Origin of the sequence: Pseudomonas putida, from assembly GCF_016406145.1 — a bacterium.
Lineage (GTDB): Bacteria > Pseudomonadota > Gammaproteobacteria > Pseudomonadales > Pseudomonadaceae > Aquipseudomonas > Aquipseudomonas putida_E.
Genome location: NZ_CP066306.1, coordinates 2861825 through 2917176, shown reverse-complemented (window position 1 = coordinate 2917176; position 55352 = coordinate 2861825). Strand labels below are relative to the sequence as shown.

The window sequence follows — 55352 nt, the reverse complement described above, 5'->3', positions numbered from 1 at the left end:
GATGGCGGCTAGGTGCCTGTCTTGGGTTTGGAGGTGGGGCGGAAATCGAGCGCCGCCCGCGCGGCGCAAGGCCGCTCCTACATTTGTTTCGGGCCAGTCAGGTCTATGGCATTTGCGCGCGACCGCCTTGTTTGTCCGGCGCGATATCGGGACAGGCACCAAGGGGCCGCGCGCCAATCCCTCAGGAATAACTGGCCCGAAACAAATGTAGGAGCGGCCTTGCGTCGCGATGCGCCGCGCGGGCGGCGCTCGATCTGATAGGCGCTGAAAATGCCAAGCCAAGCACCTGGTGGCCCCGGAAAAAGGACTCAGCGCTGAGCGATCAGCCAGCCAAGCGCTTGTCGTAAACGTGGCATGCCTTGCCTTCGGAGCGCTTGAGTGTGCCGCAAGGCTGCAGCCGCACGTGGGTGCTGATGCCGATGTAGGTCTTGATTTGCCTGCTCAACTCAGCCACCACCAATTTGCGCTGCGCCTCGTCGAGTGCCTGGCACTCGCCACGCAACTCCACATGCACCTCGACACTGTCCAGGTTGCCATTGCGATACAGGTGTATCTCATACAGCTCTGAAAGCTGTTTTATTTTAAGCACCTGCTCTTCAATCTGCGTGGGGAATACGTTGACCCCGCGGATGATCAGCATGTCGTCACTGCGCCCGGTGATCTTGCCGATCCGCCGCATCGGCCGCGCCGTACCCGGCAACAGGCGTGTCAGGTCGCGGGTGCGGTAGCGGATCATTGGCAGCGCTTCCTTGCTCAACGAGGTGAACACCAGTTCGCCCAGCTGCCCGTCCGGCAGCACCTCACCGCTGACCGGGTCGATGATCTCGGGGTAGAAGTGGTCTTCCCAGATGGTCGGCCCGTCCTTGGATTCCAGGCATTCCATCGCCACCCCTGGCCCCATGATCTCTGACAGCCCATAAATATCCAGGGCATTGATGCCCAGGCGCTGCTCGATCGAGCGGCGCAACTCATCTGTCCATGGCTCGGCGCCGAAGATCCCCAGGCGCAGCTTGAGGTCGTGCGGGTCAATGCCCTGGCGTTCGATCTCGTCAGCCAGGTTGAGCATGTACGAGGGCGTGACCATGATGATGTCAGGCTGGAAGTCGCGAATCAGCTGCACCTGCTTCTCGGTCTGGCCGCCGGACATGGGGATCACCGTGCAACCGAGCCGTTCGGCGCCATAGTGCGCGCCCAGGCCGCCAGTGAACAGGCCGTAGCCGTACGACACGTGCACCTTATCCCCCTTGCGCCCACCGGCCGCGCGGATCGAACGGGCGACCACGTTGGCCCAGGTATTGATGTCGTTCTGGGTGTAACCGACTACGGTCGGCTTGCCTGTGGTGCCGCTGGAGGCGTGCAGGCGCACCACTTCTTCCTGGGGCACGGCGAACATGCCATAGGGGTAGTTGTCGCGCAGGTCGTTCTTGCCGGTAAAGGGGAACCTGGCGAGGTCTTCCAGCGCGGTAAGGTCGTCAGGGTGGGCACCGCACTCGTCGAAACGCTGGCGGTACAGCGGTACATTGTCGTAGGCGTGCTTCAGGCTCCAGCGCAGGCGGTCCAGCTGGTGCTGGCGCAGCTCGTCGACACTGGCGGTCTCGATCGGGTCAAGCAGGGCGCGGTCGGCATCGTGGTACATGTTCATGGCTTCACTCGAATTGTTCTTGTACGTAGGCGCTAAGGCCTTGAGTGTCATGCGGGCAGCATACTGCCCGTGTCGTGTTCAGTCTCAGGCCATTGGTCTGATGTGCTCAGAGGCGCTCGATGACCAGGGCAATGCCTTGGCCAACGCCGATGCACATGGTGCACAAGGCGTAGCGGCCGCCGCGTTCTTCCAGCTCGTGCAGGGCGGTGGTCACCAGCCGTGCGCCGCTCATGCCCAGCGGATGCCCCAGGGCGATAGCACCGCCATTGGGGTTGACGCGCTTGTCGTCGTCAGCCAGGCCCAGCTCGCGCAGCACCGCCAGGCCTTGGGCCGCAAATGCCTCGTTCAACTCGATGACGTCCATGTCGGCCAGGCTCAGGCCGGCCTGCGCAAGTACCTTGCGGGTCGCCGGGACCGGGCCGATGCCCATGATGCGCGGTTCGACCCCAGCGGCGGCCATACCCAGGACCCGGCCGCGCGGCTTCAGGCCATGGCGGCGGGCCGCATTAGTGCTGGCCAGCAGCAGGGCGCAAGCGCCGTCGTTGACGCCCGAAGCGTTGCCTGCTGTCACGCTGCCGCCTTCACGGAACGGCGTGCCGAGCCTGGTCAACTGGTCCAGGGTGGTGTCAGCGCGGGGGTGCTCATCATGCTCGACAAGCTTGGCCGGGCCTTTGCGCTGTGGGATCTCGACCGGCACGATCTCCCGTGCCAGCCGGCCCCTTGCCTGGGCGGCAGCCGCCTTTTGCTGGCTGCGCAAGGCGAAGGCGTCCTGGGCTTCACGCGAAATACCGAACTGCGCGGCGACATTCTCGGCGGTCTCGGGCATCGAGTCGATGCCGTACTGCGCCTGCATCAGTTTATTGACGAAACGCCAGCCGATGGTGGTGTCGAACAGCTCGGCGCTGCGACCAAAGGCCTGCTCTGACTTGCCCATGACGAAAGGTGCTCGCGACATCGACTCGACGCCGCCGGCCAACATCAGCCCAGCCTCGCCGCAGCGCAGGGCGCGGGCGGCACTGCCGACGGCATCCAGCCCGGAACCGCACAGGCGATTGAGGGTGGTGCCCGGCACCACATCGGGCAGGCCGGCCAGCAGGGAAGCCATGCGAGCCACGTTACGGTTGTCTTCGCCCGCCTGGTTGGCGCAGCCGAGGATCACGTCATCGATGGCGGCCCAGTCGAGTTCGGGATGGCGGGCCATCAGCGCCCTGATCGGCACTGCCGCGAGGTCGTCGGCGCGCACGCTGCTTAAAGCGCCGCCATAACGGCCGATCGGCGTGCGCACGGCGTCGATGATCAACGCCTGTTCGAAAGTCTGGTCAGTCATCCTGGGTCTCCTGCGGCAACACCGTGCCGCGCACTTTGTAGGATTTTCCGTGGAACAGGGCAATCAGTTCGCCGCGCTGGTTTTCAAGGCGTACGTCATACAGCCCCGTGCGGCCCTTGCGGGTGATTTCGCTGGCGGTAGCGGTGAGCACGTCCTGCTCGAAAGCCGGTGCCACGTAGTCGATGCTGCAGTTCAAGGCCACGGTCGCTTCGTCGTAGCTGTTGCAGGCGAAGGCAAACGCCGAGTCCGCCAAGCTGAACAAGAAACCACCATGGCAACTGCCGTGGCCCTGAATCATGTCGGCGCGCACAGGCATGCTCAGGCGGGCCTGGCCGGGGCCGACGTCGAGCAGCCGAGCGCCCAGGGCCTGGGTGGCGCGGTCGCGGGAGAACATTGCATCGGCGCAGGCGCGTGCCAGTTGCTCTGGGGTACGTTGGGCTTCAGTCATGCAGTCGGCCTCCTTGGGCATGTACGCGGCGCAGCAGCAGCGAAGGGCGGTAGCGGGTCTCGCCGTAGCAGCGCTGCAGGTTGTCCAGCACGCGCAGGGTGTAGCCGATGCCGATCTGCTCGGCCCAGGCCAACGGGCCGCGCGGGTAATTGACCCCAGCGCGCATGGCCAGGTCGATGTCGGCTGCCGAGCCGACGCCTTGCAGCACGGCATCGGCAGCTTCGTTGGCGAGTGTGGTGACGGTGCGCAACACCACCAGGGCCGGCAGGTCGGCTATCAGGCAAACCTTCAGGCCCGCCTGGCGCAACAACGCCACGGCGTGTTCGCACGCCTCTGGGGTGGTGTCGGGGCAAGTGCTGATGGCAATCCGTTCGGCCTTGCTGTAATCCAGCGCGAGGTCCACCAGCACCAGGTTGCGCAGCCCATCTTCACGCGCGCGTTGGCTGGCGAGGCGGCCGTCAGACAACGCCAGGGTGGCATCACCTACCCGCAGCAGACCACTGCCCGGGCGCTCAGTGACCTGGACGCCGCTGGCCTGGATGCGCTGTAGCAAGGGCTGCATAACGCCCAGGCTGCCTTCGACCACGCAGCACTCGACACGCGCCGTGCTTTGCACCTCGGCGGGCTGCGGCCGCAGCGCACCTTCGCTGTAATCGTAGAAACCCTGGCCGCTCTTGCGCCCAAGACGCCCGGCATCCACCAGCTCTTTCTGTACAAGCGAGGGCTGGAAACGGAAGTCACCATAAAAGGCGTCGAATACCGAGCAGGTCACGGCGTAATTGACATCGTGGCCGATCAGGTCGGTCAGCTCGAAAGCGCCCATGCGGAAACCACCGGCGTCACGCATCAGCGCATCGAGGCTTGCGCAGGCGGCGGCGCCTTCCTGATACAGGCGCAGGCTCTCGGCATAAAACGGCCGCGCCACCCGGTTGACGATGAAGCCCGGCGTTGAACGCGCATGCACCGGCTGCTTGCCCCAGGCAGTGGCCGTGTCGTACAGCGTGGCGGCCAAAGCGGGGGCAGTGGCCAGGCCTGAAACGACCTCGACCAACGCCATCAGCGGCGCAGGGTTGAAAAAGTGCATGCCGACCACCCGTTCTGGCCGCCGCAGGCCGGCGGCCAGGCTGGTGATCGACAGCGATGAGGTGTTGCTGGCCAATATGCAGCTGTCGCTGCAAAGGGCTTCAAGCTGCTGCAAGAGTGCCTGTTTGATCTGCAGGTTTTCGACGATCGCTTCGATTACCAGCTGCGCATCGGCCAGTGCGTCGAGCGTTTCCACGGGCTGCAAGCGCGCACTGATCGCCTGGCGTGCGGCAGCGTCGAGCTTGCCTTTTTCGACCAGGCGGCCGAGTTGACGGTCGATGCCTTGCACGGCCAAGGCCGCAGCGCCTGGGCGATTGTCATACAGGCAAACTGGGTGCCCCGCCTGGGCGGCCACCTGGGCGATGCCGGCCCCCATCGCACCGGCGCCGATCACCGCGACCTGGGCGTTACTTTCAAGTGCACTCATGTCAGCACCCCTTGAAGGCCGGTGCGCGCTTGGCCATGAACGCTGCGACGCCTTCGCGGTAGTCTTCGCTGCGCCCGGCCAGGCGCTGTAGGTCACGCTCAAGTTCTAGCTGCTGGTCAAAGTGATTGTCGAAGCTGGCGTTCAGCGCACGCTTGATCAGGGCCAACCCGTAAGTCGGCTGGGTCGCCAACTGGCGGGCGAGGGCCAGCGCCTCGTCACGCAGTGCGGCGTCCTCGACCACCTGATAGATCAGACCCCATTGCTCGGCCTTCTCCGCACTCAGGCGATCGCCGAGCAGGGCCAGCGCTTTGGCCCGGGCCATGCCGACCAAGCGCGGCAGTTGCCAGGTACCACCCGAGTCCGGCACCAGGCCGATCTTGCAGAACGCCTGGATAAAGCTGGCAGAGCGGGCCGCAAGCACCAGGTCGCAGGCCAGCGGAATGTTCGCGCCCGCACCGGCCGCCACGCCGTTGACCGCGCAGATGACCGGCATCGGCAGCTCGCGCAGGGCGCGCACCAGCGGGTTGTAGAACGCCTCGATCGATTCGCCCAGATCGGGCACTTGCGCGCCAGGCGCGACGTTGCGGTCAGACAAGTCTTGCCCGGCGCAAAAGCCACGCCCTTCGCCGGTCAGCAGCAACACGCGCACCTGCGGGTCTTGGCGCACCTGCTTGAGCGCCTCGCGCACTTCCTTGTGCATCTGCGTGTTGAAGCTGTTCAGCTGGTCAGGCCGGTTCAGCGAGAGGAGGGCGACACCGTCCTCGATGGAAAACAGGATGTGCTCGAAAGCCATGACAGGCTCGCTCCGTCAGTCGGTGGGGAAGAGGGGGTTACTGGCCCAAGAAGTGCGCCGGGCGTTTTTCCTGGAAGGCGCGGATGCCTTCGTCGCGGTCGACGGTACCGGCCAGCAAGGTGAACGCGTGGCGTTCGAAGCGCAGGCCGGTGGCCAGGTCGGTGTCCCCGGCCTTGAGCAGGGCTTCTTTGGCAAGGCGCACGGCCAGCGGGGCCTTGCGGGCGATGCTGGCCGCCACTTGCAGGGCGCGCTCGACGGCAAGCTCAGGTTGCGTCAGCTCGCTGACCAGGCCGGCCTGCTGTGCCTGCCGGGCTGTGATCGGCTCGCCGGTCAGTACCATCTGCATGGCCAGCGGCTTGCCGACCGCGCGCACCAGGCGTTGTGTGCCGCCCGCGCCGGGGATGATGCCGAGGTTGATTTCGGGCTGGCCGAAGCGTGCGTCTTCGCCGGCGATGACGATATCGGCGCACATCACCAGCTCGCAGCCACCGCCCAGGGCGAAGCCGTTGACCGCTGCAATCAGCGGTTTGGCAAAGCCTGCGATGCGCTGCCAATAGGCGACGCGTGGGTCGTTGAGGATGCCGACCAGGTCGCGCTCGGCCATTTCACGGATGTCGGCGCCGGCAGCGAAGGCCTTGCGGCTGCCGGTGAGCACTATGGCGCGGGTTGCCGGGTCGCGCTCGGCACTTTCCAGCTCGGCCGCAAGCTCGGCGAGCAGTTCGGTACACAGCGCGTTGAGGGCTTCGGGCCGCTGCAGGGTGATCAGCCGGACGCCGTCCTCAGGCGCCTGCACAACGAGATAGCGAGGCATGTCGGTTTCCTCAGGCTGCACGCACGGCACATGGGCCGGCATTTATTGGAATTGTCTGCAGGGGCAGGGGAAAACGCTGAGGCCTGCCCGTATGAGGTCCAGTATATGCCTTATGCGATACACAACTGCAACACATAAAAACGTGTCGCGTGTCTCTTTGTGTGAAGATTACCTGCCAATTGAGTCCGGCTGATGCTGTGGAGGCCCAATAATTACGAGGAAAACGACAGGTTTTATAGGCTGAATGGTGTGCATCGCAAAGCGATACAAGGAATCAGTAATTGACGGTTACATTTATCGTGATACATGATCATCCCACTTGCTGAATCATTTTGAGAGGTGTGACATGCCTTGCTATCGGCTGGACGGCCTGACCCCGGTGATCCACCCAACGGCGTACGTACACCCGACGGCCGTGCTGATCGGCGATGTAATCATCGGCCCGCAGTGTTACGTCGGCCCCCTGGCGTCGTTGCGTGGCGACTTTGGCCGGATCGTCCTGGAGGAGGGTGCCAACCTGCAGGACACCTGCGTGATGCACGGCTTCCCTGGCGGCGATACGGTGATAGAGCGCCATGGTCATGTGGGCCACGGCGCGGTTTTGCACGGCTGCCGGATTGGCGCCGATGCCTTGGTGGGCATGAATGCGGTAATCATGGACGGCGCACACATCGCGCCACGCTGCATCGTCGGCGCCACGGCCTTCGTCAAGGCTGGCTTCGAATGCCCCGAGCAGAGCCTGGTAATGGGCGCGCCGGCACAGGCCAAGCGTACCCTCAGCGATCAAGAGGTCGCCTGGAAGCAACGCGGCACAGACGAATACCAGCGCCTGGCCCAGCGCTGCAGTGCCGCCCTGGTCGAATGCCCGCCCCTGAGCGAAGTCGAGGAGCAGCGCCCACGCATGGGTGATTGCGGCTTTCGCCCCAAAGGCGAGGCGCAGGCATGAGCCTGGTGGTGACTGGCAATGGCCAGGCGGCACGGCGGGCAGGTATAGTCGGGGCTCCATCGGCTTACAGTTCCCCCATGAGCAGCCTTGCCCCCCTCAATACCTTGATCACCCGCTTCCAGGAGCAGACGCCGATCCGCGCGAGCTCGCTGATCATCACCCTGTATGGCGACGCCATCGAGCCGCATGGTGGCACGGTCTGGCTGGGCAGCCTGATCAACCTGCTGGAGCCGATCGGCATCAACGAACGGCTGATCCGCACCTCGATCTTCCGCCTGACCAAGGAAGGCTGGCTGACCGCCGAGAAAGTCGGCCGGCGCAGCTATTACAGCCTCACCGGCACCGGCCGGCGCCGTTTCGAAAAAGCTTTCAAGCGTGTTTACAGCGCGAGCCTGCCAGCCTGGGACGGCGCCTGGACGCTGGTGTTGCTGTCGCAGCTGGAGGCCAGCAAGCGCAAGGCCGTGCGCGAGGAGCTGGAGTGGCAGGGCTACGGTGCCATCGCCCCGAACGTACTGGGGTGCCCGCGCGCTGATCGTGCCGACCTGGCGACCACCTTGCGCGAGCTGGACGCCACTGACGACAGCATCGTCTTCGAAACCCACACCCAGGAAGTACTGGCCTCAAAGGCCATGCGCGCCCAGGTTAGGGAAAGCTGGCGGATCGAGGAACTGGGCGAGCACTACAGCGAGTTCATCCGCTTGTTCCGACCGCTGTGGCAGGCACTCAAGGAGCAGAAGGAACTCGATGCCCAGGACTGCTTCCTGGCGCGCACCTTGTTGATTCATGAGTACCGTCGGCTGCTGCTGCGCGACCCGCAGTTGCCGGATGAGCTGCTGCCTGGGGACTGGGAAGGCAGGGCTGCTCGCCAGTTGTGCCGTAACCTCTATCGTCTGGTGTGGGGCAGGGCGGAAGCGTGGCTGGGGAGCGCACTGGAGACGGCAGATGGGCCGTTGCCGGATGTTAACGAGAGCTTCTACAGGCGGTTTGGTGGTTTGGGCTGAAGCCGGGGCTTCCCCTCAATTTCCCCGTCGCCTGCGCCGATACAACCATGCAGTGATCTGGGTGGCCGGCGGGCGGCGTTTGTCGCCGATGTACGACGTACTGCCCATGCTCGAAGAAGGGCCGGCACAAACCTTGGCCATGGCTGTTGGCCGTGAGGGCAGCCAGATCAGCCGTGCAAACCTGCTCAGCCACCACGCCCACTTTGCCCTGACGCGGGATCAGGCCGAGCAAGTTCGGTGCGGATGCTCAGCTGAGCGAGTACGGACTGTTTAATCAATAAAGTCCCAGCACAAGTTAAGCTGGAATATAACTAAACTAAATGAATATTTAGTTTAGCTATTCCTTGGAGTCATATTGTAGGGGCAGGGTAGCTAATCAGTTGAGCTAGGGGTAGCTCAACTGATGGAGAATTTTGATGCAGCAGCACCTTACGCCATGGATGATCGAAAGCGCTTACCGCTATTGGGAAGCTGCCAAACACCTGCTTACTGGACACGACATGATGGCTGCTGCCCAGGTAAACGCTGCGATTGGCATGGAAATTTTGCTGAAAAGCTTCGTTGCTGTGCCCAATGGCAACCATGACCAGGTCAATGAAACTTACGACCTTGACGCCGAATTGCTCAAGGACGCGCATCGCGAACTGCAGCGCGTCGGCAAGATTGCGGCTGACAAGCGCGTCGACAAACACGATTTGCTCACGCTTTTTCACGCAGTCCCTGCGGATATCCGGGCGCACCTTCGATTCGACCAGGAGGAAGAATGGATTGAGCGTTACCGCAACGTCTTCACAAACGCTCGGTACCCGTATGAAGCCAGCTCGCGCAAAGGCTACAGCGACACGTTGATTCGTGTCCTGGGCACTATGATTGACAGCGTTGTGAAGTGGTACCGAGAGCAAGGCTGCCGTGATGTCTTCATTGTTTGCTATGGCATGACGCCTGCTGATTTTCAGGCCAAGACTGGAAAGGAGCCTGATCCGTCGTGAGCCTCTGTTGAAATCTGCCCACCCACGGCCCCGGTAGCTCCATACGAAGGTGCGCATAATGCATATTATGTTAAATGGTGTATGTTCGCTCTTCGGTTGCTGACCTTCACTTCTCCAGTTTCACCATTCACAGGCGCCGTTTTCAGCATTCACCGGTTCCCTTGTAGCCGTCGCGAATCACGGACACTTCTTCCCCCGCAGCCCCCAGCCCCCAGCCCACAAGCCCACAAGCCCACAAGCCCACAAGCCCTCCAGCGTCTCGGGGTTGCTTCCAAGCGCCAGCAAACCGCAGAAATGCGGACACTTATGCCTCTGAGCGCTTCCCGCAAACCCTTGATTCCATTGGGTCTTGTCAATAAACGCTCGTTTGAACCGTTGCTCCGGTTTTCCGCGCTATCTGGACACTCTAGCAATCTGCGGGATTTCCAAAACGCCCCCTGTGAGCCAGTAAATCCAACGCCTCCAGGGTTTTTTGCACCTAATGCGGACACCTTCCTGCTTGCACGGCGAACCCCATAATCAGGACACTTTCCGTATTTTCAGCCCTCAACGAGCCACAGTTTCCATTTGAAATACACGCCCCCCCCGAAGACCCGCAACACCAAGCAGACAAACGCTCCAAGCCACGCGCTCCGGGCCTTACGGCAGTCCCCACAATTTCGATCGTGTAATTCAGCTCCCTGGATCCCCTTAGCGACACAGCTTTCGCACAAACGACGCTCCGAGCGATTTTCCTGCAAACGCGACGATAATGCGGACACTTTCCAAATCTGACATTTTCAGCCAGCGGAGAGGAATATTTCTCTCACGTGCGGACGCTGCTGGGAGAGTTGCTGAACCCCTCGGGAAACTTGCAGGAAACGTGTTGCAAAATAGACGAGAGGCAGGTCATTCGGAGGGAAGTTGACCGACTGGTGCTCCCTGCTACCGCTAGCACGAAACTGGGTACTCAGACCTCTACGTTGCCCGCCGTAGTTAAAGAGGTCACTCACTGTATGAAAATCGCTAAGGAGCACATCTGTACTCCTTGCTTGTGCTTAGCCGCCGCATCACAACCAAAACACCATGCACGCGAATAGCTTGAGTGACCTAGATCTTGTCTAACTCAGCAGACCAAGTTTTCGCGCTTCTGAAGCAGCTGTAGTGAATGTCGCGTCCATAGGTGCACTTCGCGGCGCTGCATTTGCACTGTCCTATGCGGCGAGCCGTGCCGCAGTGGTCTCCATGACAAAGTCCGCTGCACTGGACTGGGCATCGCGAAAATACAGCATACGGGTTAATGCGGTCTTGCCGGGGTCGGTGAGAACCGAGCTTTCCCAGCAGACCAACGCATTGACTATTGGATTTACTCTCCCTCCTCCGTGTCGCACACTGAGGTAATGGCCAAGGCTCTGGCTGTGAAGTCAGAGCTCGGCTCCGCTGGCTGTAGATCATCCCGCTTATTCTGGCAATGCTTGCCTGTCTGTGCAGAGTGCGTTGCTTTATCCGCGTGACACGAGAGCTTCTAATGCTGACGGTGCAAAATCTAATTGCTATTGATCCACTGAAACTGCAGGTTGCCGCCGGCATGGCGGGTATTGGACGGACCATCACCTGGGCACATACGGTTGACCTGCCCGACCCTTGGCGCTGGGTGTCACCGGGTGATCTGGTAATGACCACCGGCGTGGGCCTACCAAAGACTTCGCAGGAGCAGGTTGAATGGCTGGAGCAGCTCGTACAGAGCACCCCTAGCGCCTTGGTCATCGCTCCCAGGCAAGATGCCCCAGACTTGACGCAAGCACTGCTGGAAGCAGCCGACAGGCTGCATTTTCCAGTGCTGCGCGCGAGCTTCCAACTGGAGTTCGTCAAGCTTTCACACCAAGTGATTGAAAGTGTTCTGCAGGCACAGCGGGAGCGGTTCAATGCCAGCGAACGGCTGTTTCAGACTTACGCAGAGGCACTGCGCAAGCAACCAGAAATGGCTGGAAGGCTCTCGATCCTCGCCACTGCATTGGGTATGAGTCTGGCCATCGAAGATGCTGTCAGCGGGCTCAAGATTGTCGAAGCCCAGGGCGTATCTTCAGAAGATGTCGATCACATCGAACGGATACCGATTGGTGGTCGCGCCCGTGCCAATCTCATTATCTCGGGTAGCGCCAGGCGCACTGCCGATGATTCCATATTGGTTCGGTCATTGGCTGGCTTGCTGGGTGTCGAACTGGAGCGTCTGATGATCCAACGCGACCAGCAACGCGAAGAAGGTGAGTCGCTGCTGCGCAGCTTGCTCGACGGTACAACCGAGTTCTCTTTGGCGTTGCCGGTGCTGGAACGTCATGGGCTCACAGGCACATTGGTCAGCTTGGCGATAATGCCAGGGCCAGCCGGCCCATGGTCAATCGACAATATTCATCACTGCCCTTCCCTGTGCGCGCTAACACCATTGCTGTTTGTCGAAAGCGGACTATTGATGGCGCTCAGTCGAAATCAGCCATCAATATTTGAGGAATTGCGCACCAACCTCGGTGTCGGCACTGTGATCGGCGTTAGCGGGCCAATCTCAGCAGCAACGGGCCTACAGGAAAGCTTCCGACAATCCCGGCTCGCGCTTATCCAAGCCCAGGAAATAGTCAAGGAAATCCTGGCTTATGGAGAGGCGGAAACCGGGTTGGTCATGGCACCCAAGTCGATGCCTGAAGCACGTGCACTTGTAGGTCGGTATCTGGGTCCATTGATTGAGCACGATCGTACCCAGGGTGCGGCACTGCTGACCACATTGATTACCTTTCTGCAAAACGACGGCAATTGGAAAGCAACCGCCTTCGACCTAGATGTTCACCGCCAAACGCTTGTCTATCGATTAAAGCTGGTTGAACAACTCACAGGGCTGAAGCCAACAACTACCAGTGGCATCGCACGTTTCTGGGGTCGGCATCGCGAACTCTGCGCCTTTGGCGATGGCTTGCGGCCAACGCTGCATGATGCTCTTCTGCTTGGTGTAGAAGCGCACCCCTTCCTCGCCGTAAGCATGCATGTCACCGAACAGGCTCTTCTTCCAGCCGCCAAAGCCATGCCAGGCCATTGGCACCGGAATCGGTACGTTGATGCCGACCATGCCCACCTGGATACGGCGGCCGAACTCGCGGGCGATGTGGCCGTCGCGGGTGTACAGGCTCACGCCGTTGCCGAATTCGTGGGCGTTGATCAGGTCGACGGCCTCGGCGAAGTCTTTCACTCGCATGCACGCCAGCACCGGGCCGAAAATCTCTTCCTTGTAGATCCGCATGTCTGGAGTGACATTGTCGAACAGCGTGCCGCCCAGCCAGAAACCATCGCCACAGCCGTCGCCTGCGGTCTGGCCATTGAAGCCACGACCATCGACCAGCATGGTCGCGCCCTCTTTTACACCTTGCTCGATGTAACCGGTGATGCGGTCCAGCGCAGCACGGGTAACGATCGGGCCCATTTCGGCTTCGAGGTTGGTACCATTGAGCACTTTGAGCTTGCGGGTGCGCTCGATCAGCTTGGGCATGACTTTTTCAGAGGTATCGTCACCGACAAACACCGCCACGCTGATGGCCATGCAACGCTCACCGGCCGAACCATACGCCGCACCGATCAGGGCATCGACTACCTGGTCGATATCGGCATCGGGCATCACTACCAGATGGTTTTTCGCGCCGCCCAGTGCTTGGACGCGCTTGCCATGGCGAGCGCCGGTTTCATAGATGTGGTTGGCGATCGGGGTCGAACCTACGAACGACACGGCCTGTACATCCGGGTGTTCGATCAGTGCATTCACCGCATCCTTGTCACCCTGCACCACGTTGAACACGCCGTCTGGCAGGCCGGCTTGCTTGAGCAACTCGGCGATGAACAGGCTCGGGCTCGGATCCAGCGGGCTTGGCTTGAGCACGAAGGTATTGCCGGTGGCCAGAGCGACCGGGAACATCCACATTGGCACCATGACCGGGAAGTTGAACGGAGTGATGCCAGTGACTACACCCAATGGCTGGCGCAGGGTCCAGTTGTCGATGTTGGTGCTGACTTGATCGGTGAAATCGGTTTTCAGCAGCTGCGGCGCGCCGCAGGCGAATTCGACGATCTCGATGCCACGCATCACCTCGCCCTGTGCGTCGGTGAAGACCTTGCCGTGTTCGGCGGTGATCATGCGCGCTAGGTCGTCTTTGTGCTCATTCAGCAGCGCCAGGAAATTGTTCAGTACCCGCGAGCGGCGCAGCGGCGACAGATTGCTCCAGGCCGGGAAGGCAGCTTTGGCCGATGCCACGGCAGCATTCACGTCTTTCTGCGCCGACAGTTGCACCTGACCAGTGACCACGCCGGTGGCTGGGTTGTAGACCGGCAGTTGCTGGCCGCTGGTGGCCTCGGCTTGAGCGCCGGAGATCCAGTTCATGATGGTTTGGGTCATTGTCTTTCTCACATCAAAGGGTAACTACGGTGGCGAGCATTTTTTGCTCGCCGTACTCATGTTTCAGTAGATTGCGTAGACCTTGCGTACGGTCTCGAGCACATCCCAACGGCCGGTCCACCCCGGCGGCAGGATGATCAGGTCGCCGCCGTTCACTTCTACGACTTCTTCAGTGCTGCTGTCGGTGAGCAGGGCTTTACCGGAAATGATGTAGGTGAACTCGGTGTCAGGTCGCTCGATTACTGGCCAGCCACCGGGTTGGCATTCCCACACACCGAGATTACCGACTGCTTCTGGAGCAAGGGTCTGGATGGCGATCTGTGGGTCACCCTTGTCAGCCCCTGCACGCTGGCCGGCGGGGTTAAGAGGCAGGGCCTTGATGTCGGCGTGCTTGATGATGGTGAACGAAGGCATAGGGTTTTCTCCTTATCAATGGGCGCCGGTGAGCTTTTCCAGCAGCATCGCGGTACGCGAAGGTTTGTGGGTGAAGCGTTCTTCGATATCACTCAGCGAGGCTGCTGCGAGGCCGCTGTTGATACCGAACCAACGCAAGGGTTCGCGCTCCCAGGATGGCGAGCGGTGGTTGACCAGAGGCAACGTGTTGATTTCCTCGTCGCGCTCCAGAATGAAGTTGCGCAGCAGACGCCCGGCCAGGTTGCTGGTGGCTACGCCGTCACCCACATAGTTACCGGCCCAGGCCATGCGCTTATTGCGATCGATGCTCACAGTCGGGCACCAGTCGCGCGAGACGCCTAGCGCGCCGCCCCAACGGTGAGTGATGCGTGCATCTCGCAGCGCCGGGAAGAACTCGAGCAGGGTGTCGTAGATCTTGCCGTGGATGTTGTCCACCAAATCGTCCTCGGCAGACATGCGCGAGCCCCAGTTGTAGGGAGCCCCGCGACCACCGAAGACCAACCGGCCTTCCGCCGTCACCTGACCGTAAACGCGCAGGTGGCGCATGTCGTTGAAGGCCATGCGGTGATCGAGTTTGAGCTTGGCCAGCAGATCGCCAGGCAGTGGCTCGGTGGCCAGGACCAACGAGTACAGCGGAATGACAAAACGCGAGTGTCCGGGCTGTTGGGAAGTGAATGCCTCAGTGGCACGCACAGTCATTTCAGCGCGCACCGAGCCATGGGCGGTGTGCACCACCCCCGGCGCCATCTGAGTGACTGCCGACTGCTCATAAATTTTCGCACCCAGGCCTTCAACCAGCTTCGCCAAACCACGGACCAGCTTGCCCGGGTGGATCAGCGCGCAGTGCTCCGTATAAAGGCCGCCGAGCGTTTCTTGAGCACCAATGCGTGTCTGGGCTTCAGCAGCCTCAAGCACGCGCCACTGATCGGGGAGCCCAAAGCGTGCCGAAGACTCGACAGCTGCTCTGGCTCGCTCCATCTGTGGTTTGCTACGTGCCAGCGACAAGAAGCCTTGCTTGGCGTAGTCAGCGTCCACCCCTTCCAGCGCGAGTACCCGGCCAATCTCATCGACTGTTTCGTTCATTGCAGCCTGCAGATGCAGAGCCGCATTGTGCGAATACAGCTCCTCTACGCGGTGCAGCGATATCGGGAAAATTGCCGATGCCCAACCGCCGTTGCGCCCAGAGGCACCAAAACCGACTTCGTTTTTCTCCAGCAGAACTACGCGCAGAGAAGGATCACTCTTGAGCAGGTAGTAGGCCGTCCACAGCCCTGTGTAACCGGCTCCGACGATAACGACGTCGGCTTGGGCCGCACCATCCAGTCGCTCACGCGACGGGCTTGGCGCGAACCACAGCGGTTTGTTCGGCAACTGGGACAATTCGTATTTCGCTGACATGCTGTTGGCTTCCCATTGAGGGCCCGGGATCCGGGGTGTACTGATACGGCGTTGTTGACTAAGCAGTGGTGACGGGCTGGCCTTTGACGGCTCGCTGACGCTTGCGAGATAGGCTCAGTGCCAGGTACGAAGCAGCAATGGCGAAGATGGCTATCACGCACTGCAGCAGGCTCATCTGCATGGAGGGATCGAATGCCATGCTGACCAGGACGGCGATGATCGAAGCGGTGACCAGCAGCGGCAGCCATGGGTGGGCCCACATGGCGAACTTCAGGCTGCCCTCTTCTACCCACTTGCGGCGCAGCTTGAGCTGTGACAAGCAGATCATCAGGTAGACAAACAAGAACACCGTGCCCGAGGAGTTGATCAGGAACTGGAACACCGTATCCGGCCACAGTGCTGCAATGACCACGCAGCCATAGCCAACCAAGGTGGAGGCAAGCACGCCACGAACCGGCACACCTTTTTTGTTCACGCCAGCAATCCAGCGAGGCGCCTCGTCATTGGACGCCAGGACGAACAGCAAGCGCGAAGAGGTATAGAGGCCGGCGTTGAGCACTGACAGCACGGCAACCAGAATGACCGCAGTGAGCATCTCGCCAGCACCAGGAATGCCAATGTGTTCCAGCGTGGTCACGAAGGGCGATTTACCTGGGGTCAGGCTGGTCCATGGCTGGGCGACAACGATGAAGAACGTGGCCAGCACAAAGAACACCAGGATGCGCAGCATGACGGTGTTCACTGCCTTGCGGATGTTGCGAGTAGGGTCTTCCGATTCTGCCGCGGCGAGTGTCGCGACCTCGACACCTGTCATGGAGAAAATGACCACGACGACACCCGTGAACAGTGCACCTACGCCGTGGGGCAGGAAGCCACCATGCTGGGTCAAGTTGTCAAAAGAGGCAGTCGAGTTCGGCCACAGATGGAACACGTAGGCGCCCGCCACGAGCAGGAATACGACGATGGCGGCCACTTTAACCCCGGCGAACCAGTATTCGGCCTCACCGAAGGAGTGCACCGACATCATGTTCAGCAAGGTCATGCTGATCATGAGCCCCAGGGCAATGACCCAGACCGGAATATCCGGGAACCAGCCATTGATGATCTGGCCGCCAACCACGGCTTCAAAGCCGACGACAATGACCCAGAAATACCAGTACAGCCAACCGGTCATGTACCCAGCCGGTCGGCCAAACGCCATTCGGGCGTAGTCAACAAAAGAACCTTTGGTGGGATGTGCCGCTGCCATCTCACCGAGCATTCGCATCACTAGAGCGACGATGATGCCGGTGATGGCATAGGTGAGGAACGCACCCGGGCCGGTTGAGGTGATGACGGCGCTGGAACCGACGAACAGACCTGCACCAATGACGCCGCCAAGGGCAAGCATGCTGATATGGCGTGTTTTCAGTGATCGTTTTAGGCGCGGATCATGCTCTGACTGAATGGGCATGGGGTGTCTCCTTTTATTATTGTTCAACGCTTGAACAGGAGACTAAAACGCCTTTGCGGTACTGGAAATCGTTAAATGTTCAGGTTTGCGAGCATTGATTTGTACAAATGTATGATGTCGAATGCGGCTACTTAGAGGTACGGCAGGCTCAGGGGTTACTTATCCTCAAAGCTGCGCCACGTCCTTGAGCGGCTGTCGCATGCTTATTCGGTAGCAGACTATGAGGCGCTGCTGCCGTGGAACCGCTCGCCTGAATGCGCCTCATGGGGCATGACCATCCTTCAAAGCGCCCCTTATCCGAGCCCTGCAAATAGTCTCTCAGCACGCTTTCCCGGGTCATGGACTTCGCCTGCCCCTCCTCTTCACTGCACAGCCAACTCCTTGAACAGCCATTGCTTGAACTGAGTCACTGCATGCGGTTGTCGATGCCGCCGAGGATGCACGAGATAATGGCCAACGTAGCGAACGCTGTTGCTGACATGCCGAAGCGGGCTGACCAGCTGACCGCTGGCCAGCTCCTGCTCAGCTAACAAGTCAGATTCGAGCACCACCCCCAGGCCGCCAGCCGCCGCTGAAATACTCATGGAGCTTCGATCGAACGCCAAGCCGTAGCTTTTCGGTGGCTGCATGCCGTTGGCCGCGAACCAGCCTTTCCACTGCACTGACTGCCCGTCGCTCTGGATCAGGAACAGCGAATACAAGTCCTGCGGTGAACGAAGATGCCTGGCAACCTCAGGGCTGCACAGCGGCGTCAGCTCTTCGATCCGCAGCGGGGTCTTTTCGTGTGACGAAGGCCTGGGCTCGCCGTAAACGATGTCCAGGTCGAAATCATCGTTGTCGAACCGCGCGTAGTCAGTACTGGCGGATATGCGCAGGTCGATGCCGGGATGACCGTGCAGGAAGCCCGCCAGGCGAGGCACCAACCACTGACTGGCGAACGTCGGCGCAACGTGAAGGCGCAGCGGCACTGCGGGCTCATTGGTCGCAATCGCCAACCCACGGCTCATCTCCTCGAAGCCCCGTTGAACATGATCCAGCAGCATGGAGCCCTCAGACGTCAGCGCCGTGTGACGCGTACTGCGGGTGAACAGCGATACCCCTGCTGCGACTTCCAGTTTGCGTATTGCATGGCTGACTGCGCTTGAGGAGAGATCCAGTTCTTTCGCTGCCTCCACGAAAGAGCATGTACGCCCCGCCGCTTCGAAAACCCTCAGGGCTGAGAGAGGTACCTTTTTAAAGATCTTCATTGATGAATCCAATTCATTGACTGGCGAATTTAAACCTTTTGTCGAGCTTGTATTTTTACATGATCATCTCGGGGTAACTCAATTCGGCTGGTTACTGATGAATTCGCTGCGTCAGTAACCCCGGATCGCTGGTCACCAATGGAGAATAATATGACCGAGAGTCGCAATGAGCACTTTGCCCGGATGTCGACCCATGCCTGGCGAATCCGACGTTTCGCCCTGCGCATGGGTGAAGTACAGGGCCAAGGCTATGTCGGCCAGGCGCTGGGCTGGGCCGACGTACTGGCTGTTGCCTACTGCCACGCCATGAACATCCGCGCAGATCAACCTGAATGGGAAGGTCGTGACCGTTTCCTGCTTTCCCATGGGCACTACGCGATCGCGCTTTATGCCGCCCTGCTGGAGGCCGGGGTTCTGCCGGAAGATGAGCTGGAAACCTATGGCTCCGACGACAGCCGCTTGCCAATGTCCGGCATGGCCACCTACACACCCGGCATGGAAATTTCTGGCGGCTCCCTCGGCCAGGGGTTGGCCATTGCCGTCGGCCAGGCGCTGGGCCTGCGCATGAAGGGCAACGCTGCGTTCGTCTACAACTCGATGTCCGATGGCGAACTGGACGAGGGCGCGGTATGGGAGGCGGCCATGTCGGCCTCGCATCACAAGCTGGGCAACCTCATCAACCTGGTGGACATCAACCGCCAGCAAGCGGATGGCCCGTCCCACGACATCCTCCAGTTCGAGCCGCTTATCGACAAATGGGCGGCGTTCGGTTGGCACGTGCAACGTGTCGACGGTAATGACTTGCGGGCCGTGATCTCTGCCTTCGATATCGCACGGGCGGTACCCGGTGATAAACCTCGGGTGATTCTCTTCGACACCCTGATGGGTAAGGGCGTGCCCTTCCTGGAGCAGCGTGACAAGAACCACTTCATCCGGGTCGAGCCCGAAGAGTGGCAGCAAGCACTTGCCAACCTCGACGAGATCTACGCGACCCGGAGCCCACAATGACCAACGCTTGCGCTGCAAAACCGAAACTCACCACCTCGTCCATGATCGCCTCCATCGCCACTGAAGGGCAGCGTACTACCTCTGCCCCGTTCGGCCATGCTTTGGTGAAGGCAGGCCAGAAGAATCCGCGCGTCGTGGGCATGACAGCAGACCTTGCCAAATACACTGACATGCATATCTTTGCGCAGCGCTACCCGGAGCGCTTCCTGCAGATGGGTATGGCTGAACAGCTGCTCATGGCTGCTGCGGGGGGTATGGCCAAGGAGGGCTTTGTACCCTTCGCCACCACTTATGCGGTGTTTGCCACCCGTCGCGCCTATGACTTCATCCACCAGGTGATCGCAGAAGAAAATCTGAACGTGAAGATCTGCGCGGCCCTGCCTGGCCTCACGACCGGTTATGGCCCGAGCCACCAGGCCACAGAAGACCTGGCGATGATGCGCGCAATTCCTCAGATGATGGTTATTGACCCATGTGATGCGCTGGAAACTGAACAGTGCGTTGCCGCAATAGCCGAGCACGATGGTCCTGTTTACATGCGCCTCCCCCGCGGGCGCGTACCGCTGATCCTCGACGAATACGACTACAAATTTGAGCTCGGCAAAGCCCGCTTGCTACGAGACGGTAATGATGTGCTGATCATTTCCTCGGGCCTTATGACCATGCGTGCTCTAGAAGTCGCTGATGAACTGATCAAGAGCAAGATCGGCACAGCTGTCCTGCACGTGCCGACAATCAAGCCACTCGATGTCCAGGCCATCATTGAACAATGTCGTCGCGAAGGCCGGTTGGTGGTGATTGCGGAAAACCACACGCAGATTGGCGGCCTGGGTGAAGCCATTGCCATGGCCTTGCTGCAAGCCCGTGTGCAACCGGAAGTTCGCCATGTGGCGCTGCCAGATCAGTTCCTCGATGCCGGTGCGTTGCCGACGCTGCACGACCGCTACGGCATCTCCAAAGACGTCATGGTTGCAAACATTCAGCGTTGGCTGGCCTGACGGAACACTCAAGTAGTGCGATCCCCGCTCACTTCGCGATAGACGCTGCCCGAGTGAAGTGAGTGGGCCTTCGTGCTGGAAGCTCCTCTTTTCTTCCCTGGATCGTCCCAATAACTACAAGGTGATGGCGATGCAAAAAGACAACCATTTTCTTAAGAAAAAACGCGTCTGGATCTACGCGTTTCTCTTCACCCTGACATTGATCAACTATGTCGACCGCGTCTCGCTCTCGGTGGCGTCCAAAGTTCTTAAGGAAGAATTCGATATCTCGCCGGTCGCGATGGGCTATCTGTTCTCGTCCTTCGTCTGGCTGTACTTTCTTGCGCTCATTCCCATGGGCTATCTCGTAGGCAGGTTCGGCCCGAAAAAGGTCAATGGCTACGGGATCGGCGTCTGGTCAGTGGCCACAGCCTGCACGGCATTGTCGACGGGTTTCATCTCGTTACTCAGTTGCCGGCTCATCATGGGTATGGGCGAAGCGACTACCTACCCCGCTGGCGCCCGGGTCATTCGTGAATGGATGCCCCTCAAAGAACGTGGTTTGGCCACCGCTGTATTCCATAGCGGCAGCCTGGTCGGCCCTGCCATCGGTGCCATCGGTTTTGGCTGGTTGATCAGTGCCTTCGGATGGCGCATCGCCTTCGTCGTTGCCGGTGCTTTGGGCTTCATCTGGTTGGCGGCTTGGTTGAAATGGTACAGCCACCCGTCAAAGGCGCCTTGGTTGGACGATGTCGAGCGCGCTGAAATCGCCGAGGGTGGCACGTCATCCGCTGATGGCCCGGAAAAATCGGTATCGCTGGGCCTCAAGGGCTTAGCCCGTTCGAGCAGCATGTGGGCAATCGCGCTATCCCACGGCTGTGCCGTCTACGCGACCTACTTCTTTCTCACCTGGCTGCCGAGCTACCTGCAGGCCGAGAAAGGCCTGACGGTTATGTCGAGTGGCCTTTATACCGCCATCCCATACCTGGGCGCGGCCATCCTTGCCATTGTGATTGGCCGCCTGAGTGACAAGGCCATGCGCCCCGGCGCTGCCGAGACGGGCCAACGTCGCCTGGTAGTGGCCAGCGTGCTGCTCGCATCCTCTGTGATCTTCCTGGTACCAGCGATCGACAGCACATGGGCAATTCTTTTTGTGATCACGCTGTCATTGGCGACGTGCGCATCGGCGATCTCGTTGAACCTCTCACTGGTTAATGACCTGGTGCGCTCGGAAGACGATGTTGGCACCGCCGCAGGCTTTATCACTGCCGTCGGCAACCTCTTTGGCCTGCTGGCTCCGATCGTGACCGGCTACGTGGTGGCGGGTTCGGGGAGCTTTGCCCTGGCTTTCGTAGTGGTAGGCGCGCTGTTGGTTGTTGGCGCCGTCCTGTCGATGTTCTGTACCCGTCGCCCGATCGGGATAGCCACGCCTGGTCGACAGGCCATGGCTTGAATTACTTGTAAATGAAGGAAGCAGTAGCGTCATGAATCAACGTAGTAGCGTGTCCCCCAGCAAGCTCCAGGCGCAGCCTGACTTACGTACCGGCAGTAAATGGCGCCTGGCAATTGCTCTGCTGGCGTTGACCCTTGGAGTATTTGGCCTGGCTCTGTTCGGGGGTGGGGTCTGGCTGATCGCGCTAGGTGGCAGCTGGTATTACGGCCTGGCAGGTGCAGGTTGTGTACTGAGCGCCATCCTTATATGGCGTCAACGCCGCAGCGCCCTTTACCTGTTTGCTCTCATATGGGTATTGACGGTGATCTGGGCGCTTTGGGAAGTCGGTCTCAACTGGTGGGGCCTGGTGCCACGCCTGGTGGCCATGACCGCCATCCTGTTTTTGATCCTGATCGTATCTCCGGCGCTACGCCGCACTACCCGCACTGCTGCGTAACGAGGTTAGTAATGTTCACATCCGTCAAATACGGGGGCGCCCTCGCCCTCGCGATTTCTTGCGCGCTCCAGATGCAGTTCGCGAAGGCTCAGGAAATCCCCCAGGTCGGAAGCGACTGGCCATTCTACGGGGGCGATCATAACGCCCAGCGCTTCAGCCCCCTCAAGCAGATCACTCCAGAGAACGTCGGTCGCCTGGAGCGTGCGTTCGTGTACCACACCCGGGATCTACCGAACCCTGGGAGCCGTTATTCTCCGGAGACTACGCCAGTTAAGGTCGGCAACGATCTGCTGATGTGCTCTGCCAAAAACATCCTGATTTCGATCAATGCGGCAACTGGCAAAGAGAATTGGCGTCATGACCCGGGCGTACCGGATCAGGCCATTCCTCACGCGGCAGCCTGCCGGGGGGTGGCGGTGTATACCGCACCGCAGCTACCCGAAACGGCTCAGTGCCGCAGCCGAGTGGTTGAGGCCACCCTGGATGCCAGGCTGGTAGCAGTCGACCTCGGCACCGGTGAGCCCTGCAAGGACTTTGGCCAGAACGGCACTGTCGATCTCTGGGAAGGTTTGGGCAAAAAGGTCCCTGGCTGGTACGCGGTGACCGCGCCGCCGACCATCGTGAACGGTGTTGTCGTCACCGGCGCGCAGATCCGTGATGGTCAGGATGAGGATGCTCCATCGGGCGTAATTCGTGGCTACGATGCGATCACCGGCAAAATGGCTTGGGCGTGGGACCTGGGTAACCCGGACAATGTCCATGGCCCTGCCGAAGGCAGCACTTACACCCGGGGCACGCCGAACATGTGGACGGCGGCGGTGGGCGATGAGCAGCTCGGTTATGTCTATCTGCCGATCAGCAACTCCTCGATCGACTATTACGGCTCCAACCGCAGTGAGGCCGAAAACAAATATTCGACCTCGCTCGTGGCCGTGGACGTGAAGACCGGCAAGGACGTCTGGCACTTCCAGACCATCCGGCACGATGTGTGGGATTACGATCTGGGCAGCCAGCCGACGATGCTTGATTACCCGGGCAAAGACGGTAAGCCGGTACCCGCGGTGTTGCTGCCGACCAAGCAAGGTGACATCTACATCCTGGATCGTGCCACAGGCGAGCCGCTGATTCCGATCGGTGAGGTCAAGGCGCCTAAAGGGGGATCGGTGGAGCCGGCGTTTTTGGCTGATACCCAGCCTACCTCCGAATGGCACACCCTGCGCAAGGCACCGAAAACAGAAGCGGACATGTGGGGCTTCTCGCCGCTGGACCAACTGATGTGCCGTATTCAGTTCCGTCAGGCCAACTACGAGGGCTACCTGACCCCACCGTCAGTGGATCGTCCCTGGATTCAGTACCCCGGCTACAACGGGGGGTCGGATTGGGGGTCAGTAGCTATTGACCCGGTACGCAGACTGCTGATTGCCAACTACAACGACATTCCTAACCTGAACCAGCTGATACCGCGCGAGCAGGCCGACAAGATGGGGCTCAAACCCATCTACGCGCCGAAGCCCGATGAAACCGCCTTGAACAAAGCAGGCAGCAAGTCAGGCAAAGGCGAAGGCGGTGCTTCGACCTACCCGCAAGTCAACGCCCCATACGCGATCAGCGTTAATGCGGGTTGGCGCAACTGGGGAACCGGCGTCCCATGCTCGGCACCGCCCTATGGTGGAATCCGCGCTATCAGCCTTGACACAGGCAAGACCGTTTGGGACGAGCCGCTGGGTACCGCGCGCCGTAACGGGCCATTCGGCATCCCATCGCATTTGCCGCTGAACATCGGCTTGCCGAACAACGGCGGAACTGTGGTGACTGCGGGTGGATTGACGTTCGTCGGGGCGGCAACCGATAACCTGTTCCGTGCCATTGATACTGCGACGGGTGAGGTGCTGTGGGAGGACGTGCTGACGGTGGGCGCCCAGGCAAACCCGATTTCCTATGAAGTCGACGGTGAGCAGTATGTCCTTGTCTCTGCTTCCGGGCATGCCTTCATGGAAACCGGAACCAGCGACGAAATCATCGCATACAAGCTGCGCAAGTAATCGCCAAGGCGGGGCCTGTTCAGGCCCCGCTTCGCCAAAATCGTTAAAGGAGATTGAACATGGATTTAGGCTTGCAGGGTAAGCGGGTGCTGGTCAGCGGCGCCTCCCGAGGCATTGGCCGAGCTATCGTGAAGTTGTTTCTCGAGGAAGGCGCCCAAGTGGCGTTCTGTGCTCGGGGGCAAACAGGCGTTCAGAGCGCGCAACTCGAGTTTGGCGAGCGCGCTTGGGGCACTGCGGTGGATGTTACCCAGCCCGAGCATGTCCGGGCCTGGGTCAATGAAGCAGCGCAGCATATGGGCGGGCTGGATATCGTCGTGCCCAACGTCAGTGCTTTGGCTGGGGGTGATGACCTGGAGACCTGGCGGCGAGCGTTCGACACCGACCTGTTGGGCAGTGCAACGATGGTCAAAGCCGCCCTGCCCGCCCTTCGTCAATCACAAGCGGCAGCGGTCGTGCTCATATCGAGCGTCTCGGGGCGCGAGGTCGATATGTTCGCAGAACCCTATGGCGTTCTGAAGGCAGCCTTGCTTCACTACGGCAAGACCCTCTCGGTGCGCCATGCCCATGAGGGTATCCGCGTTAACTCCGTTTCTCCAGGCAATGTGTATTTCCCTGAAGGCGTGTGGGGAGATATAGAACGAGAACAACCCGATACCTTCGCCAAATCCCTGGCCGAAAACCCGATGGGGCGTATGGCTACTCCGGAAGAGGTCGCTAAAGCGGTGGTGTTCCTGGCCAGTCCCGCGGCAAGTTTCACAACCGGTACCAACCTTCTGGTCGATGGTGGCCTGACGCGCTCAGTGCAATTCTGAGTGCCCGCCTCGGTATTGGCTCTAGGAGCGAGAATCGACGTGATGAAACTTTATATCTACGAACACTGCCCCTTCTGTACGCGCGCCCGCATGATCGTTGGGTTCAAGCGTCTCCCGGTAAGGCTTGAAGTCATCATGGAGGGTGATGCTGATACACCTACCCGCCTGATCGGCAAGAAAGCCGTGCCGATCCTGCAGAAGGAGGATGGCAGTCACATCGGCGAGAGCCTGGACATTGTTCGGTATCTCGACGGCATAGGCCCACCCGCTCTGGTCGCACCGCAAAATCGCGCACTCGACGCATGGGTCAAGGAAGCTTGGCCGACCGCGCTCAAACTTTTTATCCCGCGGTTCGTACACGGGCAGTTTGCGGAGATCGCCACGCCAACCGCGAGGGAGGCTTACCGCCGGCGGGAAGAGCAAGCCTTCGGTGACTTGGAGGTGCTACGGGAGCAAACGCCGAAACTGGCCGCTGAAATGCAACCCCTGCTTGATGCCCTGGCCCCATTGGTAGCAGATAGAGCGACACTCGGAATCAACGACATTACCCTCTGGCCCGTGTTGCGATCGCTGTCCATCGTCCAACAGATAGCGTTTCCGCCACAGGTGCTCGGTTACATGCAGCGGCTGAGTGCGTCATGTAATGTTCCCCTGCTGTTCGGGCAAGCAGCGTGATTTTCCGATGGCCTGCGAGTCTTTAAGGCGCCAGCTAAGATGCTGACGGTGGACGTCAGCCGCCGTGTGGTGAGCTTCAATCAGCTTCACTTCCCCGTCAAAGCTACGCCCAGCCGGATTTTGACATTGCTTTTGCGCAACCAAGGGCATGTCGTGAGCAGACCGACGATTTACAGAGAAATCTGGGGGTACCAGTTCGATCCTGGTACCAAGATCATCGACGTGCAGATTTGCTATCTGAGAAAGCTACTGAAGGCCTTGCAGGCGCCGGTCGAGATCAAAACCTTTCGGGGCAAAGGCCTTTGCCTGCAGGTAACTGTGGGAAGACCGGCGTGACAGGGGTGTTTGGCGTGCCGGATGAGGTTTTCAGTGATTTGATCGCCTCATCTTCAGCTGCCCTGTGAACCGAGCCGTTGTTTATCGGGCATCACATTGCGGGGACTTTTCTTTCACTTAAATTTCACAGGGCTCGAGCGAACCTAAAGCTACCCCTATGTGTGATAGACCTTGCCCGCCTAGCAGCGGGCTTTCTTTTGCCGGCAAATTACGGAAGCACCATAGCGCAGCCGTTCGAAAGCCCCGGGTGATCTACTGAGCTTTTTCGGGCTCTCTGGTTTTCCAAAGCGAAAGCAAGACCCCGCCAACCAGAAGGCCAATTGTAACGCTCAAAGATATTTCAGCTGGCACTTTACCAACGATGTCATGAAGAAAGATTTTAGCGCCGATAAAGACAAGCACTAAAGCCAAGGCGTACTTAAGGTAAGCGAAGCGATTTATCATGGCAGCCAATGCAAAGTAAAGTGCTCGCAAGCCGAGAATAGCAAAGATATTTGACGTGTAGACGATGAACGGATCCTGTGTGATAGCAAAAATCGCAGGTACGCTATCAACAGCAAAAACCAAATCCGCACACTCGATGAGAATGAGGGCGAGGCATAACGGTGTCACCCATAGCACTTTTTTACCTGAGGGGTCAGGCAAACGCACTACAAAACGTTGACCATGCAATTCTTTGGTTATGCGTAGATGCCTGCGCAGATACTTGACGAAACGATTGTTTTCCAAATCAGGCGCATGATCGACGCGCGCGAACAGCATCTTCATTCCAGTAAAAACCAGGAACGCGCCGAAGAGGTAGAGTATCCAACTGAACTGCGCGATGAGCGCAGCTCCGAGACCTATCATGATGGCCCTCAAGACGATGACACCCATAATGCCCCAGAACAGGACTCGGTGTTGAAACTCTCTAGGGATGGCCAAGAAGCTGAATATGAGCGCAATAACGAAAACGTTATCCATGGACAGGGACTTCTCGATCAGGAAACCTGTCACGTAGTCCATGCTGGCGTCGCTTCCTTTCTGGAAGTAAACCCAGACTGCGAACAGAAGCCCCATGCTGATGTAGCCCGCAGACAGCAATAAGCTTTCTTTGACTTCTATCTCCCGGCTCCCTCGATGTAGGACTCCCAAGTCAAGAATCAAAAGGGTCAATACAACAGCAAAAAAAGAAAGCCAAAGCCACAAGTCCGTGCCAAGGACGTCTTGAAAGAGAAACGCATTAAGGGCAGACATGAGCCCCTCCTTTATAGTCGTAGTCAAAACAACTATGACTCCGACATGGCGGCTGCTAACCGTCAGAGGGGCCCGGCGTCACAAGACAAGGTTTTACCGGGCACGAAAAAACTGCAAGAAGGAAAATTTTTCTAATCATTTCTTGTGTGAAACGATAGCCGTCTTGAGTAGCTATCAGCTGGGCAGTTTTACCCACGTGTATTGAAATGCGAGTGCAATTCATTACGTGAACAATTCAAGTGCCCGGATAAGTTTGCAATGGTTGGCACTATCCCTTGCTGTGTTCAGGGGGATGGGCCCGTACCGCGCTTGATGCCCTGCGTGATATCGCTGCTGGTTCCAAGAAACCCTTTACAGAGGCCATGATCAAAACTTTCCCGTGCCGCAATGCGCTAAATACCCTGCTGCCCGAGGTGGTCATGGTACTGACAGAGCAAGCTGCCCGTAGCGTGGCTGGCGGCCAAGCTGTTCAGCCAGTACTTCAGATGCGCGGTATCGCAATCGAGCAGCTCGATAATCAGAGCATCGGGCTGTCTGGTCTCCAGCGCTGCACACGCTGCGCAACCGTTAGCTGATACCGCCTGCCCTCTCCTCTGAACTTTGCTGCCTCTGCAGCATTCAGCTGCCTTAGCCACACAACACATTGCAGGCATTCATGAGAAGGGGTTTCTACCATGATCGATCAAGCGACAGGCATGAAACCAGGCGAACGCTACTGCGTGGAGAACGTCGAGCGCGCTCATCAGTTCCCTGGCTTCTTTCAAGACGGCAAGTATTACCTTGGCCCCGAGCTGCTCACGGCAGTCGGATGGCTTGAAGGGACGAAGTTCATCTATGACAGTCTGGATGCGCAAGGTGAACCGGCCTTCCCGGAGCGGGTGGCGGGCACCATTGAGGGCATGAAGCTGGTGCTGGTCGACGGCACTGCACTGCAGCTCTCGAAGATAGCACCCAGTGATACCCTCCTACCTACGGCTGGCAACATCGAGCAAGCCTCACAGCCTGACGAACCTGAAGCTCCAGCACCGGTAAAGGGCCCGTTGCGCGGCAAAGTCGTGGTCATCACTGGCGCATCGAGTGGTATAGGCAGGGCTGCCGCGCATGCCTTCGCTTGCAAAGGCGCACGGCTGGTGCTCGCCGCACGCGATGAGCAAGCGTTGTTCGATGTGCTGGACGAATGCACCGACTGTGGAACAGACGCGGTGGCAATCATCACCGACGTCACCCGTAGCGATCAGGTGCAAGCGCTGGCCACGCAGGCGGCCGAATTTGGCCATGGCCGGATCGATATCTGGGTCAACAACGCAGGCGTTGGCGCGGTGGGCAACTTCGAGCAAACGCCCCTGGAAGCACATGAACAGGTCATTCAGACCGACCTGATCGGTTACCTGCGCGGGGCCCACGTGGCCCTTCCCTATTTCAAGGCCCAACGCAGCGGCATCCTCATCAACACACTGTCCCTGGGAAGCTGGGTTGCCCAGCCCTACGCGGCGGCCTATTCGGCAAGCAAATTCGGCCTGCGCGGCCTGACCGAAGCGCTGCGCGGAGAATTGACGGAGTTCCCCGACATCCACGTCTGCGACATTTATCCAGCGGTCATGGACACCCCAGGCTTCAGGGATGGCGGCAATTACACCGGCCATGCGCTCACGCCACCCGGGCCGATCTACGACCCGGAGCGGGTAGCCAAGGCCATGGTAGCTACCGCTATATCCCCACGCGCCAACACCACGGTGGGCGCTGCCGCTCGCCTTGCCCACCTGGCGAGCTACGTCGTTCCGCGGCTGGCGCTGGTTTCAGGGTGGCTAACTCGCAGGGCCTTGAGCCGCAGCCCCAATGCAGAGGTTTCTTCCGGCAACCTGTTCGAGCCACCGAGTGGCCGGCGCAGCGTGGACGGTGGCTGGAAATCCAGCAACGACATGCCGTTGTGGGTCGTGGCGGCAGCCCTCGGGGTCATCGCAGGGCTGGCCGTCACCCGCTCGCAACGCAGGCGCCGTTAAGCACACCGTTGAGCATCGAGCAGGAACTTTGCCCGCCATCGCGGGCCCCTATTGAAGGTCTATCGGTAAAGGAGATGAATGATGAATGCGCAACTGAACGGTAAGCGTGTGGCCTTTCTGGTCACCGACGGCTTCGAGCAGGTGGAACTGACCGGCCCTCGTGACGCTTTGGAAAACAGCGGCGCGGTGGTCGACATCCTGGGGGAAAAGGAAGGTACGGTACGCGGCTGGAACCATGACAAGCCCGCCGACGAATTCGCCGTGGATGCCACTTTCGAGAGTGCCCAGCTCGATCTTTACGATGCCCTGGTGCTGCCCGGCGGCGTTCAGAACTCCGACACGATTCGCTTGATTCCCGGCGCGCAAAAGCTGGTGAAAAGCCACGACGCAGCAGGCAGACCGCTGGCTGTCATCTGCCACGGTGCCTGGCTGCTGGTATCGAGCGGGTTGGCCAAAGGCAAGCGGATGACCAGCTACAAGACCTTGCAGGATGATATTCGCAACGCCGGCGGCTCGTGGGTGGATGAACAGGTAGTGGTGGATGGCAACCTGATCAGCAGCCGCCAGCCGGACGATATTCCCGCCTTCAATGAGCAGTTGATCAAAGCGTTGGCAGGCTGAATTTTGCGGACCTGCGCAGAGCGTGAACAGCAGCGAAACGATTGGGATCGGGCCTGATGGAAGACTGGATCGGTTTGTTGGAATGGCCCGCCATGGCTGTCACGGTGTTGGCAGCGTGGTGTATAGGCTCGCGCCGTCCCGGCCGGCGTAAAGTGGGGTTCTGCTGCTTCATCGCCAGCAACCTGCTGTGGTCGGTCTGGGGCTTGCACGCTCAAGCGTGGGCTTTGATCGTGCTGCAGGTCGTGCTGTGCCTCATGAACCTGAGGGGATGGAGGAAGAACAAAATTGCGTCAAAGGGGACGCAAGGGGCCCATTCTCGACCTGCATGATCGGATTCGCTACGGATACCGCCGATTAAGTCAAGCCGGGCACATCGGCTTACTGGCTTGCTCCATGCGGTGTAGGACTTGTACTTGGCAACTTGCGATCAGTGACAGCACTTAGCGCGGTTGCCACCAGCAAAAATACACCGCTGGCCAGGAATGTGGCTTGATAGCCGAATCCGTCGTACAGCACTCCGCCCACAGTTGCACCCGCAGTGATGGCCAACTGAATCACTGCGACCATCAAGCCACCGCCGGCCTCCGCCTGGTGCGGCAATGCCTTGGCCAACCAGGTGAACCATCCCACGGGAGCACAGGTAGAGACCAGCCCCCAGATACCGAGCAAAACAGCGACAGGAACGACCCAACTACCGACCATGATCACGGCGAAAGCGATGGCAGTCATGATCAACGGTACTCCCAGAAGAACGCGGTTCAGGTATCGACCAACGAGCGTGCCAACTACCATCGTACCGACCAGCCCTGCGGCGCCGATTACCAGCAGCAGAAGCGAGAGCGTGGGCACATCCACATGCGTGACCGTTTCCAGGAAGGGCCGCAGATAGGTGAACAGTGTGAACTGCCCCATGAACAGGAATGCAACTGCCGCCATGCCGAGGGCGACCCTGGAGTCTGCCAGCAAACGCAGGGATCCGGTTGCTGAGGCGGCCTTGCGCTCGCTCGGCATCGCTGGCAGCGTGAAGGCTTGCCACATCAAAGCCAATGCGGCCAACGGCAGGACGCAAAAGAACGCCCCTCTCCAGCCAATCATGCCGCCCAGGTAGCTTCCGACCGGCGCCGCGATTGCCGTAGCCAACGCGGTACCGCCCTGCATTACGGCAATGGCCTTGGGAACGAGCCGTTCGGGTGCGATGCGCATCATCACCGCTGTGGACATCGACCAGTACCCACCGATCGCGATTCCTAGCACGGCACGCCCCACCATCAATGTCAGGTAATTCGGAGCGAATGCCACCATCCCCCCGGAAATCAGCATCAGCGCGGTTGTGGCCAACAGGACAGGCTTACGGTCGATCCCCTGGGTCATGGACGCCAGCATCAGGCTAGTTACGACGGCAAAGAAACCCGAGATGGAAATGGCCTGCCCAGCCTGGCCTTCAGTGAGTGACAAATCGGACGCTATCGGAGTGAGCAAGCTCACTGGCAGGAACTCCGAAGCCACCAGCGCGAAGGCACAGAGCGACATCGCCAGGACAGCGCTCCAGACCTGACGGCTTGTATGTTGAAGGTGTATTGCAGGGCTGCTCATAACGGATCTCGGTTTAACAATTTCAAAGACGCAGGTGCCCAGGCCCAGGGCAGAGGCTGGGCCTGGCGATGGCGTCAGTTACTTGAGGTGTTCGCCAAAGAAAGACGTCAGCTTGCCGAAGGGAATCAATGCGACGCGGTCATAGAGATCGACGTGGCCAGCGTCCGGTACGATCACCAGTTCCTTGGGTTCGCCGGCAAGGCGATACGCCTCTTCACTGAACTCACGGGAGTGTGCGCCCTCTCCCGCGATGAACAGCATTGGGCGTGGCGAGATCGTCTCGATGTCATTGAACGGGTAGAAGTTCATGAACCGGACATTACTGGTCAGCGTGGGATGCGTCGTCAGAAGCGGCGACAACCCTTTGGGGGTGAACTCCCCCCGTGGCGTGCGGTAGAAGTCGTAAAACTCGCGTTCGATGGCATTGGAGTGCTCGGTCAGCTTGTCGACCGTGCCACTGGTGTACAGGGTGTCACCGCCGGCAAACTCGACATCACGCTGAGCTGCTGCTTCAGCAATGGCTTTCTTGCGTTGCTCGACTGTTACCGCGTGCTTGAGGCCGTTGCGATTGGCGGCGCCCATGTCGTACATGCTGACCGTGGCAATGGCTTTCATTCGAGGATCAATCTTCGCCGCACTGATGGCAAAGCTGCCACTGCCGCAGATGCCCAACACGCCGATGCGGTTGCGATCAACGAAACCCTGAGCACCGAGATAGTCGACCGCCGCACTGAAGTCTTCGGCATAGATGTCCGGCGATACCAGGTTACGCGGACGCCCGTCACTTTCCCCCCAGAACGATAGATCGATTGCCAGGGTGACGAAGCCCTGCTCTGCCAGCTTCTGGGCGTAGAGATTCGCGCTTTGTTCCTTAACCGCGCCCATCGGATGGCCGACGATGATGGCGGGATGACGGGTATTGGGTTTCAGATTTTCAGGAACGAACAGGTTGCCGACCGTATTCATCTGAAACTGGTTTTTGAAGGACACCCGTTCGAGTGATACCAGGTCACTCTTATAGAAATTGTCGGCTCCATGGGACATATCGGCGGCTCCTGCAGTGAGTGAACTGGCCATCAAGGCAAACGCTACGAACAAAGACTTCATGCACTCATTCCTGTCTGCTCGAAATGGAAATGGTGCGAGGGGCATGCTCTGCTGAGCACACTGGCCACCTCGCCTATAGCCATCTTCGTCGCACAAACCGCTTCATCAGTAGAGCAAACGGGTAGTTTTATTGCCTAAATCTCCAGTTCGTACCGGCTGGGCATGGACAGATGACGCAACGCGCCCGTAATGTTTTTCACAAGATCATCGGAAGCTTCCCATGCCTGCCACCACACAACCGCGCCCCCCTGCGAACCCGCTGGCCACGCTGTGCGAGGTAATCGGCGCACACGCGCCCACAGCTGGCGACTTCACGACACACATCGCAGACCTCAGCGTCTACCGGCGTAACGCGCCGGCCCCACCGATTACCTGTATCGTCGAGCCGAGTATCGTGCTGGTGGTGCAGGGCGCAAAGGAAATGGTCATCGGTAGCGAGGTCTTCCCCTACGACACGAGCCGCTTTCTGGTCACCTCGCTGAACATCCCCGCTAACTCGGCGGTGACGATGGCCAGTGAGCAAGCCCCTTGCCTCGGCCTGGTGTTCAAGCTCGACCTGCGCACACTGGCGGAACTGATCGCACAAGATGGTCGTCTTGCGGTGAGTGGTCAGACCTTTCACACCAGCGCTGGGGTGGGTGAATTGAGCCCGAAGTTACTGGAGAGCTTCAGCCGCCTGATCGAGCTGCTCGAGGAGCCCGATGCGATACCTGTGCTCTGGCCACTCATTCAGCGGGAAATCCACTACCGTTTGCTGCTGAGTGACCAGGCCCCCCTCCTGCGCTACATCGCCTCCGTGGGCAGCAAGGGCCACCGAATCGCCAAGGCCATCGACTGGATGAAGCTGAACTACGCCGCGCCGCTGCGAGTGGACGAGCTGGCCTCCCAAGTGCAGATGGGACTCTCGACCTTCCACCAGCATTTCCGCCAGCTGACCGCTATGAGCCCGCTGCAATACCAGAAATGGCTGAGGTTGAACGAGGCGAAACGGTTGATGCTCAACGAGCATCTGGATGCCGCCACCGCTGCCTTCAAGGTCGGCTATGAAAGCCCCTCGCAGTTCAGCCGCGAGTACGGGCGCCAGTTCGGCACACCGCCAAAGCGCGATATCGCAGAACTGCGCCTGAGCGCGGAAAGATCAGCTGCCTCCACACCCAGCGTGCCCTGAGCCCAGCGCTCAGGAAACCGTCCAATTCGCGATGCAAGGATATGCAATGACAAGGAACATCCCCAGAAGGTCTTTACTGCTCACAGTCGAAAAACCCGCGCCCTCTCGATGGGCTAACCTGCGGTACCTTGTTTTAGCGTACGGATTGTCAGTGTTGGGTTTGGCGCACGCAAACACGGCCAGCGCAGCTGATCCTCTAACGGTAGGGATTGGCGAAGAGAATTTACAGCAGCGGATCCCCCGTATGCAGCTGGCAGTAGGCGAGCATCTTTATACGATCACGCTGGATGACACCGAAACGGCTCGTGCCTTCGCCTCGTTGGCACCACTGACGCTCACAATGGCCGACCTCAACAGCAACGAAAAGCATGCGGATCTCATGGTGTCACTTCCCGGGAACCCCAAAGCCCCTGGAATGATCACCGCTGGGGACCTCATGCTCTATGGATCGAAGACCCTGGTGGTCTTCTACAAGACGTTCCAGACACCCTACTCCTACACGCGAATCGGGAAGATTGAAAACCCCGATGGCTTGGTTCAGGTACTCGGGCACGGCAACGTAAAGATCGAGTTCTCCCGGCACTGAAGAGCCGGAGAACGTAATGCCCTCATGTAGGCACCGCCTCGCTCCGGAGCGCTTCCAGAACCACCTTGAAGGCAGCCGTTTGCTGCCGGCGTGTAGGGTAATAGAGGTGATAGCCGACGTCTTTCTGAACGGCCCGTTCAAAAAAGATTGAGGCCAGGCGCGACATTACATCAATGGCAGCGAGGCCCTGGCCCGCCGCCATTGATCAAATGCTCAATGAAATGGACCACAGCGTAAAAGACCCGCTCGTAGATCGCACAATAGTTCGATAATCGCACACCATCCGCTTCCCCCCTCTCTACTTGTGCCCGATCTTGCGGCACGCTTAGCACAGTCAGCAAACATTTCCCAAGCGCTGACTGGCCCCCATGTCAAAGGGCGCGCCAGGCAGGCCCACAACCCATACTCCAGGAACAACCAGGAGCTCGCTTTGATCAATAAAACGTATGAGTCCATCGCCAGCGCGGTGGAAGGCATCACCGACGGGTCGACCATCATGGTCGGTGGTTTTGGCACTGCCGGCATGCCGTCCGAGCTGATCGATGCTCTGATCGATACCGGTACCCGCGACCTGACCATCATCAGCAACAACGCCGGCAATGGAGAAATTGGCCTGGCCGCGCTGCTCAAAGCCGGCAGTGTGCGCAAGGTGGTCTGCTCCTTCCCGCGCCAGTCCGACTCCTACGTCTTCGACGAACTGTACCGGGCCGGCAAGATCGAGCTGGAAGTGGTACCGCAAGGCAACCTGGCCGAACGCATCCGCGCAGCGGGCTCGGGTATCGGTGCATTCTTCTCGCCGACCGGCTACGGCACTCTGTTGTCCGAAGGCAAGGAAACCCGTGAGATCGATGGCCGCCAGTACGTGCTGGAAATGCCGCTGCACGCCGACTTCGCGCTGATCAAGGCGTACAAGGGTGACCGCTGGGGCAACCTGATCTACCGCAAGGCCGCGCGTAACTTCGGCCCGATCATGGCCATGGCCGCCAAGACCGCCATCGCTCAGGTCGACCAGATCGTCGAACTCGGCGAACTGGACCCGGAACACATCATCACTCCGGGCATCTTCGTGCAGCGCGTGGTCGCCGTTACCGGCGCTGCTTCTTCGATCGCAAACGCTGTCTGAGGCCTGCCATGACCATTACCACAAAACTTTCCCGCACCCAGATGGCCCAGCGCGTGGCCGCGGACATCCAGGAAGGCGCATACGTGAACCTGGGCATCGGCGCGCCTACGTTGGTGGCCAATTTCCTGGGTGACAAGGAAGTGTTTCTGCACAGCGAAAACGGCTTGCTGGGCATGGGCCCGAGCCCGGCGCCGGGCGAGGAAGACGATGACCTGATCAACGCCGGCAAGCAGCACGTGACCCTGCTCACCGGTGGGGCTTTCTTCCACCACGCCGACTCCTTCTCGATGATGCGTGGCGGCCACCTGGACATCGCGGTACTGGGCGCCTTCCAGGTGTCGGTCAAGGGCGACCTGGCCAACTGGCACACCGGCGCCGAAGGTTCGATCCCGGCCGTAGGCGGCGCGATGGACCTGGCCACCGGCGCGCGCCAGGTGTTCGTGATGATGGACCACCTGACCAAGTCAGGCGAAAGCAAGATCGTGCCTGAGTGCACTTACCCGCTGACCGGCATCGGTTGCGTCAGCCGCATCTACACCGACCTGGCCGTGCTGGAAGTGACATCCGACGGCCTGAAAGTGGTAGAGATCTGCGCTGACATCGACTTCGACGAGTTGCAAAAGCTCAGTGGTGTGCCGCTGATCAAGTAAGCCACGCAAATTGTCTGCATCCGCCTGGCGGCGAAGGGGCCGAAAATGCCCACTGCCGCCAAAGCGGTTTCCTACTGCGCTATTCCAGCGACCCTTTCAACCGCTTCTAACCCTTGCCGGGCGTTGGTCTCGACACGCTTGGTGAGGCCGTCCTCAACCGCTGCCACGTCCAGTCACAACTGCTCGGAAATCTCGATAAGGTTGAGATCCGGGTCGCGCACGTACACGGAACGGATAGGGCCTGTCGCACCGGTTCGCTGAATCGGGCCCTCAATAATTGGCCAATCCTGACCTCCAAGCTGCGCGATAACTTCTTCGAGGCTGACACTGGCGATGAAGCACAAATCCAATGCACCCGGAACAGGCAGATGGGCTTTTGGCTCGAACTCATGCCCCCGCACATGAACATTGATCTTCTGATTGCCGTAGCAGAACGCCAAACGGCCTTGGCCGAAGGTCTCCAAGCGCATGCCCAGCACGCGGGTATAGAAGTCTTTACAAGCGTCGACATCGACAGTGGTCAGCACCAGGTGGTCCAGATGGTCAATCACTTCGCGATCTCCGATTCTGTTGGGGGTTTAGGGACGTGCAGGGCGTCCGCCGGCAACTTTTGAAGGCGCCGCCCTGTTTTAGTTGCCCCCGGAATGAACGTTTTACCCACTTGACCACTCCATGTACCGCATCATCATTGCCAGCCGACTCAAAAGCGCGATGAAGGATCCTGCGCGTGTTCCATGGAGAGGAAGATCATGAGTGTCACCCTGAAATGCCTCGAGTGCGATGGGCAAGATTTGGTAAAGCCGGGCAGGCTCCACAGAAAATCGATTGTCACCTGTCGGGAGTGCAATGCCATCGCTCAGTATGGTGACCTGTTGGAAGCAGCGGGTCGACGGTTGCTGGCCGAGCTTCAGCAGCAGCTGGCCGGGTTGAAGGCAGGCTGACCACCCTGCTCTCCCGTAACCCGCTCACAGGGCCTACTCGCCAGGATGTACTTCGACCCGGGTAATCTCAAGCGATCTGGCCTGCTGCAGAATCTCCGTCGGGGAGGCGTCTGCTGCAGGCATCACCAGGCTGTTCTCGCCATCCCCGTAATGCAACAGGATCAAGTGCAACGCTGCTTCATGAGGCGAAAGCCCGGGCTGCTTGAGCTCGAACCGGTGGTCACGCGGTTCGCCCTTGAACAGGTACGTCAGGTTGTAAGTGTGCATGCTGACCTCAATGATGCTGGATAGGTAATTATCCTGACCAATGGGTCAGCATATGGTTCGACTCATGTCGACCATCATCCTTCGTTTGTCAGAGCTGAAACCGCTTCATCATCCCGTTCAAGCCAATCGACAAGCTGGCCAGCTCCTGGCTAGCCGTGCTGATCTGGTCTGCGCCCTCGGAGGTCTGCACGGCAAGATCACGAATATTCAACAGGTTACGATCGACTTCTCGAGCCACTTGTGCCTGTTCTTCAGTGGCACTGGCCACCACCAGATTGCGCTCGTGGATCGTGGTCGCGCCATCGGTGATCTCATCCAGTGCCTGCCCGGCCAGCTCAGCCACCTGCAGGGTATGCCCCACCTGCTGGCTGTTGCTGTGCATCGACTCCACCACCCGCGCCGTGCCGCTGCGAATGGCGTTGATCATTTCCTCGATCTCCAGCGTCGAGCTCTGGGTACGCGCCGCCAGCGCGCGGACTTCATCAGCCACCACGGCAAAGCCGCGGCCCGCTTCACCCGCCCTCGCCGCCTCGATCGCTGCGTTGAGCGCCAGCAGGTTGGTCTGCCCGGCAATTGCACCGATCACATCGAGTACCTTGCCCACTTCCTGCGACTGCACCGACAGTGCTTCGATCTGCCGCGACGCCTCATGCACATCCTGGCTCATCTTGCCGATCGAACTGATCGCCTCACCCACCCGCTGACGACCGCGGCGCGCCGCGTCTTCGGACTGACGCGAGATTTCGGAGGTGCTGACGGTGTTGCGCGCCACCTCTTCCACCGCGACGCTCATCTGCGTGACGGCGGTGGCGGCTTGCTGGATCTCGTCGCTCTGGCGGTTGAGGTCGCGGGAGGTTTGCTGGGTAATCGCCGACATCTGCTCGCTGGCCGCGGCCAGCTGATGAGAAGAATCGCCGATCAGCCGCAGGGCATCCTTGAGGCTGGCCTGCATGGCCGCCAGGGCATGCATCAACTGGGTCGCCTCGTCGCGGCCAGTGGCATGCACGGTGTGGGAAAGGTCGCCCTCAGCAATGTTCTGTGCCACGCCTATGGCTTCACGCAGCGGGCTGACGATGCTGCGGGTCAGCAACCAGGCAAGGCCGATGGTCAGCACCAGCACCAGGCCGATCACAGCGAAGGTCAGGTAAAGCGCACGCTGGTACTCGGCGCGGGCATGGGCGGTGTGCTGTTCGGCGGTGTCGCTGCTGAACTTGACCAGGTTGTCGTACAGCTCACCTATCCGGTTGGAAATGTCCTGCATGGCGCCGCTGAGCATCGCCTGCATCTGCGGTACCTGGTTTTGCTCGGACAACCCCTTGTATTGATCGAGCAGCACACGGTACTGGTCGATCAACCGCTGCATCTCGGCAAAAGCCGGCTTGCCCGCCGCCGGCACTACCGCACCGTAGCCCTCGACACCTTTGTCGAGCAGGCCCTTGAGCACCTCCAGGCGCGCCAGGGTCGGCGTCAGCTGCGCGGGCTCGCGGGCAATGGCCATGCGCAGGGTGATGATGCGCAGGCCAAGCATGTGGCTGCGGACCTCACCCAGGTAGCGGGTGCCAACGTTGGTCACCTGCTCGGTGTACACCACGGCTTCGCGCATGCTGGAGATCTTGTTGATGGAAAACAGCCCGAGCACTACGACCAGGGCGGCGATCAGGCTGAAACTCAGGTAAGAGCGGGTAGCGATGTTGAGATGGCGCAGGCGCATGAGGACATATCCGGGTGGCAGTGGGATGTACTACCCATTACGTTCGGCATGCAGAGGACAATGTTGAGTGGTTGAAGGGAGTTAGCGCCCGATAATCGAACATTATCGGTTTTGCGGTGGCAGGCATCGAGCGCCGCACAGACGACGCTCGGTCTCCATTTCCTTAGAAAATAATGATATATGGAAGCTTTCTAAACTAATTTATTAGAAATGCGCCTTGACCAACGCGCTCACCGCATTCTGATCTGTCGGGAATCCGTGGCTATCCTCGATCCCGTACTTGTCCGACCAATAATCCCACTCCAGCCCCGCATAAAGGCGCTTCGGCGTGTGCCCGAGGGCCTTGCCCACGTCGTACTTGAACTGCGGATTGAAGTGGAAACTCTTGGCCACGTAATCCGACGTGCCCTTGCTGCCAACGTCATTCACATACCACTCCAGGTATCCGTCAAACAGGATGTCCGATCGCCCTAGCGGTATGGTCATTGCCCAGGTCGGGTTGATCTGCCATTGCCCCGATGCCTTGCCGGTAATCCCGTCAGGCTTGCGGTAATAGGTATTGAGCGAGAAGCGATCGAACCCCGGGATAGTCAAGTCCACGGCAGGCCCCAACAGGTATCTGCGAGTGCGCCCCTCGCCGCGCTCGTAGGTAGCGGCAATCAGTACGTCCTTGACGATGCCAAAACGCAGGTTCTGACCGCTGACCTTACCCAGCGACAACCGCGGGGAGAACTCACCGTAGTAGCTATGCCCGTCATTGCCCGACAAGCCGTTGGACCACTTGTTGTCGACGAACATAAACACATCCCCCCAGGTCCAGCCGCTGGCGTGTTCGAAGGTGACGGTCTGCTGGATGTCGTTGCCGGTGCCGTCGACTTTGTAGTTGTGGCCGTACAGGTAGCTCAGGCTGTTGTCGTACCACATCAGCGGACTGGCCTGCGCGCCGGCACTGGCCAGGGCGCAGAGGGGCAGGAAGCAGTAGCTTAGGCAGGCAAGAGGGTTGAGTTTCATGTGCATCCCTTGGGTCGAGGTCGGTGAGGTTCACCAGCAAGGGATTCAGCGGACAGACCTCTCCTCTGGCCACGGTACGAACCGTGGCGCCACCCTTGCCGGGTGTGCGGCGTGATGCCGCCAGAGCAATGTCCCATGCCATTTCTGGCACTGACCGCTTCTACTCGACTGTGCCCTAGCAGGGGGCGTGCCAACTGATCGAATACAGTCTAGATAGGTGATTGTGGCCAATTTAATGAATTAGTGAGCACCAGGCCGACTCAGCATTGCGCACTTTAATAGCGCCGTGCGCTCCTGCCTTGCACCTTCCCGGATCACTGTCCTGCCCTTGCAATGCCCGGCTGGGCTTGAACAGCCCGGCTTTGGCGGTTTGCGTACATTGGCACGCTTCTCGCTTCATCTGCCTTCGAGTAGAAGCGGTCAGTGCCAGAAATGGCATGGGGCATTGCTCTTGCGCCTTGGATTGGGCGTACATCCGAGCGGATGATTTGCGCGCGGCCTGACGGCCCTGGGCAAGTAGAGAAATGTCGGCCGTGGCTGCTGCATGCTGTGTGCACCCTCCTCTTGCTGCGTTCTCTCTCCGCTCGGTTTTCGCTGGCGTGTTCCCGAACACCTGGCGCATTTCGAATCGAGGTGGAGAACAATCATGAAAAACCGCTTTGCTTTGACTTACCCGCTTCGCTCGCTGCTTGGCGCAGCAGTGTTCAGCTGCGCCTCCCTGGCCATGGCCAACGACAAGGTCGTGTTGCTCACCTCCTGGTACGCCCAGGCAGAACAGGGCGGCTTTTACCAAGCTGTGGCCGATGGCTTGTATGAGAAAGAAGGCCTGGATGTGTCCATCCGCATGGGCGGCCCGCAGGTCAATGGCATGCAGTTGCTGGTCAGCAAGCAAGCCGACTTCATCGTCAACTACGACCTGCAGATCCTCAAGAGCGTGGAGCAAGGGCTGCCGGTGGTCGCGGTGGCTGCGCCATTTCAGGGCGACCCGCAGGGCTTGATGACGCACGCCGATGTCAATGGCCTGGACGGCCTGCAAAACAAGCAGGTGCTGGTGTCCACGTCCGGCCAGCAAACCTGGTGGCCCTGGCTCAAAGGCAAGTACCAGCTTCAGGACAGCCAGGCACGGCCGTACACCTTCAACCTGCAGCCCTTCCTCGCCGGCGCCGACACCACCCAGCAGGCCTACGCCAGTTCGGAACTGTTCCAGGCCATCAAGGCAGGCCAGAAACCCAACTTCTTCCTGTTCGCCGATGCAGGTTACCCGCCCTACGGCTCCACCGTGGTCACCCGCCAGGACGTCATCGACCAGCATCCCGAGCGCGTCGCCGGGTTTGTCCGCGCCTCGCTCGAGGGCTGGAAACGCTACCTGGCCAATCCCGCTGCGGGCAATGCGCTGATCAAGCGCGACAACCCCAACATGAGTGATGAGCTGCTGGCGTGGGGCGTCTCGACGCTCAAGCAATACCAGCTGGTCACAGGGGGCGACGCTGCCAGCCACGGCATCGGCACGATGAACGACGCCCGCTGGCAAGCCACCCGCGACTTCATGGTCCAGGCCGGCCTGCTCGGCGCCGCCGCCCCTTGGCAAAAGGCCTATACCACCCGCTTCGTGCAAGGCCTGAACGTGCAGCCCGACACTGTCCAGGCCGCCAGCCGCTGAGCCTTATAACAACACTTAATACCGTGAGGAAACTGGATCATGCTGGTCACCAAACAACCTGTATTGCGACGCTTCTGGTACGCCCTGCTGCCCATGGCAGCCCTGGACGACGGGCCAAAACCCTTCACCTTGCTCGGTGAAGCCCTGGTCCTTTGGAAGCGCCCCGATGGCACACCGGTAGCGATGCGCGACCGTTGCTGCCACCGCACCGCCAAACTGTCCAAGGGCTTCGTCAGCGAAGACGGCAATATCGCCTGCGGCTACCACGGCTGGGAATATGACTGCAGCGGCGCCTGCGTGAAGATCCCGCAGAACCCGACGGGGGCGATACCGCCGGGCGCGGCCGTCAAGGCCTACCATTGCCAGGAAAAGTATGGCTATGCCTGGGTCGCGCTGGACGATCCGCTGCAGCCGATCCCGGACTTCCCGGAAGACGGCGCCCCCGGCTACCGGCGCATCTTCCAGTTCTACGAAGAGTGGAAAACCAGCCCGCTGCGGGTGATGGAGAACTCTTTCGACAACTCGCATTTCTCCTTCGTGCACAAGGCCAACTTCGGCCTGTTCGACCAGCCGCAACCGGCCAGCTATGAGTTTCGCGAAACCGATTACGGCTTTGAAGCCGAAACCCGCGTGCCTATCCGCAACCCTGAAGAAAGCTTTGCCATTACCGGCACCCGCGCGCCGATCACCGAGCGTCACCTGGTCAATCGCTACTACCTGCCGTTCTCCCGACGCTTCGGCTGCATGTACCCGGACAGCGGCATCCACCACATCATCTACAACTGCGCCACACCGATCGATGACGGCCGGCTGATGCTGGTGCAGTGGCTCTATCGCAACGACAGCGAGGCTGACTGCCCGACCCAGGCGCTGATCGACTGGGACGCAGCGATCACCGCCGAAGACCGTGACATCCTCGAAGCCACCGACCCGGACGCCTGCGTCGATACCCGGCGGCGTGTCGAGCTGCACATGCCCTCGGACAAGCCAGGCCTGGTGATCCGCCGGCAACTGTTGGGCCTGCTCGAAGCCCATGGCGAAAGCGAAGTGTTCGCCAGCCACTGACCGCCTGTTCCGCGCCCTGGTGTGCCGGGGCATACGCAACCGCTCATGACCTTTGGGGAGAGCGCCATGTTGATGCAGACCCTGTCCGAAACCTGCGCCCAGCTGCAGGCACCACCCAACGCCAACGCCTTGGGTAGCGACACGCCACTGTTCGCCAACCAGGTCGAGAAGACCTACAGCAACGGCACTGTCGCCTTGCACCGCGTCAAGCTGGCGATCCAGCGCGGCGAGTTCGTGTCGTTGCTGGGCCCGTCCGGCTGCGGCAAAAGCACTTTGTTGAAAATGTTCGCCGGCCTCGAACAGCCCTCGGCCGGCCACGTGCGCTGGTGGGGCAAGGATGCCCCAGGCAGCGATCCACTGGCCAGCGGTGCTGGCCGCAGCCTGGCGATGGTGTTCCAGGAGGCGACCTTGATGCCCTGGGCCAGGGTGCAGGACAACGTGCGCCTGCCGCTGGACCTTGTGGGCATGCCCAAAGCCCACAGCCAGCCCAAGGTACAGGCTGCGCTGGAGCTGGTTGGCTTGGGCGCGTTCGGCCAGGCCTACCCGCGCGAGTTGTCTGGCGGCATGCAGATGCGCGCATCGATCGCCCGGGCGCTGGCCACCGAGCCCAACCTGCTGCTGATGGACGAGCCGTTCGGCGCCCTGGACGAGTTCACCCGCAACAAGCTCGACAGCGACCTGCGTCAGCTCTGGGCCCAGCGCGACCTGACCGTGGTATTCGTCACCCACAGCATCTTCGAGGCGGTGTACCTGTCGTCGCGGGTGGTGGTGATGGGCGCCCGGCCCGGGCGGGTGATCGCCGATGTGCCCATCGACGGCCCGCTGGAGCGGGACGAGGCCTACCGCACCTCCCCGGCCTTCATCGCGCAGTGCGCCCACCTGTCCCGGCTGCTGGCCCAGGCCAACGGCGAACCTGCTTGAGCGCCCAACTTCAGAGCACAACCTGAGAGCCCTGACATGAGTCGACCTTCTACCCCCTGGCTAAACAACCCCACGGTGCTGCGCATCGCTTCGCCGCTGCTGGTCGGCGCCGTGCTGCTGGGCCTCTGGCAGCTGGCCTGCATTGCCTGGCAAGTGCCGGTTTACCTGGTGCCATCACCGGCCGACATTGGCCGCACGCTTATCACAGACGGCCCGATGCTGCTCGGGGCGCTGTGGATGACCCTGAAGATCACCTTCCTCTCATTTGCCCTCGCAGTCGTCATCGGCACCTTGGCCGCATTCGTGTTCGTGCAGAGCCGGCTGGTGGAAGCCAGCCTGTTCCCCTACGCGATATTGCTGCAGGTGACGCCCGTGGTGGCGATTGCACCGCTGATCATCATCTGGTGCAGCGACACCACCCTGGCGCTGGTGATCTGTGCCACCCTGGTCGCAGTATTTCCGATCATCGCCAATACCGTGCTGGGCCTGCGCAGCGTCAACCCGGGGCTGCTCAACCTGTTCCGCCTCAATCGCGCAAGCCGCTGGCAGGTGCTGCTGCGCCTGCGTATTCCCAGTGCCTTGCCGTGCTTCTTCGCCGGCCTGCGGATCGCCAGTGGCCTGGCATTGATCGGCGCCGTGGTGGCCGAGTTCGTGGCCGGCACCGGTGGCACCGGCGCCGGGCTGGCGTACCAGATCCTGCAAGCGGGCTTTCAGCTCAACATTCCGCGGCTGTTCGCCGCCTTGGTGCTGATCGCCCTGACCGGCGTCGCATTGTTCAGCCTGATGGCCCTGCTGGCACGCTTGAGCCTGCGCCACTGGCACGAAAGTGAACTGGGTTAAGCCCTTGGAGCTCCTTATGAAGCATTCAGACAGCTGGCTGATCCGCAACGCCAGTGCCATCCTCACCGGCCTGCGCGGGGCAGCCGCCCGCCATGCCGGGCCGGACATCCGTATCAGCCACGGGCGCATCGCTGCCCTCGGTGCCCTGCAACCGCTGGCGGGTGAGCAGGTGCTCGATGCCACCGACTGCGTGGTCTACCCAGGCTGGGTGAATACCCACCATCATCTGTTCCAGTCGCTGCTCAAGGGGATCCCGGCGGGCATCGATCAAAGCCTTGGGGCGTGGTTGGGCGCGGTACCCTATCGCTACCGTGGCCTGTTCGATGAGCACAGTTTCCGCCTGGCCGCGCGTATCGGCCTGGTAGAGCTTGCCCGCTCCGGTTGCAGCACGGTCGCCGACCACCATTACCTGTACCTGCCAGGCATGGCCTTCGACAGCGCGCAGATTCTGTTCGAGGAGGCAGAACGGCTGGGCCTGCGCTTCGTGCTGTGCCGGGGCGGCGCAACCCAGGTGCGCCAAGCCGAAGGCGCCGCCAGTGCCGGCCCAGAAACCCTCGAACAGTACCTTGATGACGTTGGGCGGCTGGTGCGCAGTTACCACGACCCAGCCCCCGACGCCTGGCGCCGGGTGGTGATGGCGCCCACCAGCCCGCCTTACTCGATGCCGCCAGAGCACCTGCGCGAAACCGCCCGCGCCGCACGCAAGCTGGGCATCCGCCTGCACAGCCACCTGAGCGAAACGGTGGAGTACCAGAACGAGGTGCAACGCCGCTACAACCTGTCACCCGTGACGTTCTGCGCGGAGCACGAGTGGCTCGGCGCAGACGTGTGGTTCGCCCATCTGGTCAAGCTCAGCCCCGAGGAAATCCGGCTACTGGGCGCTACCGGTACCGGCATTGCCCACTGCCCGCAGAGCAACGGGCGCTTGGGCAGCGGTATTGCCGATATCCTGGCCATGGAAGCGGCAGGCATGCCGATTTCGATCGGTGTGGACGGCGCTGCCTCCAACGAAGCCTGCGACATGATCAGCGAAACCCACGCCGCCTGGCTGATGCAGCGGGCCAAGGCTGGCGAGCGGGCTTTGCCCGCCTATGCAGGCGGCGAGCTGGAAGGCGGCGCCCATGCCGCCAGCGTGGAAGACGTGGTGCGTTGGGGAACCGCCGGTGGCGCGCAGGTGCTGGGGCTGAACGCGCTTGGCACGCTGGAGGTTGGCATGGCAGCGGACCTGGCAGTTTACCGCCTGGACCAGCCCCGCTACTTCGGCTTGCACGACCCGGGAATTGCGCCCGTCGTGGGCGGTGGCCGGCCGACCTTGTGCGCCTTGTTGGTAGGTGGGCGCCTGAGCGTGGACAACGACACGATCCCCGGCCTGGACCTCGCCGAACTGGGTAGCCAAGCCCGTGAGGCCGTGCTGCGCCTGCAGCGGGCTGCGGGGGTGCGCGCATGAGCTGGACCTCGTTGCAGGTACGCGCCTTGCGCCTGGAAGCTGACGACGTGCTGGGTGTCGAACTCGGCACTCCGGGCGGCGCACCGCTGCCGCTGAGCTGGGCGGCCGGCGCCCATGTCGACCTGCGCCTGGGCAACGGCCTGGTCCGCCAATACTCCGTGGTCAGCCTGCCCGAAGAGGGCCATCTGTACCTGGGCATCAAGCGTGAGCCTGCCTCGCGCGGCGGTTCACAGTGGTTGCACGAGCACCTGCGTCTGGGCGCACGGATCGAGGTCGGCACCCCGCGCAACCTGTTTGCCCTGCAACCGGGGGCGGGCCCAGTGACATTGCTGGCGGCCGGGATCGGCATCACGCCCCTGCTGCCGATGTACCGCCAATGCCTGGCGCAAGGGCGCGCGGTGCGCCTGCTGTATTTCACCAAGGACGCGCGACAGCTGCCGCTGATCCAGCGCCAGAACCTGCCGATCGAAGTGTTCAGCGGCTTGCGCGCCGCGCAGGTCAAGCAAGCCTTGAGCGGGCTTTTGCCCGTTTGGCAGCCCCAAGCCAGCCTGTATTGCTGTGGGCCCGCAGGGTTCATGGACAGTGTGGAGCAGGCCGCTTTCGCCCATGGCTGGCCAGCGTCGGCCTTGTACCGCGAGCACTTCAAGCCTGCCGAACCTGCAGCCCAGGCCGACTCCAGCTGCACACTGGTGTTGCAGCGCAGCGGGCGTGAGGTCCAGGTGCAAGCCGGCGAAAGCCTGCTGCAGGCCGCTGCGCGGGTCGGGGTGGACCTGCCCATCTCGTGCGGGATGGGCATTTGCGGTGCGTGCATGTGCCGGGTTATCGAGGGCGAGCCAGAGCACCGTGACGAGTGCCTGACAGAAGTTCAACGCAGCAGCGGCGAATGGATCACGCCGTGCGTCTCGGCGTCGCGCAGTGCGCGCCTGGTGCTGGACGCCTGAAAGCAGGCACGCTCTAAGGGCATCGAAGCACGCCTTGAATCGCTGAAACCACCTGCAGCGTAGCGTCTTCGATCGTCCCTTCATTGCGGCACAACAGCCAGCCGTTCTCTGCGACGGCTCGCTCGAAGGCCTGGGTACAGGCCACATGCTCTTCGAACCTGTGCATCACCGTGCTGCTCAACCCGCGCGTGCGTGCCGTCGCCCTCGCCCATGAAATATCCGGGGCGGTGACGACCCCCACACTCAGGTCGGGTACACGCACATTACTGGCGATGTTCAGGCGCAAGATCTCAGGGAACGGGATCAGCCGGCGAAACGCGGCTTCCGACGGGTACCAGCGGTCGATCAGGATGATGCTGCCCGGCGGTTGTCTGGGCAGCACCTGCTGGGATATCCAGGCACGGCTCTGGGCAAAGCGCTCACAAACCGCCAGCTCAAGGTCCGGGCTGGGGCTTCTGACGAACTGGTTGACCAGGGCCATGGTTTGCGCCCTGAAGGGATCGCTCTTGCGCTCACAAATACGGATGACTTTCAGGCCGTCAGCACGCAGTGCCTGGGTAACAGCCTCCAACAGTGTGGTTTTGCCGGTGCCCTTGGGCCCGTCCATGGAAACGAAAAGCGAACGGCTCATGCTGCAAACAACGATCGGGAGGCGGGTTTTGCACGGTACATCCTGGATCCTTCATGAAAGACATCGATGAACAGTCTACAGCGTGCAGGCCCCTCACATCAGGCAATAGAACTCGCTGACCTGCGCCACGACCTGCCCCTGGGCATTGTACAGCCGCGCCTCAGGCGTCAACGCCATGGACCGCGCCTCGAGCACATAACGCTGGCCTGCTTCGAAATCCGCATAATGGATGGTCAGGTAGCATTGGCGTACGGTGGTGCCCCCCATCATGCTCATGCCCCCACCGCCGTTCGCTTCATAGTCGAACCTGACCATCAGCTCATGGCTGCCGGGGCTCACCTGAAAAAAGCGGCCGTCGCGCAGGCGCTGGTTATCCAGGCGCTCAGCCATCAGCACCCTGTCATTGGGGAAGGGCATCGAAAAATCGACCCAGGCCATCTGCGGGCTGGCCGCTGGCATGGGTGCCTGACAACCAGCACTTGCAGTGATGATGAGCAGCAATGGCAGCCTGCGCATGATAAATGCCTCGAAATTGGCTCAACGCCCCTGCGCCAAGCCCGACATTCGCACGGGCAAGCCCAAGGCCTGTACTGCCATCGTCTGACGGTGTCAGTGCAAGCCTGTAGGTTGCAGGCAGCGGGTTATTTGGCCTTGGCCTTCATCTGCATATAGTACTGATGGACGTCGGATGCCCAGCTGTCCAGCACTTTCTTGGCATCCGAGGCCTGCATGACCTGGCTGCTGTTGTCCAGTTGCTGCCCAGCCCCCTTGCGCACCCCTTGAGCGATGACCTTGTTGGTCTGCGCGTCAATGAACGCCACCTCCGTGGCAATGGTCGTATCCTGGTCGCGAATACCGGTAGCGGCGCTGACCCCCGCCGCCACGAGGGCGATCGGAATCACTTCGTAAGGCCGCAAACCCTTGGTCTTGCTGCTTACCCCGGTGATGGCCGGCCGGACGACAATGGTCCCCGGACCAGGTGAAGTGGCCAGCGGCAATGATTTGCCCAGTTCACGTTTAAGCGCCGTGTCGTAGTAGTTGGTGATGCCTTGCAGCGTACTCTGTGGGATTTTTTCGGTCGGTTGCGGCTTGGGGTACAGCTGGCTAGGTTCCACATAGAACGAGGTGTACTTGTTGATATCAAGCTGGGGATCGATCCAGCGCATCACCGGTGCGCCTGTAGGTGATTCCGCTTCCTTCAAGCGACTGTAGTCCTTGAGAAAACCGGAATATTCATCCGGCTGGGTCAAGTTGCTGGAACACCCCACAAGCGTAAGCGAAGCGATACACAGCGTACTTGCCAAAAACGCTAATCTCATTCTCTAAACTCCTGTATCGCCGCGCGAGCGCAAGCTGTGACAGACATGAAAATGTAACGTGGCAGTGGCCACTTCCTACCACTGATGCAGTGCAATCTAGCAAGGGTAGTTATAGACCTAGCTGAATGAACTGGCCGACAGATTTACCGATTGTTCGCTGGGCATTTGCCTAATAGCGGAGCGCTTCTATATTCACAAAGGCCTGACTTCCAGTTGACCAGAGCGTCATGATGCCCCCACCAGAGCAATTGATCATCTGCGAGCACTGCGACTGTGTGTATGAGAAAGCGTTGCTCGCCAAGCATCAGAAGACCTTATGTTCACGCTGTGGCGGTGTGCTGCAGCGGCACAACGGCCTGACAGTGGAGCAACGCCTGGCGCTCACGCTCACGGCGGCAGTGCTTTGGCTGTTCGCCAACTTCTACCCAGTGATGAGCATCAGCCTGAAGGGGCTGAAGAACAGCGCCACGTTGTGGGATTCGGTATTGGCACTGAGCCAGGGGCCGATCACCTTCATGGCGATGGTCGCAGCCATCTCGATCATCATCGCCCCGGCTTTCCAACTGCTTTTGCTCATCTGGGTCCTGGGTTACGCCCTCACCGCCCGCCGCTCACCGGCCTTCAAACTGTGCATGCGCTGGCTGGAAACGCTGCGCCCATGGAGCATGCTCGAAGTATGCCTGCTGGGCGCGATGGTGGCCGTGTTCAAGCTCGCCGGCATGCTTGATGTGCTACCGGGTATCGGCCTGCTAGCACTGGCCGCACTGAGCCTGCTGATGATCCGCATTGCCGGGCGTGACATTCGCGACCTGTGGGACGTGCCATGAACCGGCCGCCAACCGCTACCGAGCTCAACCTGTGCCTTTGCCACAGTTGCGGGCTGGCCTGCGACATGCGCGACGAACCGCATCAGTGCCCACGCTGCGATGCCCCGTTGCATCGGCGCAAGACCAACTCCCTGGGCCGCACCTGGGCCTACCTGTTTGCTGCGCTGGCCTTCTACATACCGGCCAACGTGCTGCCGGTGATGAACACCACAATGCTTGGCAGCGGCGCCGACAGCACCATCATGAGTGGTGTAATCGAGTTCTGGGGGCACGGCGCGTGGGACATCGCGCTGATCATCTTCATCGCCAGCATCGCCGTGCCAGGTGTGAAGTTCATGGCATTGACGATGCTGTTGATTACAGTCCAGCGTGGCAGCACCTGGGCGCAACAGCAGCGCTCGAAGCTCTTCCGCTTCGTTGAACTGATCGGCTATTGGTCGATGCTCGATGTGCTGGTAGTCGCTCTGGTTGCGGCGCTGGTGAAGTTCCAAGCCTTGGGCGACATCGAGCCGCGCCCAGGCATTCTGTTCTTTGGCCTGGTGGTGGTGTTCACCATGCTTTCAGCGATGAGTTTCGACCCCCGCCTGATCTGGGACACGCCACCTGACAAGGAGCTCATGGATGAACCCATCCAGCAATGACAGCCCATCCGTTCCAGGCCCGGCCCCCGTCATGACCCGGCGTTTGAGCTTCTCTTTGGTGTGGGTTGTGCCAATCGTGGCGGTTCTGGTCGGCCTCTCGCTGGTGGTGCATAACCTCATGCAGGAAGGGCCGACCATCACCCTTACCTTCAAGACTGGCGCAGGGCTTGCGGCCAACAAGACCGAAGTACGCTACCGCAACGTTGTGATTGGCCAGGTTACCGAGGTGGCCCTGAGCAGTGACCAGAAGAACGTCAATGCTACCGTCAAGCTCGATAAAGAGGCTGAGGGCTTCACCCGTGAGGACTCCAAGTTCTGGGTGGTCCGCCCACGCATCGGTGCAGGTGGCGTGTCGGGCATAGACACCTTGCTCTCAGGCGACTATATCGGTGCCGATATCGGCCAGTCGAACAGCCGTGTAAAGCACTTTACCGGCCTTGAAAATCCCCCGCCCATCACCTACGGCGAGCCCGGCAAGCATTTCACCCTGCACACACAGGACCTGGGCTCGCTGGACATCGGCTCCCCGGTGTATTTCCGCAAGATCCCGGTCGGCCAGGTGGTCGCCTACGCCCTGGACAAGGATGGCAAAGGGGTTGATGTAGAGGTCTTCGTCCACGCGCCCAACGATGCCTTCGTGACTGCCAACACCCGCTTCTGGAACGCAAGTGGCATTGACGTAGAGGTCGGCGCCAATGGCTTCGCGCTCAAGACCGAATCGCTGTCTTCCATTCTGGTCGGCGGCATCGCCTTCCGTGCACCGGACTTCAACCCCAACGACACCGTCGCCAGCGAAGACCAGCGCTTCGAGCTGTTCGCCGACCAGAACAGTGCGCTGGCACCGCCTGCCGGCAAGGCGCAGTACCTGGCACTGCGTTTCGACCAGGCGATGCGCGGCCTGAAAGTGGATGCGCCTGTGGAGTTTCTGGGCGTGGAGATTGGCCGTGTCGTGTCGGTCAACCTGGACTTCGATGAGAAACAGCGCAGTTTCCCGGTCAATGTCGGCATCGTGATCTACCCCCAGCGCCTGGGCCGGGCGCACGAGAAGATGCTCAAGGCCCTGCAGCACGATCCCAATGACGAAGCGTCCGCGGCCAAACTGATGGGGACGTTCATCGACAACGGTCTGCGAGCCCAGGCACGCAGTGGCAACCTGCTAACGGGCCAGCTGTACATTGCCCTGGACTTCTTCCCCAAAGCTGAGAAAGTGGCGTTCGACCCGACTGCCCGACCAGTGATGATCCCTACCGTTCCAGGCAGCCTGGAGCTGCTGCAGGAGCAGTTGCAGACCATGGTCGACAAGGTCAACCGGCTGCCACTGGAACGTATCGCCAGCAACCTGGACGCCAACCTGGTCGAGCTGCGCAAGAGCCTGACACAGTTCAATGGCAAGACATTGCCGGGGGTACAGAGCACCTTGGCCGAAGTCAGCACTACCCTCAAATCGGCCAACTCGACCCTGGCAGAAGATTCGCCGCAACGGGAGCAACTGACGCAAACCCTCGACGAGCTCGGCCGCATGTCGCGCTCGCTGCGCGAACTTGCCGACTACCTGGGCCGTAACCCCGAGTCGCTGATCCGTGGCCGCCCCGACAACGCCGCGCCAATGGACCTGCAAGGGCCGCCACGCAAATGACCACAGGAGAGTTGAGCATGACCCCGTTGCCAAGGATTACCCTGCTGATCGCGCTGATGGCATTGGGCGCCTGCCGCAGTGACCCTATCCAGTTCCATACCCTGACGCCGGCACAGCCGGCACCCTCCTTTCACACGGCCCCGGACGAGATCCTCATCGAAGGTGTCAACGTACCGCCGCAGGTTGACCGGCCCCAACTGGTCATCCGTCAAGGCGACAGCAGCCTGGCCATTCTGGAAACCCAATGGTGGGGCGCTACCCTGGTGGATGAGTTGCGCAGCGCCCTGGTCGACCAGCTGAGCAATACACGTCCTGCGCGAAAGCTGTCACTGCGGGTGGATGTGCAACGCTTTGATTCGGTGCCCGGGCAGTATGCCCTGCTGGACGCACGATGGCGCTTGCGAGCACGAGACGCCAATACCCAGCTGAGCTGCCGCAGCACCCTGCAGACGGCGGCCGGCAGCAGCATTGATGACGTGGTGATCGCCCAGCAAGCCAACGTCAAGCGCCTGGTGGCACTGATCAGCCAGGCTGCTTCGTCGACGAACAGCACTTGCCCTGTCGAGCGCTGATCAGCGGCCTTGCAATAGCATCGTCCAACAGTTATCGGCTTGAGTGTCTAAGCAGCGCATTGACGTTCAGGGTCAGCGCTTCAAGTGAAAACGGTTTGGTAAGCACTGCCGTATGCGCTTCCATCGGGGCCTCGTCCAGGACGTGCGGCTGCGCATACCCGGTCATGAACAACACCGGCAACCCAGGCCTACAAAGGCGCGCCGTCTTCGTCATCTGCCGGCCGTCAATCCCACCTGGCAGGCCTATATCCGTCACCAACAGATCGATGCGGGTATCCGAGCGCAGCAGTTGCAGGCCCGCCAGGCTGTCAGCAGCTTCAATCACCACGTAACCACAGCTGCCCAGGGTTTCGCTTACAAACATCCGTACCGAGGGCTCATCGTCGACCACCAATACCGTCGCACCGGAAAGCGCAGGTGGTGCCTTGACCGGAGTGCGCAAAGGCTCATCTCGGTCAACTCGGGCGGCTTGGCTGGGCAACTGAAGGTATACGCGGGTGCCTGCGCCCTCCTGCGATTCTATCTTCACCTGCCCCCCTGACTGTTTGGCGAACCCGTAGATCATCGACAAGCCCAGCCCGGTGCCTGCGCCAACCGGCTTTGTCGTGAAAAAGGGCTCGAATACGCGGCTAAGTGTTTCGGCATTCATCCCGATGCCATTGTCAGCCACGCAAACCGTCAAATACGTTCCGGGGGGCAGCTCCGGATCCAGGCCCGGCCCTGGCTGCAGCGCCTGGTTGAACGTACTGACAGATATCTCAGCGCCGCCGGCGTCACGGCTATTGATACATAAATTGAGCAGCGCATTTTCGACCTGCGCCGGATCGACCAAGCACGTGCTGGCCTTCGCATCGAGCTGCACCCGCAGGTTGATCGAAGGGCCGACCGTCCGACGAATCAGCTCTTCCATGTCGCTGATCAAGGTGTTCACGTCAGTATGCTCAGGCAGCAACGTCTGGCGACGAGAGAAGGCCAGCAACCTGTGCGTGAGCGAGGCAGCGCGCTGCGCCGCCCCCTGCGCCACCGACAAGTACCGCTCCACGTCCGCGACATGCCCCTGCTTCAGGCGCAGCCTGATCAAGTCCAGGCTGCCGGTGATACCCGCCAGCAGGTTGTTGAAGTCGTGGGCAATCCCCCCGGTCAGCTGGCCGACCGCTTCCATTTTCTGTGACTGACGAAGCGCCGCCTGAGCCGCTTCACGCTCGGCAACGGCTTGCTCAATGCGAGCTTCCAGCGTGCGGTTAAGCTCAAGCAACTTGGATTCCGCAGTTTTGCGGGCCGTTACATCGATGGAGGACCCGATCAGCCCCATGACTTCTCCGGTGTCGCTCAACAGCGGGGCCTTGATGGAAAGCCAGTAAGTCGCCGAGCCATCGGGCATGTCGACCCGCTCCTCGATCTGCTCGGCCACACCACCGTGCATGATGCGCTGATCTGTTTCCATCACCTGGCGAGCCTGGGCTTTGTCCTCCAGGAACTCGATATCGGTCTTTCCCAGGTAGAACTCCGGCGGCTTGCCGATCAGTCGCGTGGCACCATGATTGGCCACCAGCATGCGTCCTGCCAGGTCCTTGGCATAGACAACCCCTGGCACTGCTGCCGTGAATGTTCGCAGCAGGGCCGACATCCTGTCGCGCTCAGCCTCTGCCGAGCGGCGCGATTCGATATCCATGAGTATGCCAGGGAACCGCACAGCCACACCTTGCGGGTCGAGCTGTGCACGGCCATTGGCCTCGACCCATCGATAGTCGCCATCATCGTGTCTAACCCGGTATTCGCACCTGAATGCACCACCGCGGCCCATCACTTGCTGGATGTCGGCCCAGACACGCTCACGATCGTGCGGGTGTATCGAGGCAAACGCTTCTTCAATCGGGATGCCTGCCATGCACCTGTCGGCGGGCAGCCCGAAGGATCGGGAGAAGCGTTCATCGGCTGTGACCTGATTATTGGGGATATCCCATAACCAGGTGCCGATGATCGCGCCAGCATCGAGCGCCAGCTGCAATCGCTCTGCAGTATTGGTTGGAAACGCATGTTCCTGGCTCTGCGCTGCAGATGCGCCAGTAGGGCTGTGAATGCCAGGACTTTCGCGATCCATAACCTGTCTCTTAATGGCAACTGTCGGCCATGGTCGCATAACTGCGCCAAGCGCCGGAAGGCTCACCATGCTTAGGCTCAAGATTAAGCTGCGATTAAGTCTGGCACCTTAACCTGTCCCCAGCAAAGGCGCTTTCCCCCGCCTTTTTGGGCTTACAAGGAGTTCTGCCATGACCCATGCACTGGATATGAAATGGAAATGCCTGGCCAGGACGGTGACATACGTCGGCTGGTCGCTGCTCTGGTTATTGCTGTGGGACGTGGTCGTTACCCTTGATGCCATGCTGGTCACAGGCTACGGCTTTGAGCTTCCCCTGATGCCCCTGACGCTCTTGTGCTCCGCGCTGGTGGTGCTCATCAGCTTTCGCAACTCCAGTGCGTACAATCGCTGGTGGGAGGCCAGGACACTGTGGGGGTCGATGGTCAATAGCTCCCGCAGCCTGGGCCGGCAAGTGCTTACGCTCATCGACGATACCCATGGCCTCAACCCGGTCAAAGCCCAACTCATGCGGCGGCATGTGGCTTACCTGCATGCTTTGCGCATGCACCTGGGCGGCGACAAGAACCCTGAAGCGCTGGCCTCGTTGCTTACTGAAAGTGAGCGGGCCCGCC

Annotated in this window: 54 protein-coding genes and 4 pseudogenes (1 of these 58 cut by a window edge); 35 read left to right on the top strand and 23 right to left on the bottom strand. The window is 60.5% G+C overall.

Going from position 1 to position 55352, the window contains the following annotated elements:
- Window positions 1-322: 322 nt before the first annotated feature.
- From paaK to paaF, 6 genes are all read right to left on the bottom strand, one after another.
- Window positions 323-1642, bottom strand: coding sequence for a phenylacetate--CoA ligase PaaK (gene paaK / locus JET17_RS13350; RefSeq protein ID WP_012314482.1), 1320 nt, complete (start codon window positions 1640-1642; stop codon window positions 323-325).
- A gap of 106 nt (window positions 1643-1748) precedes the next feature.
- Window positions 1749-2969, bottom strand: a complete 1221-nt coding sequence (gene pcaF, locus JET17_RS13345) for a 3-oxoadipyl-CoA thiolase (RefSeq protein ID WP_012314481.1) — start codon at window positions 2967-2969, stop codon at window positions 1749-1751.
- Window positions 2962-3417 (bottom strand): hydroxyphenylacetyl-CoA thioesterase PaaI, encoded by a 456-nt coding sequence (gene paaI, locus JET17_RS13340; protein ID WP_012314480.1) that lies wholly within the window; start codon window positions 3415-3417, stop codon window positions 2962-2964. Before paaI ends, pcaF begins: the two co-directional genes overlap by 8 nt.
- Window positions 3410-4927 carry a 3-hydroxyacyl-CoA dehydrogenase PaaH gene (gene paaH, locus JET17_RS13335; RefSeq protein ID WP_012314479.1) on the bottom strand — a complete coding sequence of 506 codons (1518 nt, stop codon included), beginning with the start codon at window positions 4925-4927 and terminating at the stop codon, window positions 3410-3412. Before paaH ends, paaI begins: the two co-directional genes overlap by 8 nt.
- Window position 4928: 1 nt before the next feature.
- A complete protein-coding gene (gene paaG / locus JET17_RS13330) occupies window positions 4929-5720 on the bottom strand; it encodes a 2-(1,2-epoxy-1,2-dihydrophenyl)acetyl-CoA isomerase PaaG (protein ID WP_012314478.1) in 792 nt (263 codons plus the stop codon).
- Between the two features lie 37 nt (window positions 5721-5757).
- Window positions 5758-6531, bottom strand: a complete 774-nt coding sequence (gene paaF, locus JET17_RS13325; protein ID WP_012314477.1) for a 2,3-dehydroadipyl-CoA hydratase PaaF — start codon at window positions 6529-6531, stop codon at window positions 5758-5760.
- A 346-nt stretch (window positions 6532-6877) separates the two neighbouring features.
- Here paaF and paaY point away from each other — a divergent pair, with 346 nt between their 5' ends.
- From paaY to JET17_RS27275, 5 genes and pseudogenes are all read left to right on the top strand, one after another.
- Window positions 6878-7477 (top strand): phenylacetic acid degradation protein PaaY, encoded by a 600-nt coding sequence (paaY, locus tag JET17_RS13320; RefSeq protein ID WP_012314476.1) that lies wholly within the window; start codon window positions 6878-6880, stop codon window positions 7475-7477.
- Between the two features lie 77 nt (window positions 7478-7554).
- Window positions 7555-8478 (top strand): phenylacetic acid degradation operon negative regulatory protein PaaX, encoded by a 924-nt coding sequence (gene paaX / locus JET17_RS13315; protein WP_190273307.1) that lies wholly within the window; start codon window positions 7555-7557, stop codon window positions 8476-8478.
- A 416-nt stretch (window positions 8479-8894) separates the two neighbouring features.
- Window positions 8895-9467 (top strand): hypothetical protein, encoded by a 573-nt coding sequence (locus JET17_RS13310; RefSeq protein WP_012314474.1) that lies wholly within the window; start codon window positions 8895-8897, stop codon window positions 9465-9467.
- Window positions 9468-10604: 1137 nt separating this feature from the next.
- Window positions 10605-10847 (top strand): annotated as a pseudogene (locus JET17_RS27800) (SDR family NAD(P)-dependent oxidoreductase); the annotation flags it as partial.
- 70 nt (window positions 10848-10917) lie between these two features.
- Window positions 10918-11331 (top strand): annotated as a pseudogene (locus JET17_RS27275) (PucR family transcriptional regulator ligand-binding domain-containing protein); the annotation flags it as partial.
- A 309-nt stretch (window positions 11332-11640) separates the two neighbouring features.
- Here the strand turns inward: JET17_RS27275 and JET17_RS27270 are convergent.
- Entirely contained in the window at window positions 11641-11784 is a 144-nt protein-coding gene (locus JET17_RS27270; RefSeq protein ID WP_233100399.1) for a hypothetical protein, read from the bottom strand.
- A gap of 33 nt (window positions 11785-11817) precedes the next feature.
- Here JET17_RS27270 and JET17_RS27565 point away from each other — a divergent pair.
- Window positions 11818-12306: pseudogene (locus JET17_RS27565) on the top strand (PucR family transcriptional regulator); the annotation flags it as partial.
- Here JET17_RS27565 and JET17_RS13295 read toward each other — a convergent pair.
- From JET17_RS13295 to JET17_RS13280, 4 genes are all read right to left on the bottom strand, one after another.
- Window positions 12307-13875, bottom strand: coding sequence for a CoA-acylating methylmalonate-semialdehyde dehydrogenase (locus tag JET17_RS13295; RefSeq protein ID WP_012314473.1), 1569 nt, complete (start codon window positions 13873-13875; stop codon window positions 12307-12309).
- 63 nt (window positions 13876-13938) lie between these two features.
- The gene (locus tag JET17_RS13290; protein WP_012314472.1) at window positions 13939-14289 is read right to left on the bottom strand and encodes a cupin domain-containing protein; all 351 of its coding nucleotides are present in this window, start codon (window positions 14287-14289) and stop codon (window positions 13939-13941) included.
- Between the two features lie 15 nt (window positions 14290-14304).
- Entirely contained in the window at window positions 14305-15687 is a 1383-nt protein-coding gene (locus JET17_RS13285) for an NAD(P)/FAD-dependent oxidoreductase (protein ID WP_012314471.1), read from the bottom strand.
- 58 nt (window positions 15688-15745) lie between these two features.
- The gene (locus JET17_RS13280; protein ID WP_012314470.1) at window positions 15746-17140 is read right to left on the bottom strand and encodes an amino acid permease; all 1395 of its coding nucleotides are present in this window, start codon (window positions 17138-17140) and stop codon (window positions 15746-15748) included.
- A 171-nt stretch (window positions 17141-17311) separates the two neighbouring features.
- Here JET17_RS13280 and JET17_RS13275 point away from each other — a divergent pair.
- Window positions 17312-17395 (top strand): annotated as a pseudogene (locus JET17_RS13275) (transposase domain-containing protein); the annotation flags it as partial.
- A 107-nt stretch (window positions 17396-17502) separates the two neighbouring features.
- On the opposite strand, the gene JET17_RS13270 reads toward JET17_RS13275, so the two are convergent.
- The gene (locus JET17_RS13270) at window positions 17503-18315 is read right to left on the bottom strand and encodes a LysR substrate-binding domain-containing protein (RefSeq protein WP_269821435.1); all 813 of its coding nucleotides are present in this window, start codon (window positions 18313-18315) and stop codon (window positions 17503-17505) included.
- On the opposite strand from JET17_RS13270, the gene JET17_RS27260 reads away from it, so the two are divergent.
- From JET17_RS27260 to JET17_RS13230, 9 genes are read left to right on the top strand one after another with little or no spacing between them, the layout of a single operon-like run.
- Window positions 18224-18505, top strand: a complete 282-nt coding sequence (locus tag JET17_RS27260; protein WP_233100397.1) for a hypothetical protein — start codon at window positions 18224-18226, stop codon at window positions 18503-18505. The genes JET17_RS13270 and JET17_RS27260 overlap by 92 nt on opposite strands.
- A 32-nt stretch (window positions 18506-18537) precedes the next feature.
- Complete coding sequence (locus JET17_RS13265; protein WP_012314468.1) at window positions 18538-19395, top strand: transketolase; 858 nt, start codon at window positions 18538-18540, stop codon at window positions 19393-19395.
- Window positions 19392-20393: a transketolase family protein gene (locus JET17_RS13260; protein ID WP_012314467.1), complete on the top strand. Its 1002-nt coding sequence runs from the start codon at window positions 19392-19394 to the stop codon at window positions 20391-20393. The genes JET17_RS13265 and JET17_RS13260 overlap by 4 nt, the downstream gene beginning before the upstream one ends.
- 58 nt (window positions 20394-20451) lie before the next feature.
- Entirely contained in the window at window positions 20452-21825 is a 1374-nt protein-coding gene (locus tag JET17_RS13255) for an MFS transporter (RefSeq protein WP_233100396.1), read from the top strand.
- 31 nt (window positions 21826-21856) lie between these two features.
- The gene (locus JET17_RS13250; RefSeq protein WP_012314465.1) at window positions 21857-22261 is read left to right on the top strand and encodes a glucose dehydrogenase; all 405 of its coding nucleotides are present in this window, start codon (window positions 21857-21859) and stop codon (window positions 22259-22261) included.
- A gap of 11 nt (window positions 22262-22272) precedes the next feature.
- A complete protein-coding gene (locus tag JET17_RS13245; protein ID WP_012314464.1) occupies window positions 22273-24303 on the top strand; it encodes a pyrroloquinoline quinone-dependent dehydrogenase in 2031 nt (676 codons plus the stop codon).
- Window positions 24304-24362: 59 nt separating this feature from the next.
- Window positions 24363-25115, top strand: a complete 753-nt coding sequence (locus JET17_RS13240) for an SDR family NAD(P)-dependent oxidoreductase (RefSeq protein ID WP_012314463.1) — start codon at window positions 24363-24365, stop codon at window positions 25113-25115.
- 42 nt (window positions 25116-25157) lie between these two features.
- The gene (gene grxB, locus JET17_RS13235; protein WP_042111474.1) at window positions 25158-25790 is read left to right on the top strand and encodes a glutaredoxin 2; all 633 of its coding nucleotides are present in this window, start codon (window positions 25158-25160) and stop codon (window positions 25788-25790) included.
- 39 nt (window positions 25791-25829) lie between these two features.
- Complete coding sequence (locus JET17_RS13230) at window positions 25830-26126, top strand: winged helix-turn-helix domain-containing protein (protein WP_012314461.1); 297 nt, start codon at window positions 25830-25832, stop codon at window positions 26124-26126.
- A gap of 252 nt (window positions 26127-26378) precedes the next feature.
- Here JET17_RS13230 and JET17_RS13225 read toward each other — a convergent pair whose 3' ends face one another.
- The gene (locus JET17_RS13225; protein ID WP_012314460.1) at window positions 26379-27362 is read right to left on the bottom strand and encodes a TerC family protein; all 984 of its coding nucleotides are present in this window, start codon (window positions 27360-27362) and stop codon (window positions 26379-26381) included.
- 674 nt (window positions 27363-28036) lie between these two features.
- Here JET17_RS13225 and JET17_RS13220 point away from each other — a divergent pair.
- The 3 genes from JET17_RS13220 (at window position 28037) to JET17_RS13210 (ending at window position 30312) form a co-directional block, all read left to right on the top strand.
- Window positions 28037-29362 (top strand): SDR family oxidoreductase, encoded by a 1326-nt coding sequence (locus tag JET17_RS13220; protein WP_012314458.1) that lies wholly within the window; start codon window positions 28037-28039, stop codon window positions 29360-29362.
- A gap of 81 nt (window positions 29363-29443) precedes the next feature.
- A complete protein-coding gene (locus tag JET17_RS13215; protein WP_042111471.1) occupies window positions 29444-29983 on the top strand; it encodes a type 1 glutamine amidotransferase domain-containing protein in 540 nt (179 codons plus the stop codon).
- A gap of 56 nt (window positions 29984-30039) precedes the next feature.
- Window positions 30040-30312 (top strand): hypothetical protein, encoded by a 273-nt coding sequence (locus tag JET17_RS13210; RefSeq protein ID WP_012314456.1) that lies wholly within the window; start codon window positions 30040-30042, stop codon window positions 30310-30312.
- A gap of 49 nt (window positions 30313-30361) precedes the next feature.
- On the opposite strand, the gene JET17_RS13205 is transcribed toward JET17_RS13210, so the two are convergent.
- Together JET17_RS13205 and JET17_RS13200 are read right to left on the bottom strand one after the other, a co-directional pair.
- The gene (locus JET17_RS13205) at window positions 30362-31576 is read right to left on the bottom strand and encodes an MFS transporter (protein WP_012314455.1); all 1215 of its coding nucleotides are present in this window, start codon (window positions 31574-31576) and stop codon (window positions 30362-30364) included.
- 78 nt (window positions 31577-31654) lie between these two features.
- A complete protein-coding gene (locus tag JET17_RS13200; protein ID WP_042111469.1) occupies window positions 31655-32683 on the bottom strand; it encodes an alpha/beta hydrolase in 1029 nt (342 codons plus the stop codon).
- A 220-nt stretch (window positions 32684-32903) separates the two neighbouring features.
- Between JET17_RS13200 and JET17_RS13195 the strand changes: the two genes are divergently transcribed.
- The 4 genes from JET17_RS13195 (at window position 32904) to JET17_RS13180 (ending at window position 36210) form a co-directional block, all read left to right on the top strand.
- Window positions 32904-33851 (top strand): AraC family transcriptional regulator, encoded by a 948-nt coding sequence (locus JET17_RS13195; RefSeq protein ID WP_012314453.1) that lies wholly within the window; start codon window positions 32904-32906, stop codon window positions 33849-33851.
- 244 nt (window positions 33852-34095) lie between these two features.
- Window positions 34096-34437, top strand: coding sequence for a cyclophilin-like fold protein (locus JET17_RS13190; protein ID WP_012314452.1), 342 nt, complete (start codon window positions 34096-34098; stop codon window positions 34435-34437).
- 430 nt (window positions 34438-34867) lie between these two features.
- A complete protein-coding gene (locus tag JET17_RS13185) occupies window positions 34868-35560 on the top strand; it encodes a 3-oxoacid CoA-transferase subunit A (RefSeq protein ID WP_012314451.1) in 693 nt (230 codons plus the stop codon).
- 8 nt (window positions 35561-35568) lie between these two features.
- Entirely contained in the window at window positions 35569-36210 is a 642-nt protein-coding gene (locus JET17_RS13180; RefSeq protein ID WP_012314450.1) for a 3-oxoacid CoA-transferase subunit B, read from the top strand.
- Between the two features lie 173 nt (window positions 36211-36383).
- Here the strand turns inward: JET17_RS13180 and JET17_RS13175 are convergent, their stop codons facing one another.
- The gene (locus JET17_RS13175; RefSeq protein WP_012314449.1) at window positions 36384-36761 is read right to left on the bottom strand and encodes a VOC family protein; all 378 of its coding nucleotides are present in this window, start codon (window positions 36759-36761) and stop codon (window positions 36384-36386) included.
- A 198-nt stretch (window positions 36762-36959) separates the two neighbouring features.
- On the opposite strand from JET17_RS13175, the gene JET17_RS13170 reads away from it, so the two are divergent.
- Window positions 36960-37151, top strand: a complete 192-nt coding sequence (locus tag JET17_RS13170; RefSeq protein WP_039601543.1) for a hypothetical protein — start codon at window positions 36960-36962, stop codon at window positions 37149-37151.
- 33 nt (window positions 37152-37184) lie between these two features.
- Here the strand turns inward: JET17_RS13170 and JET17_RS13165 are convergent, their stop codons facing one another.
- From JET17_RS13165 to JET17_RS13155, 3 genes are all read right to left on the bottom strand, one after another.
- A complete protein-coding gene (locus JET17_RS13165; protein WP_012314448.1) occupies window positions 37185-37418 on the bottom strand; it encodes a hypothetical protein in 234 nt (77 codons plus the stop codon).
- 88 nt (window positions 37419-37506) lie between these two features.
- The gene (locus tag JET17_RS13160) at window positions 37507-39129 is read right to left on the bottom strand and encodes a methyl-accepting chemotaxis protein (RefSeq protein ID WP_012314447.1); all 1623 of its coding nucleotides are present in this window, start codon (window positions 39127-39129) and stop codon (window positions 37507-37509) included.
- 204 nt (window positions 39130-39333) lie between these two features.
- Window positions 39334-40140: an outer membrane protein OmpK gene (locus tag JET17_RS13155; protein WP_012314446.1), complete on the bottom strand. Its 807-nt coding sequence runs from the start codon at window positions 40138-40140 to the stop codon at window positions 39334-39336.
- A 646-nt stretch (window positions 40141-40786) separates the two neighbouring features.
- On the opposite strand from JET17_RS13155, the gene JET17_RS13150 reads away from it, so the two are divergent.
- From JET17_RS13150 to JET17_RS13125, 6 genes are all read left to right on the top strand, one after another.
- Complete coding sequence (locus tag JET17_RS13150) at window positions 40787-41800, top strand: ABC transporter substrate-binding protein (RefSeq protein ID WP_012314445.1); 1014 nt, start codon at window positions 40787-40789, stop codon at window positions 41798-41800.
- 39 nt (window positions 41801-41839) lie between these two features.
- Window positions 41840-42865: an aromatic ring-hydroxylating oxygenase subunit alpha gene (locus JET17_RS13145; RefSeq protein ID WP_012314444.1), complete on the top strand. Its 1026-nt coding sequence runs from the start codon at window positions 41840-41842 to the stop codon at window positions 42863-42865.
- A gap of 66 nt (window positions 42866-42931) precedes the next feature.
- Window positions 42932-43786, top strand: coding sequence for an ABC transporter ATP-binding protein (locus JET17_RS13140; protein WP_012314443.1), 855 nt, complete (start codon window positions 42932-42934; stop codon window positions 43784-43786).
- Between the two features lie 111 nt (window positions 43787-43897).
- Window positions 43898-44626: an ABC transporter permease gene (locus JET17_RS13135; RefSeq protein ID WP_190273336.1), complete on the top strand. Its 729-nt coding sequence runs from the start codon at window positions 43898-43900 to the stop codon at window positions 44624-44626.
- Window positions 44627-44642: 16 nt separating this feature from the next.
- The gene (locus JET17_RS13130) at window positions 44643-46073 is read left to right on the top strand and encodes an amidohydrolase family protein (RefSeq protein WP_012314441.1); all 1431 of its coding nucleotides are present in this window, start codon (window positions 44643-44645) and stop codon (window positions 46071-46073) included.
- Window positions 46070-47014 carry a PDR/VanB family oxidoreductase gene (locus JET17_RS13125; protein ID WP_012314440.1) on the top strand — a complete coding sequence of 315 codons (945 nt, stop codon included), beginning with the start codon at window positions 46070-46072 and terminating at the stop codon, window positions 47012-47014. Before JET17_RS13130 ends, JET17_RS13125 begins: the two co-directional genes overlap by 4 nt.
- Window positions 47015-47027: 13 nt before the next feature.
- Here the strand turns inward: JET17_RS13125 and JET17_RS13120 are convergent, their stop codons facing one another.
- The 3 genes from JET17_RS13120 to JET17_RS13110 all read right to left on the bottom strand — a co-directional run bounded on the left by JET17_RS13120 (window position 47028) and on the right by JET17_RS13110 (window position 48964).
- Complete coding sequence (locus JET17_RS13120) at window positions 47028-47645, bottom strand: dTMP kinase (protein WP_012314439.1); 618 nt, start codon at window positions 47643-47645, stop codon at window positions 47028-47030.
- 93 nt (window positions 47646-47738) lie between these two features.
- Window positions 47739-48161, bottom strand: a complete 423-nt coding sequence (locus JET17_RS13115; RefSeq protein ID WP_012314438.1) for a hypothetical protein — start codon at window positions 48159-48161, stop codon at window positions 47739-47741.
- A gap of 125 nt (window positions 48162-48286) precedes the next feature.
- Window positions 48287-48964, bottom strand: a complete 678-nt coding sequence (locus JET17_RS13110) for a DUF3313 domain-containing protein (RefSeq protein WP_012314437.1) — start codon at window positions 48962-48964, stop codon at window positions 48287-48289.
- Between the two features lie 230 nt (window positions 48965-49194).
- On the opposite strand from JET17_RS13110, the gene JET17_RS13105 reads away from it, so the two are divergent.
- Genes JET17_RS13105 through JET17_RS13090 form a run of 4 tightly spaced genes read left to right on the top strand, consistent with a single transcriptional unit; the run spans window position 49195 to window position 52640 of the window.
- Window positions 49195-49791: a paraquat-inducible protein A gene (locus tag JET17_RS13105; RefSeq protein ID WP_042111461.1), complete on the top strand. Its 597-nt coding sequence runs from the start codon at window positions 49195-49197 to the stop codon at window positions 49789-49791.
- On the top strand, window positions 49788-50432 hold the full coding sequence (locus tag JET17_RS13100; RefSeq protein ID WP_012314435.1) for a paraquat-inducible protein A: 645 nt from the start codon (window positions 49788-49790) through the stop codon (window positions 50430-50432). Before JET17_RS13105 ends, JET17_RS13100 begins: the two co-directional genes overlap by 4 nt.
- Window positions 50413-52068: an intermembrane transport protein PqiB gene (locus JET17_RS13095; RefSeq protein ID WP_012314434.1), complete on the top strand. Its 1656-nt coding sequence runs from the start codon at window positions 50413-50415 to the stop codon at window positions 52066-52068. The genes JET17_RS13100 and JET17_RS13095 overlap by 20 nt, the downstream gene beginning before the upstream one ends.
- A gap of 17 nt (window positions 52069-52085) precedes the next feature.
- Window positions 52086-52640: a PqiC family protein gene (locus JET17_RS13090; protein WP_042111459.1), complete on the top strand. Its 555-nt coding sequence runs from the start codon at window positions 52086-52088 to the stop codon at window positions 52638-52640.
- Between the two features lie 31 nt (window positions 52641-52671).
- Here the strand turns inward: JET17_RS13090 and JET17_RS13085 are convergent, their stop codons facing one another.
- Entirely contained in the window at window positions 52672-54741 is a 2070-nt protein-coding gene (locus tag JET17_RS13085) for a hybrid sensor histidine kinase/response regulator (protein ID WP_012314432.1), read from the bottom strand.
- Window positions 54742-54910: 169 nt separating this feature from the next.
- Between JET17_RS13085 and JET17_RS13080 the strand changes: the two genes are divergently transcribed.
- On the top strand, window positions 54911-55352 hold the 5' end (the start) of the coding sequence (locus JET17_RS13080) for a bestrophin family protein (protein WP_012314431.1). 479 nt of this gene lie beyond the right edge of the window; only the first 442 of its 921 coding nucleotides appear in the window; its start codon is at window positions 54911-54913; its stop codon lies beyond the right edge, outside the window.

What these genes read in the sequence shown, in the direction of transcription:
- JET17_RS13145 (WP_012314444.1), top strand. Translation starts at nt 41,840, where the DNA reads ATGCTGGTCACCAAACAACCTGTATTGCGACGCTTCTGGTACGCCCTG.
- JET17_RS13140 (WP_012314443.1), top strand. Translation starts at nt 42,932, where the DNA reads ATGTTGATGCAGACCCTGTCCGAAACCTGCGCCCAGCTGCAGGCACCA.
- JET17_RS13200 (WP_042111469.1), bottom strand. Translation starts at nt 32,683, where the DNA reads ATGAAGTCTTTGTTCGTAGCGTTTGCCTTGATGGCCAGTTCACTCACT.
- JET17_RS13245 (WP_012314464.1), top strand. Translation starts at nt 22,273, where the DNA reads ATGTTCACATCCGTCAAATACGGGGGCGCCCTCGCCCTCGCGATTTCT.
- paaF (WP_012314477.1), bottom strand. Translation starts at nt 6,531, where the DNA reads ATGCCTCGCTATCTCGTTGTGCAGGCGCCTGAGGACGGCGTCCGGCTG.
- pcaF (WP_012314481.1), bottom strand. Translation starts at nt 2,969, where the DNA reads ATGACTGACCAGACTTTCGAACAGGCGTTGATCATCGACGCCGTGCGC.
- JET17_RS13285 (WP_012314471.1), bottom strand. Translation starts at nt 15,687, where the DNA reads ATGTCAGCGAAATACGAATTGTCCCAGTTGCCGAACAAACCGCTGTGG.
- JET17_RS13115 (WP_012314438.1), bottom strand. Translation starts at nt 48,161, where the DNA reads ATGCGCAGGCTGCCATTGCTGCTCATCATCACTGCAAGTGCTGGTTGT.
- JET17_RS13260 (WP_012314467.1), top strand. Translation starts at nt 19,392, where the DNA reads ATGACCAACGCTTGCGCTGCAAAACCGAAACTCACCACCTCGTCCATG.
- grxB (WP_042111474.1), top strand. Translation starts at nt 25,158, where the DNA reads ATGAAACTTTATATCTACGAACACTGCCCCTTCTGTACGCGCGCCCGC.
- JET17_RS13190 (WP_012314452.1), top strand. Translation starts at nt 34,096, where the DNA reads ATGCAGCTGGCAGTAGGCGAGCATCTTTATACGATCACGCTGGATGAC.
- JET17_RS13105 (WP_042111461.1), top strand. Translation starts at nt 49,195, where the DNA reads ATGCCCCCACCAGAGCAATTGATCATCTGCGAGCACTGCGACTGTGTG.
- paaX (WP_190273307.1), top strand. Translation starts at nt 7,555, where the DNA reads ATGAGCAGCCTTGCCCCCCTCAATACCTTGATCACCCGCTTCCAGGAG.
- JET17_RS13110 (WP_012314437.1), bottom strand. Translation starts at nt 48,964, where the DNA reads ATGAGATTAGCGTTTTTGGCAAGTACGCTGTGTATCGCTTCGCTTACG.
- JET17_RS27270 (WP_233100399.1), bottom strand. Translation starts at nt 11,784, where the DNA reads ATGACGTTCCAGCACCGGCAACGCCAAAGAGAACTCGGTTGTACCGTC.
- JET17_RS13295 (WP_012314473.1), bottom strand. Translation starts at nt 13,875, where the DNA reads ATGACCCAAACCATCATGAACTGGATCTCCGGCGCTCAAGCCGAGGCC.
- JET17_RS13085 (WP_012314432.1), bottom strand. Translation starts at nt 54,741, where the DNA reads ATGGATCGCGAAAGTCCTGGCATTCACAGCCCTACTGGCGCATCTGCA.
- JET17_RS13290 (WP_012314472.1), bottom strand. Translation starts at nt 14,289, where the DNA reads ATGCCTTCGTTCACCATCATCAAGCACGCCGACATCAAGGCCCTGCCT.
- JET17_RS13210 (WP_012314456.1), top strand. Translation starts at nt 30,040, where the DNA reads ATGGAAGACTGGATCGGTTTGTTGGAATGGCCCGCCATGGCTGTCACG.
- JET17_RS13130 (WP_012314441.1), top strand. Translation starts at nt 44,643, where the DNA reads ATGAAGCATTCAGACAGCTGGCTGATCCGCAACGCCAGTGCCATCCTC.
- JET17_RS13265 (WP_012314468.1), top strand. Translation starts at nt 18,538, where the DNA reads ATGACCGAGAGTCGCAATGAGCACTTTGCCCGGATGTCGACCCATGCC.
- paaH (WP_012314479.1), bottom strand. Translation starts at nt 4,927, where the DNA reads ATGAGTGCACTTGAAAGTAACGCCCAGGTCGCGGTGATCGGCGCCGGT.
- JET17_RS13100 (WP_012314435.1), top strand. Translation starts at nt 49,788, where the DNA reads ATGAACCGGCCGCCAACCGCTACCGAGCTCAACCTGTGCCTTTGCCAC.
- JET17_RS13165 (WP_012314448.1), bottom strand. Translation starts at nt 37,418, where the DNA reads ATGCACACTTACAACCTGACGTACCTGTTCAAGGGCGAACCGCGTGAC.
- paaI (WP_012314480.1), bottom strand. Translation starts at nt 3,417, where the DNA reads ATGACTGAAGCCCAACGTACCCCAGAGCAACTGGCACGCGCCTGCGCC.
- JET17_RS13205 (WP_012314455.1), bottom strand. Translation starts at nt 31,576, where the DNA reads ATGAGCAGCCCTGCAATACACCTTCAACATACAAGCCGTCAGGTCTGG.
- JET17_RS13125 (WP_012314440.1), top strand. Translation starts at nt 46,070, where the DNA reads ATGAGCTGGACCTCGTTGCAGGTACGCGCCTTGCGCCTGGAAGCTGAC.
- JET17_RS13170 (WP_039601543.1), top strand. Translation starts at nt 36,960, where the DNA reads ATGAGTGTCACCCTGAAATGCCTCGAGTGCGATGGGCAAGATTTGGTA.
- JET17_RS13150 (WP_012314445.1), top strand. Translation starts at nt 40,787, where the DNA reads ATGAAAAACCGCTTTGCTTTGACTTACCCGCTTCGCTCGCTGCTTGGC.
- JET17_RS13090 (WP_042111459.1), top strand. Translation starts at nt 52,086, where the DNA reads ATGACCCCGTTGCCAAGGATTACCCTGCTGATCGCGCTGATGGCATTG.
- JET17_RS13310 (WP_012314474.1), top strand. Translation starts at nt 8,895, where the DNA reads ATGCAGCAGCACCTTACGCCATGGATGATCGAAAGCGCTTACCGCTAT.
- JET17_RS13180 (WP_012314450.1), top strand. Translation starts at nt 35,569, where the DNA reads ATGACCATTACCACAAAACTTTCCCGCACCCAGATGGCCCAGCGCGTG.
- JET17_RS13280 (WP_012314470.1), bottom strand. Translation starts at nt 17,140, where the DNA reads ATGCCCATTCAGTCAGAGCATGATCCGCGCCTAAAACGATCACTGAAA.
- JET17_RS13155 (WP_012314446.1), bottom strand. Translation starts at nt 40,140, where the DNA reads ATGAAACTCAACCCTCTTGCCTGCCTAAGCTACTGCTTCCTGCCCCTC.
- JET17_RS13220 (WP_012314458.1), top strand. Translation starts at nt 28,037, where the DNA reads ATGATCGATCAAGCGACAGGCATGAAACCAGGCGAACGCTACTGCGTG.
- paaG (WP_012314478.1), bottom strand. Translation starts at nt 5,720, where the DNA reads ATGGCTTTCGAGCACATCCTGTTTTCCATCGAGGACGGTGTCGCCCTC.
- JET17_RS13095 (WP_012314434.1), top strand. Translation starts at nt 50,413, where the DNA reads ATGAACCCATCCAGCAATGACAGCCCATCCGTTCCAGGCCCGGCCCCC.
- paaK (WP_012314482.1), bottom strand. Translation starts at nt 1,642, where the DNA reads ATGAACATGTACCACGATGCCGACCGCGCCCTGCTTGACCCGATCGAG.
- JET17_RS13215 (WP_042111471.1), top strand. Translation starts at nt 29,444, where the DNA reads ATGAATGCGCAACTGAACGGTAAGCGTGTGGCCTTTCTGGTCACCGAC.
- JET17_RS13230 (WP_012314461.1), top strand. Translation starts at nt 25,830, where the DNA reads ATGCTGACGGTGGACGTCAGCCGCCGTGTGGTGAGCTTCAATCAGCTT.
- JET17_RS13160 (WP_012314447.1), bottom strand. Translation starts at nt 39,129, where the DNA reads ATGCGCCTGCGCCATCTCAACATCGCTACCCGCTCTTACCTGAGTTTC.
- JET17_RS13225 (WP_012314460.1), bottom strand. Translation starts at nt 27,362, where the DNA reads ATGTCTGCCCTTAATGCGTTTCTCTTTCAAGACGTCCTTGGCACGGAC.
- JET17_RS13240 (WP_012314463.1), top strand. Translation starts at nt 24,363, where the DNA reads ATGGATTTAGGCTTGCAGGGTAAGCGGGTGCTGGTCAGCGGCGCCTCC.
- JET17_RS13250 (WP_012314465.1), top strand. Translation starts at nt 21,857, where the DNA reads ATGAATCAACGTAGTAGCGTGTCCCCCAGCAAGCTCCAGGCGCAGCCT.
- JET17_RS13195 (WP_012314453.1), top strand. Translation starts at nt 32,904, where the DNA reads ATGCCTGCCACCACACAACCGCGCCCCCCTGCGAACCCGCTGGCCACG.
- JET17_RS13120 (WP_012314439.1), bottom strand. Translation starts at nt 47,645, where the DNA reads ATGAGCCGTTCGCTTTTCGTTTCCATGGACGGGCCCAAGGGCACCGGC.
- paaY (WP_012314476.1), top strand. Translation starts at nt 6,878, where the DNA reads ATGCCTTGCTATCGGCTGGACGGCCTGACCCCGGTGATCCACCCAACG.